The organism is Corynebacterium striatum ATCC 6940 (assembly GCF_000159135.1).
In the GTDB taxonomy this organism is placed as follows: domain Bacteria; phylum Actinomycetota; class Actinomycetes; order Mycobacteriales; family Mycobacteriaceae; genus Corynebacterium; species Corynebacterium striatum.
Genome location: NZ_GG667528.1, coordinates 81947 through 138997, shown reverse-complemented (window position 1 = coordinate 138997; position 57051 = coordinate 81947). Strand labels below are relative to the sequence as shown.

54 protein-coding genes and 1 tRNA gene (1 of these 55 running past the window's edge) are annotated in these 57051 nt (G+C 58.7%); 34 read left to right on the top strand and 21 right to left on the bottom strand.

Going from position 1 to position 57051, the window contains the following annotated elements:
* Positions 1-2: 2 nt before the first annotated feature.
* From ribD to secG, 13 genes are all read left to right on the top strand, one after another.
* A complete protein-coding gene (gene ribD, locus HMPREF0308_RS11050) occupies positions 3-1037 on the top strand; it encodes a bifunctional diaminohydroxyphosphoribosylaminopyrimidine deaminase/5-amino-6-(5-phosphoribosylamino)uracil reductase RibD (protein ID WP_005531633.1) in 1035 nt (344 codons plus the stop codon).
* A 37-nt stretch (positions 1038-1074) separates the two neighbouring features.
* The gene (locus HMPREF0308_RS11045) at positions 1075-1689 is read left to right on the top strand and encodes a riboflavin synthase (protein WP_005531631.1); all 615 of its coding nucleotides are present in this window, start codon (positions 1075-1077) and stop codon (positions 1687-1689) included.
* Between the two features lie 11 nt (positions 1690-1700).
* Entirely contained in the window at positions 1701-2963 is a 1263-nt protein-coding gene (locus HMPREF0308_RS11040; RefSeq protein ID WP_005531629.1) for a bifunctional 3,4-dihydroxy-2-butanone-4-phosphate synthase/GTP cyclohydrolase II, read from the top strand.
* Between the two features lie 28 nt (positions 2964-2991).
* Positions 2992-3471, top strand: coding sequence for a 6,7-dimethyl-8-ribityllumazine synthase (gene ribH / locus HMPREF0308_RS11035; protein ID WP_005531627.1), 480 nt, complete (start codon positions 2992-2994; stop codon positions 3469-3471).
* Between the two features lie 52 nt (positions 3472-3523).
* Positions 3524-4078 (top strand): PH domain-containing protein, encoded by a 555-nt coding sequence (locus HMPREF0308_RS11030; RefSeq protein WP_005531625.1) that lies wholly within the window; start codon positions 3524-3526, stop codon positions 4076-4078.
* A gap of 1 nt (position 4079) precedes the next feature.
* Complete coding sequence (uvrC, locus tag HMPREF0308_RS11025) at positions 4080-6131, top strand: excinuclease ABC subunit UvrC (RefSeq protein ID WP_005531623.1); 2052 nt, start codon at positions 4080-4082, stop codon at positions 6129-6131.
* A 36-nt stretch (positions 6132-6167) separates the two neighbouring features.
* Entirely contained in the window at positions 6168-7049 is an 882-nt protein-coding gene (rapZ, locus tag HMPREF0308_RS11020; RefSeq protein ID WP_005531621.1) for an RNase adapter RapZ, read from the top strand.
* A 42-nt stretch (positions 7050-7091) separates the two neighbouring features.
* Positions 7092-8057 (top strand): gluconeogenesis factor YvcK family protein, encoded by a 966-nt coding sequence (locus HMPREF0308_RS11015; protein WP_005531618.1) that lies wholly within the window; start codon positions 7092-7094, stop codon positions 8055-8057.
* A 102-nt stretch (positions 8058-8159) separates the two neighbouring features.
* The gene (gene whiA / locus HMPREF0308_RS11010; protein WP_005531616.1) at positions 8160-9149 is read left to right on the top strand and encodes a DNA-binding protein WhiA; all 990 of its coding nucleotides are present in this window, start codon (positions 8160-8162) and stop codon (positions 9147-9149) included.
* A 450-nt stretch (positions 9150-9599) separates the two neighbouring features.
* Positions 9600-10607, top strand: coding sequence for a type I glyceraldehyde-3-phosphate dehydrogenase (gene gap, locus HMPREF0308_RS11005; protein WP_034657516.1), 1008 nt, complete (start codon positions 9600-9602; stop codon positions 10605-10607).
* Positions 10608-10731: 124 nt separating this feature from the next.
* Positions 10732-11949, top strand: coding sequence for a phosphoglycerate kinase (locus HMPREF0308_RS11000; protein ID WP_005531612.1), 1218 nt, complete (start codon positions 10732-10734; stop codon positions 11947-11949).
* 38 nt (positions 11950-11987) lie between these two features.
* A complete protein-coding gene (gene tpiA, locus HMPREF0308_RS10995) occupies positions 11988-12767 on the top strand; it encodes a triose-phosphate isomerase (RefSeq protein WP_005531610.1) in 780 nt (259 codons plus the stop codon).
* A gap of 96 nt (positions 12768-12863) precedes the next feature.
* Entirely contained in the window at positions 12864-13100 is a 237-nt protein-coding gene (secG, locus tag HMPREF0308_RS10990) for a preprotein translocase subunit SecG (protein WP_005531608.1), read from the top strand.
* A 190-nt stretch (positions 13101-13290) separates the two neighbouring features.
* Here secG and pgl read toward each other — a convergent pair whose 3' ends face one another.
* The 5 genes from pgl to tkt form a co-directional block, all read right to left on the bottom strand.
* Complete coding sequence (pgl, locus tag HMPREF0308_RS10985) at positions 13291-14052, bottom strand: 6-phosphogluconolactonase (RefSeq protein WP_005531606.1); 762 nt, start codon at positions 14050-14052, stop codon at positions 13291-13293.
* Between the two features lie 39 nt (positions 14053-14091).
* The gene (locus tag HMPREF0308_RS10980) at positions 14092-15024 is read right to left on the bottom strand and encodes a glucose-6-phosphate dehydrogenase assembly protein OpcA (RefSeq protein WP_005531605.1); all 933 of its coding nucleotides are present in this window, start codon (positions 15022-15024) and stop codon (positions 14092-14094) included.
* A 12-nt stretch (positions 15025-15036) separates the two neighbouring features.
* The gene (gene zwf, locus HMPREF0308_RS10975) at positions 15037-16569 is read right to left on the bottom strand and encodes a glucose-6-phosphate dehydrogenase (protein WP_034657514.1); all 1533 of its coding nucleotides are present in this window, start codon (positions 16567-16569) and stop codon (positions 15037-15039) included.
* A 97-nt stretch (positions 16570-16666) separates the two neighbouring features.
* On the bottom strand, positions 16667-17749 hold the full coding sequence (tal, locus tag HMPREF0308_RS10970) for a transaldolase (RefSeq protein WP_005531602.1): 1083 nt from the start codon (positions 17747-17749) through the stop codon (positions 16667-16669).
* Between the two features lie 7 nt (positions 17750-17756).
* Positions 17757-19826, bottom strand: coding sequence for a transketolase (gene tkt / locus HMPREF0308_RS10965; protein WP_005531600.1), 2070 nt, complete (start codon positions 19824-19826; stop codon positions 17757-17759).
* Positions 19827-20113: 287 nt separating this feature from the next.
* Here tkt and HMPREF0308_RS10960 point away from each other — a divergent pair, with 287 nt between their 5' ends.
* Positions 20114-21058 (top strand): heme o synthase, encoded by a 945-nt coding sequence (locus HMPREF0308_RS10960; protein ID WP_005531599.1) that lies wholly within the window; start codon positions 20114-20116, stop codon positions 21056-21058.
* A gap of 106 nt (positions 21059-21164) precedes the next feature.
* On the opposite strand, the gene HMPREF0308_RS10955 is transcribed toward HMPREF0308_RS10960, so the two are convergent.
* The 5 genes from HMPREF0308_RS10955 to mptB all read right to left on the bottom strand — a co-directional run bounded on the left by HMPREF0308_RS10955 (position 21165) and on the right by mptB (position 26740).
* Positions 21165-22136, bottom strand: coding sequence for a quinone oxidoreductase family protein (locus HMPREF0308_RS10955; protein WP_005531598.1), 972 nt, complete (start codon positions 22134-22136; stop codon positions 21165-21167).
* Positions 22137-22238: 102 nt separating this feature from the next.
* The gene (locus HMPREF0308_RS10950; protein ID WP_005531597.1) at positions 22239-23246 is read right to left on the bottom strand and encodes a COX15/CtaA family protein; all 1008 of its coding nucleotides are present in this window, start codon (positions 23244-23246) and stop codon (positions 22239-22241) included.
* A 78-nt stretch (positions 23247-23324) separates the two neighbouring features.
* A complete protein-coding gene (locus HMPREF0308_RS10945) occupies positions 23325-24086 on the bottom strand; it encodes an ABC transporter permease (protein WP_034657510.1) in 762 nt (253 codons plus the stop codon).
* 5 nt (positions 24087-24091) lie between these two features.
* A complete protein-coding gene (locus tag HMPREF0308_RS10940) occupies positions 24092-25021 on the bottom strand; it encodes an ABC transporter ATP-binding protein (protein WP_005531595.1) in 930 nt (309 codons plus the stop codon).
* Between the two features lie 6 nt (positions 25022-25027).
* The gene (gene mptB, locus HMPREF0308_RS10935; RefSeq protein WP_005531594.1) at positions 25028-26740 is read right to left on the bottom strand and encodes a polyprenol phosphomannose-dependent alpha 1,6 mannosyltransferase MptB; all 1713 of its coding nucleotides are present in this window, start codon (positions 26738-26740) and stop codon (positions 25028-25030) included.
* Positions 26741-26886: 146 nt separating this feature from the next.
* Between mptB and HMPREF0308_RS10930 the strand changes: the two genes are divergently transcribed.
* The 12 genes from HMPREF0308_RS10930 to HMPREF0308_RS10875 all read left to right on the top strand — a co-directional run bounded on the left by HMPREF0308_RS10930 (position 26887) and on the right by HMPREF0308_RS10875 (position 38523).
* On the top strand, positions 26887-27570 hold the full coding sequence (locus HMPREF0308_RS10930; RefSeq protein WP_005531593.1) for a helix-turn-helix transcriptional regulator: 684 nt from the start codon (positions 26887-26889) through the stop codon (positions 27568-27570).
* A gap of 16 nt (positions 27571-27586) precedes the next feature.
* Positions 27587-29032 (top strand): Fe-S cluster assembly protein SufB, encoded by a 1446-nt coding sequence (gene sufB / locus HMPREF0308_RS10925; RefSeq protein ID WP_005531592.1) that lies wholly within the window; start codon positions 27587-27589, stop codon positions 29030-29032.
* On the top strand, positions 29033-30214 hold the full coding sequence (sufD, locus tag HMPREF0308_RS10920) for a Fe-S cluster assembly protein SufD (RefSeq protein WP_005531591.1): 1182 nt from the start codon (positions 29033-29035) through the stop codon (positions 30212-30214).
* 26 nt (positions 30215-30240) lie between these two features.
* Positions 30241-30999: a Fe-S cluster assembly ATPase SufC gene (gene sufC, locus HMPREF0308_RS10915; protein ID WP_005531589.1), complete on the top strand. Its 759-nt coding sequence runs from the start codon at positions 30241-30243 to the stop codon at positions 30997-30999.
* Between the two features lie 8 nt (positions 31000-31007).
* Positions 31008-32252 carry a cysteine desulfurase gene (locus tag HMPREF0308_RS10910; RefSeq protein ID WP_005531587.1) on the top strand — a complete coding sequence of 415 codons (1245 nt, stop codon included), beginning with the start codon at positions 31008-31010 and terminating at the stop codon, positions 32250-32252.
* Positions 32253-32702 carry a Fe-S cluster assembly sulfur transfer protein SufU gene (gene sufU / locus HMPREF0308_RS10905; RefSeq protein WP_005531585.1) on the top strand — a complete coding sequence of 150 codons (450 nt, stop codon included), beginning with the start codon at positions 32253-32255 and terminating at the stop codon, positions 32700-32702.
* The gene (locus tag HMPREF0308_RS10900) at positions 32703-33110 is read left to right on the top strand and encodes a metal-sulfur cluster assembly factor (RefSeq protein ID WP_005531583.1); all 408 of its coding nucleotides are present in this window, start codon (positions 32703-32705) and stop codon (positions 33108-33110) included.
* Positions 33111-33232: 122 nt separating this feature from the next.
* Entirely contained in the window at positions 33233-34864 is a 1632-nt protein-coding gene (locus HMPREF0308_RS10895; RefSeq protein ID WP_005531582.1) for an ABC-F family ATP-binding cassette domain-containing protein, read from the top strand.
* A gap of 144 nt (positions 34865-35008) precedes the next feature.
* Positions 35009-35947 carry a nucleoside hydrolase gene (locus HMPREF0308_RS10890; protein WP_005531578.1) on the top strand — a complete coding sequence of 313 codons (939 nt, stop codon included), beginning with the start codon at positions 35009-35011 and terminating at the stop codon, positions 35945-35947.
* Positions 35948-36038: 91 nt separating this feature from the next.
* Positions 36039-36785 (top strand): glycosyl transferase family 9, encoded by a 747-nt coding sequence (locus tag HMPREF0308_RS10885; protein WP_005531576.1) that lies wholly within the window; start codon positions 36039-36041, stop codon positions 36783-36785.
* Positions 36785-37468, top strand: a complete 684-nt coding sequence (locus HMPREF0308_RS10880; RefSeq protein ID WP_005531574.1) for an energy-coupling factor transporter transmembrane component T family protein — start codon at positions 36785-36787, stop codon at positions 37466-37468. Before HMPREF0308_RS10885 ends, HMPREF0308_RS10880 begins: the two co-directional genes overlap by 1 nt.
* Positions 37459-38523 (top strand): ATP-binding cassette domain-containing protein, encoded by a 1065-nt coding sequence (locus tag HMPREF0308_RS10875; protein ID WP_005531572.1) that lies wholly within the window; start codon positions 37459-37461, stop codon positions 38521-38523. The genes HMPREF0308_RS10880 and HMPREF0308_RS10875 overlap by 10 nt, the downstream gene beginning before the upstream one ends.
* Positions 38524-38608: 85 nt before the next feature.
* Here HMPREF0308_RS10875 and HMPREF0308_RS10870 read toward each other — a convergent pair whose 3' ends face one another.
* Both HMPREF0308_RS10870 and HMPREF0308_RS10865 read right to left on the bottom strand, forming a co-directional pair.
* Positions 38609-39973, bottom strand: a complete 1365-nt coding sequence (locus HMPREF0308_RS10870; RefSeq protein WP_005531571.1) for a PFL family protein — start codon at positions 39971-39973, stop codon at positions 38609-38611.
* Between the two features lie 2 nt (positions 39974-39975).
* Complete coding sequence (locus HMPREF0308_RS10865; RefSeq protein WP_005531569.1) at positions 39976-40245, bottom strand: ACT domain-containing protein; 270 nt, start codon at positions 40243-40245, stop codon at positions 39976-39978.
* Between the two features lie 87 nt (positions 40246-40332).
* On the opposite strand from HMPREF0308_RS10865, the gene HMPREF0308_RS10860 reads away from it, so the two are divergent.
* The gene (locus HMPREF0308_RS10860; RefSeq protein WP_005531567.1) at positions 40333-40998 is read left to right on the top strand and encodes an NAD(P)H-binding protein; all 666 of its coding nucleotides are present in this window, start codon (positions 40333-40335) and stop codon (positions 40996-40998) included.
* 2 nt (positions 40999-41000) lie between these two features.
* On the opposite strand, the gene HMPREF0308_RS10855 is transcribed toward HMPREF0308_RS10860, so the two are convergent.
* Together HMPREF0308_RS10855 and can are read right to left on the bottom strand one after the other, a co-directional pair.
* Entirely contained in the window at positions 41001-41591 is a 591-nt protein-coding gene (locus HMPREF0308_RS10855; RefSeq protein WP_005531566.1) for a TetR/AcrR family transcriptional regulator, read from the bottom strand.
* Positions 41592-41736: 145 nt separating this feature from the next.
* Positions 41737-44553: an aconitate hydratase gene (can, locus tag HMPREF0308_RS10850; RefSeq protein WP_211205703.1), complete on the bottom strand. Its 2817-nt coding sequence runs from the start codon at positions 44551-44553 to the stop codon at positions 41737-41739.
* 381 nt (positions 44554-44934) lie between these two features.
* Here can and HMPREF0308_RS10845 point away from each other — a divergent pair, with 381 nt between their 5' ends.
* A complete protein-coding gene (locus HMPREF0308_RS10845) occupies positions 44935-45408 on the top strand; it encodes an Rv1476 family membrane protein (protein ID WP_005531561.1) in 474 nt (157 codons plus the stop codon).
* A 1278-nt stretch (positions 45409-46686) separates the two neighbouring features.
* Here HMPREF0308_RS10845 and HMPREF0308_RS13730 read toward each other — a convergent pair.
* Entirely contained in the window at positions 46687-46842 is a 156-nt protein-coding gene (locus HMPREF0308_RS13730) for a hypothetical protein (protein WP_155115466.1), read from the bottom strand.
* Positions 46843-47010: 168 nt separating this feature from the next.
* On the opposite strand from HMPREF0308_RS13730, the gene HMPREF0308_RS10840 reads away from it, so the two are divergent.
* Together HMPREF0308_RS10840 and HMPREF0308_RS10835 are read left to right on the top strand one after the other, a co-directional pair.
* The gene (locus HMPREF0308_RS10840) at positions 47011-48900 is read left to right on the top strand and encodes a DIP1281 family NlpC/P60 protein (protein WP_005531557.1); all 1890 of its coding nucleotides are present in this window, start codon (positions 47011-47013) and stop codon (positions 48898-48900) included.
* A gap of 30 nt (positions 48901-48930) precedes the next feature.
* The gene (locus tag HMPREF0308_RS10835; protein WP_005531555.1) at positions 48931-50022 is read left to right on the top strand and encodes a ferrochelatase; all 1092 of its coding nucleotides are present in this window, start codon (positions 48931-48933) and stop codon (positions 50020-50022) included.
* Positions 50023-50063: 41 nt separating this feature from the next.
* Here the strand turns inward: HMPREF0308_RS10835 and HMPREF0308_RS10830 are convergent, their stop codons facing one another.
* Positions 50064-50831, bottom strand: coding sequence for a hypothetical protein (locus HMPREF0308_RS10830; RefSeq protein WP_005531553.1), 768 nt, complete (start codon positions 50829-50831; stop codon positions 50064-50066).
* A 33-nt stretch (positions 50832-50864) separates the two neighbouring features.
* Between HMPREF0308_RS10830 and HMPREF0308_RS10825 the strand changes: the two genes are divergently transcribed.
* Positions 50865-51707: a DUF3097 domain-containing protein gene (locus tag HMPREF0308_RS10825; RefSeq protein WP_005531551.1), complete on the top strand. Its 843-nt coding sequence runs from the start codon at positions 50865-50867 to the stop codon at positions 51705-51707.
* Here HMPREF0308_RS10825 and HMPREF0308_RS10820 read toward each other — a convergent pair.
* Both HMPREF0308_RS10820 and HMPREF0308_RS10815 read right to left on the bottom strand, forming a co-directional pair.
* Positions 51704-52279 (bottom strand): hypothetical protein, encoded by a 576-nt coding sequence (locus tag HMPREF0308_RS10820; RefSeq protein WP_005531549.1) that lies wholly within the window; start codon positions 52277-52279, stop codon positions 51704-51706. The genes HMPREF0308_RS10825 and HMPREF0308_RS10820 overlap by 4 nt on opposite strands.
* Positions 52280-52377: 98 nt before the next feature.
* Positions 52378-53094 carry a TVP38/TMEM64 family protein gene (locus HMPREF0308_RS10815; RefSeq protein WP_005531547.1) on the bottom strand — a complete coding sequence of 239 codons (717 nt, stop codon included), beginning with the start codon at positions 53092-53094 and terminating at the stop codon, positions 52378-52380.
* Between the two features lie 184 nt (positions 53095-53278).
* Here HMPREF0308_RS10815 and HMPREF0308_RS10810 point away from each other — a divergent pair, with 184 nt between their 5' ends.
* Positions 53279-53953 (top strand): DedA family protein, encoded by a 675-nt coding sequence (locus tag HMPREF0308_RS10810; protein WP_005531545.1) that lies wholly within the window; start codon positions 53279-53281, stop codon positions 53951-53953.
* Between the two features lie 427 nt (positions 53954-54380).
* Here HMPREF0308_RS10810 and HMPREF0308_RS10805 read toward each other — a convergent pair.
* A tRNA-Leu gene (locus HMPREF0308_RS10805) sits at positions 54381-54466 on the bottom strand.
* A gap of 227 nt (positions 54467-54693) precedes the next feature.
* Between HMPREF0308_RS10805 and HMPREF0308_RS10800 the strand changes: the two genes are divergently transcribed.
* Together HMPREF0308_RS10800 and HMPREF0308_RS10795 are read left to right on the top strand one after the other, a co-directional pair.
* Positions 54694-55233 (top strand): YbhB/YbcL family Raf kinase inhibitor-like protein, encoded by a 540-nt coding sequence (locus HMPREF0308_RS10800; protein ID WP_005531543.1) that lies wholly within the window; start codon positions 54694-54696, stop codon positions 55231-55233.
* 11 nt (positions 55234-55244) lie between these two features.
* On the top strand, positions 55245-55706 hold the full coding sequence (locus tag HMPREF0308_RS10795; RefSeq protein ID WP_005531541.1) for a hypothetical protein: 462 nt from the start codon (positions 55245-55247) through the stop codon (positions 55704-55706).
* 65 nt (positions 55707-55771) lie between these two features.
* Here HMPREF0308_RS10795 and HMPREF0308_RS10790 read toward each other — a convergent pair whose 3' ends face one another.
* Both HMPREF0308_RS10790 and HMPREF0308_RS10785 read right to left on the bottom strand, forming a co-directional pair.
* Positions 55772-56884, bottom strand: a complete 1113-nt coding sequence (locus HMPREF0308_RS10790) for a quinone-dependent dihydroorotate dehydrogenase (protein ID WP_005531539.1) — start codon at positions 56882-56884, stop codon at positions 55772-55774.
* Positions 56885-56893: 9 nt separating this feature from the next.
* Positions 56894-57051 carry the final stretch of a hypothetical protein gene (locus tag HMPREF0308_RS10785; RefSeq protein WP_005531537.1) on the bottom strand. It continues 883 nt past the right edge of the window, so only the last 158 of its 1041 coding nucleotides appear in the window; its start codon lies off the right edge, out of view; its stop codon occupies positions 56894-56896.

Here is a 57051-nt window from a genome sequence, read left to right as displayed (position 1 = left end):
TTATGAAGCTTGACCTCGATGCCGCCCTCATCCGTGCGATGGAGGCGGGTCAATCCGTGCGCGGCACGACGAGCCCCAACCCGCCGGTGGGTGCAGTCATTCTCGACGCCGAGGGCAACCTCGTAGGCACTGGCGCCACTCAGCCCGTAGGCGGGCCGCATGCCGAGGTCATGGCCCTACAAGAGGCCGGCAGCAGCGCCCGCGGCGGCATAGCAGTCGTTACACTCGAGCCGTGCAACCACACTGGGCGCACTGGCCCCTGCGCGGAAGCCCTTATTGCGGCGGATATTTCCCAGGTATATTTCCTGCATCCTGACCCGAACGGCGTGGCTGCTGGCGGGGCGCAGACTCTGCGCGCCGCGGGCATTGAGGTCGCACAGATTGAAGCGCCTGCGGAGTTGCCCGTGTCCGATGCTCTCATCCCGTGGTTGACTTCGCTGCGCCTGGGCCGCCCGCACGTGACCCTAAAGTTTGCGCAAACACTCGACGGTTTTACCGCCGCAAGCGATGGTACGAGCCAATGGATTACCGGGGAGCACGCGCGTGAATGGGTGCACGTCGACCGCGCGCGGCGTGACGCCATCATCATCGGCACCGGCACCGCGCTGGCAGACAACCCCTCGTTGACCGCTCGTTTCCCCGATGGCACGCTGCGGGAGCAACAGCCGCGCCGCGTCGTGATTGGCCAAAGGAACTTAGAGGATGCGGGAGCGGCATCATCGCATTTGCGCGAACTTGGCTACGACCAATTTGCCAACATCGATGACGCACTGATCTCCCTTTACGAGGCGGGCGCACGCGACGTGTTGGTCGAGGGCGGGGCCGGGCTGGCCAGCGCCTTCCTCAATGCCGGATACGTGGATGCGGTGCAGGCCTACATTGCGCCGCTGTTGCTCGGAGAGGGGCGGGGAGTGTTGGCCCATCCGGTGGCCCAAACCTTGCAGGATGCGCGTCGTTTTCAGCGCGTGGGCACCACCGTGCTGGGCGACGATGTGCTCATCGAGTACGTGCGCAGGCCATACGTGGATGACGAGTAGAGTCAAGCCTTCGAGATTAAAAGTTAAAGGATAGATTTTGTTTACTGGACTCGTGGAAGAAATCGGCACGGTCGCTTGCTTGGAGCGGCAGGGAGACGCGATCCGCTTAGGAATCGCCGCGCCTAAGATACTTGACGACGCCGCCCTTGGTGACTCCATCGCAATCAACGGCGTGTGCCTCACCGTGGCCGAGCGAACCGCGGACGTCTTCATCGCCGACGTCATGCAGGAATCCCTAAATCGTTCGGCGCTCGGCGAACTGCGCGTGGGGTCCCAGGTCAACGTGGAGCGTGCTCTGCTTCCAACCACCCGCTTGGGCGGGCACATCATGCAGGGCCATGTCGACGGCACTGCGAAACTCATCTCGCGCACCCCGTCTGAGAACTGGGAGGTGGTGCGTTTCGAGCTGCCCGCCGGACTTGCGCGATACGTGGTAGAGAAGGGTTCTATCGCAGTCAGCGGCACCTCGCTGACGGTAAGCAGCATCGGCGCAGACTGGTTCGAGGTCTCTCTCATTCCGACAACGCTGCGCGACACCATATTCGGGCAGCTGGAAGTTGGTGCCGCAGTCAACCTCGAAGTAGATGTGCTGGCCAAGTACGTGGAAAAAATGTTTGGGCCTAACGCTTCCGGCGCCAACGGCAAGGGCTAGAGTAAGTCTTTATGACCGCTGCAGAATCTTCCGTCAAACTCGATACCGTTGAACAAGCTATTGCTGACATCGCCGCCGGCAAAGCCGTGGTGGTGGTAGACAATGAAGACCGTGAGAATGAAGGAGATCTGATTTTCGCCGCCGAGCTTGCGACTCCGGAGCTCGTGGCGTTTATGGTTCGATACACCTCCGGCTATATTTGCGCGCCACTTATGCCCGAAGATTGTGCTCGCCTCAATCTTCCGCCGATGATCGCGGTTAACGAAGATGTTCGCCACACTGCCTACACGGTCACGGTAGATGCTGCGACTGGCTCGACGGGTATCTCGGCTGGTTCCCGCGCCGAGACCATCCGGCGCCTGGCTGACCCGACCTCCGAGATCGGAGATTTCACTCGCCCTGGTCACGTAGTTCCGCTGGCTGCTCGACCCGGCGGCGTGCTGGAGCGCGACGGCCACACTGAGGCTTCCATCGACCTTGCCCGACTGGCCGGGTTGCGTCCGGCGGGCGTGTTGTGCGAGATCGTATCGGAAGAAGACCCGACCGATATGGCGCGTTCACCGGAGCTGCGCCGTTTCGCAGATACCCATGGTTTGTCGATGATTTCGATCGAGCAGCTCATCGAATGGCGCCGCCACCATGAGACTCAGATCGTGCGTTCGGTGTCTGCCCGCCTGCCTACTGAGCACGGCGTGTTTACTGCAATCGGCTACACCCACGACGTCGACAAGAGCGAGCATATCGCCTTAGTCGCAGGCGACGTCGAGGCGCTTAAGGGCGCGGAGAATGTGCTCGTTCGTGTGCATTCCGAATGCCTTACTGGCGACGTTTTTGGTTCGCGTCGCTGCGATTGCGGTCCTCAGCTCAACGCCTCTTTGCAGGCGGTGCAGGAGGCCGGACAGGGGGTTGTGGTCTACCTGCGTGGTCAAGAGGGTCGTGGAATCGGCTTGGTCAACAAGCTCAAGGCCTATCACCTGCAGGACAAGGGACTCGACACTGTCGAGGCCAACCTCGAACAGGGACTGCCCGAAGACGCACGCGAGTACTCGGTTGCGGGCCAGATCTTGCGAGACCTTGGCATTGTTTCCGCCAACTTGATGACCAACAATCCGCACAAGGGCGACGGCCTCTTTGGCTTTGGCGTCGACGTCTCCCAGCACACTAATCTGGCTGTTGCTGCCAATGAAGACAACATCACCTACCTGCGCACCAAGCGTGACCGTATGGGCCATGATCTGCCGCAGGTTGCGCAGTGGGACTCCGAGCACAGCTAAAAATTAGCACTTCTTAGAAAGGACCGTGATGGCTAAAGAAGGCCTGCCAGACATCCAGCTCGTTTCGGCCGAGGGCGTTCGCGTCGCGATCGTTACTTCAACGTGGAACGCCGAAATCTGCGATCAACTGCATAAGCGCGCGATCGAAACCGCTCAAGCATGTGGCGCCAAGGTCACCGAGCTGCGCGTGGTTGGCGCACTGGAACTGCCTGTCGTTGTCCAAGCAGCGGCTCGTTCTCACGACGCTGTCGTGGCTTTGGGCTGCGTCGTTAAGGGCGGAACCCCGCACTTCGACTATGTCTGTGACTCGGTCACCCAAGGCCTGACGCGCATTGCACTCGACGAGTCGACGCCCGTGGCGAACGGCGTGTTGACAGTTAACGAGTACTCCCAGGCCGTCGATCGTGCAGGCTTTGATACATCTGATGAAGACAAGGGCGCTGAGTCGATGGTTGCGGCTTTAGACACCGTTATGAAATTGCGTACACTGGACGGACTGGCAGGCTAAACGCCTGCGCCTAACCTGTAGTGACGCTTAAATAGGTGAGAAGAAGGACTAAATGACGGACGCACACGAATCTCAGGCGAGCGAGACTACGTCTCGCAAGCACCTATCTGATGCCGAGATTCTGGCCTACACCAGCGCGGACCCTTTTGCGCTGACGTCGACCAAACCTTGGCTTTATGAGACCAAGTCTCCATACCTACGCAAGATTGCGATTGGTTGGGTAGTCCTCGTCATGGCTATCCACATCTTTATGGGTGTTACCTTGGACGTCTCCTTTACAGGTGCGGCGGTGACCACGATTGATAAGTTTGCATTCCCCGGCGTCGGCGTATTGATTTCCATCTTGTCGTGGATTGCACTGACCCGCCCACGCTTGCGGGCTAACGAGGACGGAGTCGAGGTCCGCAATATTGTCGGCACTCGTTTCTACCCATGGCAGGTTGTGTATGGGCTGTCCTTCCCAGAGGGGGAGCGTATGGCCCGCATCGAGCTTCCCGATTTCGAGTTCGTTCCTGTCTGGGCACTGCAGTCTGGTGACAAACAAGACGTAATCACTAAGGTTCGCCAGTTCCGCGAACTTGAAGCCAAGTACATGCCGCAGGACTAACGTGGCTGATCCCACAACATACAGGCCAGCGCCCGGAACGATACCCACGGAACCGGGCGTTTATAAGTTTCGCGACGAAAACCGAAGGGTAATCTACGTCGGCAAGGCCAAGAATCTCCGGGCCCGCTTGTCCAATTACTTTCAGGACATTACGCAGCTGCATCCACGCACCAGGCAGATGGTGCTCACGGCGGCTTCGGTGGAGTGGACCGTGGTGGCCAGCGAGGTCGAAGCACTCCAATTGGAATACACATGGATTAAGCGTTTCGATCCACGATTCAACGTCATGTATCGCGACGACAAGACGTACCCGATGTTGGCGGTCTCGGTGGGAGAGGCGGTTCCACGTGCGTTCTTCTATCGCGGGCCGCGCCGCAAAGGCGTGCGTTACTTCGGCCCTTATTCGCACGCCTGGGCAGTACGCGAGACCCTAGACCTACTGACCCGCGTCTTTCCTATGCGCACCTGTGCCAAGGGCGTATACAACCGCCACGAGCGCCTCGGCCGGCCGTGCCTGTTGGGTTACATCGGCAAGTGCGATGCGCCGTGTATCGGCCGCGTGTCAAAGGACGAGCACCGTGAGACGGTCAACGAGCTGGTTTCCTTTATGAACGGCAACACAAGCAAGGTAACCCGCGAGCTGACCCAGCGCATGGAGGAAGCTGCGGAGAATCTTGAGTTCGAGCTTGCCGCCCGATTGCGCGACGACCTGGGCGCCATCAATAAGATCATGGAACAACAAGCCGTGGTGTTCGGCGATGGCACCGACGCCGACCTCATCGCTTTTAGCTCCGATGAGCTAGAAGCAGCGGTACAGATTTTCCACGTACGCAATGGGCGAATCCGCGGCCAGCGCGGATGGGTCGTGGAGCGCTCTGGTGATCAGGCCCCACTCGAGCCACTCGAGGAAGGCAAACCTGACCCCGGACTTCCGGCCCTCATGCAGAACTTCCTCATTCAGTTCTATTCCGACGCTGCTGACAGGCAGAAGCAGGAATTGGAAGAAGACGCTGCGCTCAATAGGCGTGGGGTGGATCAGGAGTCCCATACCGAGGAACACCTCGGCAACGTGATCCCACGAGAAATCCTGGTCCAGGCTATGCCGGACGAGGCAGCTGAGGTCAAGTCTTTGTTGGAGCAGCTGCGTGGTGCGCACGTGGACTTGCGCGTGCCCCAGCGCGGCGACAAGCGATCCCTGATGGAGACCGTGGAGAAGAACGCCAAGGAGCAGCTTCGTCAACACAAGCTCAAGCGCGTTGGCGATATCACAGCACGCTCTGCCGCGCTGCAGGACATTCAGGAGGCCTTGGGCATGGACCAGGCGCCTTTGCGCATAGAGTGTACGGATATTTCCCACATTCAAGGCACGGACGTTGTCGCTTCCTTGGTGGTCTTTGAGGATGGGCTTCCGCGCAAGTCGGACTATCGCCGTTATCGCATTAAGGAAGCAGCTGGCGACGGCCGCTCAGACGACGTCGGCTCCATCGCTGAGGTCACGCGGCGTCGCTTTAAGCGCCACAATGAAGACAAGTTGGCCAACCCAGACGAAGAGGTGGAGGAGTCGACCTTCGCTGACGAGAAGGTGACGGAAGAGTCTGCTGAAGCTGGGCGTCGTTTCGCGTATCCGCCGCAGCTCTTCATCGTTGATGGCGGTGCGCCGCAGGTAGCCGCTGCCCAGGAAGTCTTTGACGAGCTGGGCATTGTCGACGTCACTCTCGTCGGCTTGGCCAAGCGCTTGGAAGAGATCTGGGTTCCCGGTGACGATGAGCCAGTTATCTTGCCGCGAAACTCCCAGGCGTTGTTCTTGCTGCAACAGATCCGCGACGAGGCTCACCGCTTCGCCATTACCTATCACCGCCAGCAGCGCTCCAAACGCATGCGTTCCTCTGTGCTGGACAGTGTGCCTGGGTTGGGTCCACAGCGCAGGACTGACCTGGTCAAGCACTTTGGCTCGGTGAAGAAGCTGAAAGAGGCTAGCGTCGAGCAAATTGCCGCCGTAAAGGGCTTTGGCCCCAAGTTGGCCAGCGTAGTTTTTGAACACCTGCATAGTTAGGAATCTTCAGGAACCTTCCAGCTTTGGCGCGTTAAGATGGTTGCTATGACGCACTTAGAAACACCGCCGGTCTTCATTACTGGCATGTCCGGCGGCGGCCTCACCTCGGCAGCTAAGGTTCTCGAGGACAAGGGCTACTACGTGGCCCATAACATCCCGCCAAAAGCCATTGTGGATCTTCTAAAGCTGTGTTCCTTGGAAGAGACGAAGGTCAAGAAGGTTGCTGCGGTAACCGATGTGCGCTCCCGCATGTTTCATGGTTCACTGCTGGAGACCATTGATGAGGTCACGCAGTTGGGCATGAAGCCCACGGTTCTGTTTCTCGATGCGCGCGATGACGTGCTGATCCGCCGTTTTGATTCTGTTCGTCGCACGCATCCGCTGCAGGGCGATGACACGCTCAAGGCCGGCATCCAGAGAGAGCGCCAGGTTGTGGCTGAGGTGCGCGAGCGCGCCGACATCATCATCGACACCACAAACCTGTCAATTCATGATCTGCGTCGTGCCATCGAAGCAGCATTTGGTGACATGAGCAAGGACACCCAGCACGTCACCGTTGAGTCGTTCGGCTTCAAACACGGCTCCCCACGAGACGCGGATTTGGTCGTCGACGTGCGATTCCTTCCCAACCCTTATTGGGTTCCGGAACTACGCGGATATCGAGGCACCGATGAACCTGTCTCTGATTACGTCCTCGCCCACCCTGCTGCAGAGAACTTCATCGAGCATTTCTTGGAGATGTTTGAGACCATGCTCGCTGGTTACCGCCACGAGGGCAAAAACTTCATAACCGTGGGCGTCGGGTGTACAGGTGGACATCACCGCTCCGTCGCTGTGTCAGAGGAGATTGCTCGCCGCTTGCGTCAGCGAGAAGATCTGGATGTCAATACCCTCCACCGCGACATTGCGCGGGATTAATCTCGCCCGTATCTCATTACCCGGAAAGCTCTTTTAGAACCAATGACTCGATTTTCACACATGGCATGCCTGGGTGGCGGTCACGGCCTTTACCAAACCCTTCTAGCCGCGCGAATGAGTAATGCTGAACGAATCTCGGCAATCGTCACGGTCGCAGATGACGGTGGTTCTTCTGGCCGTCTTCGCCGTGAGCTCGACATCATTCCGCCCGGAGACCTCCGGATGGCGTTGGCGGCCCTGTCTGGCGATACTGAAGCAGGCAAGATGTGGGCGCAGACTCTCCAGCATCGATTCGGCGGTAACGGGGCCATGGCCGGTCATGCGGTGGGTAATCTGCTCATTGCCGGGCTTACCGATGTTCTCGGCGATTATCAGGCCGCTCTGGACGCGGTAGCGGTGCTCACTGAGTCCCACGGTCGAGTGCTTCCCGTGGTTAATCAGCCCCTCGATATCGAAGCTGAGGTTGCCGGATTGGATGACGATCCTCGAATTATGCGGGCCGTCCGCGGGCAGGTCGCGGTGGCATCGACTCCTGGTCAAGTCCGAAGAGTAAGGATCCTTCCTGAGTACCCCGAAGCAAATCCTGAGGCTGTCGCCGCGCTTGCCGACGCCGACCTCATCACCATCGGCCCTGGCTCTTGGTTTAGCTCGGTTCTGCCGCATGTGTTGGTCCCGGAAATTGTCGATACAGTGCGTAATTCCCATGCACTGCGCGTTGTGGTACTCAACTTGTCGGCTGAGCCAGGGGAGACGCATGGCTTTTCTGCGGAGAGGCACTTACACGTTTTGGCTCAACACGCGCCTAATCTAAGAATCGACCGAGTTTTGGTGGATGAAGGCGCAATCCCGAGCGAAAGTGAGCGGGTCTATTTGCAACGCGCCGCGAGCGTTTTGGGTGCTAAAGCATCCTTCGCGGACCTTAGCCAAAGAGACGGAAATGGAGCAAGTACAAACAAACATGACCCGGAGAAGCTGTCGGTTGCTCTGGGCGAGCTTGTTAAGGGCTAAGAGGCCTGAAACGTCGGCATTGAACGTATCTCGCTAAACTATAAAACCTGCCGTGTGCTTCTTGGCACACGCTCCAATGCTTTTAAGAAAGGGGCAAAGACTTTGTCTGCTTCATTGACCGATCAGGTCAAGGACGAACTCACTGAAGTCTCGGTTCCGCGCCAATCCGCACGAGCTGCGGAGATTTCAGCCATTTTGCGCTTTGCCGGCGAGTTAACCATTAGCGGCGATCAGATGGCTTATGAGGTTGAGCTTGATAATCAGCGTATTGCTGACCGCTTTGTTGATGGACTTGAAGAACTCTTCGGGCTGAAGGTCGGCACTCACGTCGTAGGGCCTGCGACTTCACAGAAGAAATCGCGGGTTCAGCTGCGTATTGCTACAGGGGCAAAAGAGTTAACTAGACGTCTCGGCCTGATTACCCGCTCAGGCCATCCCGTGGTGGGTTTGCCGCCGCAGGTGATCTCCGGCTCGATTGCTGATAACGAAGCCGCATGGCGTGGCGCATTCTTGGCGCAGGGAGCGTTGACCGAGCCTGGCCGTTCTTCCACTCTGGAAGTATTGTGCCCTTGCCAAGAGGCGGCGCTTGCTCTTGTGGGGTGCGCGCGACGCCTTGGTATCGCCGCTAAGACGAAAGAAACCCGGGGGGCAGACCGTGTGGTCGTGCGTGACGGCGACGCCATTGGCGCTTTGCTGACCCGAATGGGTGCGCAAGAAACTCGTTTGACGTGGGAGAAGAAACGCGTAAAGCGCGAGGCACACGATACCTCGAAGCGCTTGGACAATTTCGACGACGCAAACCTTCGTAGATCGGCGCGCGCCGCAGTCACCGCGGCAGCTCGAGTAGAACGTGCGATGGAGATCTTGGGCGATGACGTGCCAGAACATCTTGCCGATGCCGGACGTCTGCGTGTACAGCACCGTGAAGCCTCACTCGAGGAGCTAGGTCGCCTCGCAGATCCGCCCATGACCAAGGACGCGGTGGCCGGCCGCATTCGCCGCCTGCTTTCGATGGCTGACAAACGGGCGGAAGAATTGCAGATTCCCGACACCAATGACTCAGTGACGGAGGATCTTTTCGACCAGTCCTAAAGGTTTTGGTTTAGTTCGATTCAGTATTGCCTGCCGCCTTGTCCGATCGGATGGGGCGGTTTTTGATTGGGCAAAACGGTCACATTCGGGGCGGTGAAGCTAATTTTCTTGCTGTGAAATTCTCCCGTTATTGTTGATTATCTGCCGTTAAGCTGGGGGAGTGACATATCCCACCTTTATCAACATAAAACAACATATACGGGCAAAAGCAGGTGAATTCCTGCGCATATTTACCAAGCGCTTAGACACAGGTTGCAATATTGTACGCCTCTTTTCTGGTTTCGGCATTCAACTTTCTGCACCGGCGCTCAGCCGCTGCACGCACTATGTTTGCTCGGTAGTATCGGCCGTGTTGGGAAAACTCACCGAGGTTCTTCGCATAAGGCAGAACTAGAGGAGATGCCTCGGACCAACACGAACGTTTACTCGATTTTTAGAGGAGAAATAACAGTGACCATCCGCGTAGGCATCAATGGCTTTGGCCGCATCGGCCGCAACTTCTTCCGTGCAATTGCTCAGGGCAACACCGACCTCGAGGTTGTTGCAGTCAACGACCTGACCGATAACGGCACCCTCGCAAACCTGCTGAAGTACGACTCCGTGTTGGGCCGTTTCGATGGCGAAATCTCCTTCGACGATGAGTCCATCACCGTCAACGGCCACCGCATCGCAGTCTCCGCAGAGCGCGATCCAAAGAACCTAAAGTGGTCCGACCACAACGTTGACATCGTTGTTGAGTCCACCGGCTTCTTCACCGACGGTGAGGCTGCAAAGGCTCACATCGAGGCTGGCGCAAAGAAGGTCATCATCTCTGCACCTGCTAAGAACGTGGACGCAACATTCGTTTACGGCGTCAACTCCGATTCTTACGACCCTGCAAACCACAACGTCATCTCCGCAGCATCTTGCACCACCAACTGCCTAGCTCCGATGGCTAAGGTTCTCAACGACAAGTTCGGCATCGAGAAGGGCCTCATGACCACCGTTCACTCCTACACCGGTGACCAGCGCATCCAGGACGCTCCTCACAAGGACCCACGCCGTGCACGCGCCGCTGCTGTGAACATGGTTCCTACCTCCACCGGTGCAGCTAAGGCTGTTGCTCTGGTTCTGCCTGAACTCGAGGGCAAGCTGGACGGCTACGCAATGCGTGTTCCGACCATCACGGGTTCCGCAACCGACCTGACCTTCACCGCTTCCCGCGACGTCACCGTTGAAGAAGTCAACGCTGCAATCAAGGAAGCTGCGGTCGGCGAGTTCGGCGAGACCCTGGCTTACACCGAGGACCCAATCGTCTCCACCGACATCATCACCGACCCGCACGGCTGCATCTTCGATGCTGGCGTAACCAAGGTTTCCAACGGCAACCTGGTTAAGGTTCTCGGCTGGTACGACAACGAGTGGGGCTACACCAACCAGCTCGTACGCACCACCTCCCTGGTCGCTTCCAAGCTCTAATCCGCTGCGAGTCCTAAAGACCTCACTTGGATGATTAACCGGCCCACACTTTGCCCACTTGGGCTAGGCGTGGGCCGGTATTCTTATATAGAACTCTTTTTAAAAATCGATTAAGGAGAAAATTATGGCTTTCAAGACCCTAGATGATCTCATCGCCGAAGGCGTTGAGTCCCGCCACGTACTCGTCCGCTCCGACTTCAACGTCCCACTGGACGATGAGGGTAACATCACCGACTCCGGACGCATCACCGCTTCGCTGCCTACCATCAAGGCACTCGTCGAGGGCGGCGCCAAGGTTATCCTGTCCGCACACCTTGGCCGGCCTAAGGGTGAGGTCAACCCGAAGTACTCCCTGGCTCCTGTAGCTGAGGCTCTTTCCGAGGCTCTCGGCCAGTACGTCGCACTGGCTGGCGACGTCACCGGTGAAGACGCTCACGAGCGTGCCAACGGCCTTAACGATGGCGACGTAATGCTCATCGAAAACGTCCGCTTCGACCCACGTGAGACCTCTAAGGACGAGGCAGAGCGCGGTGCTTTCGCAGACGAGCTCGTTGCCCTTGCCGCTGACAATGGTGCATTCGTCTCCGACGGTTTCGGTGTTGTCCACCGTGCACAGGCTTCTGTGTACGACGTCGCCAAGCGCCTGCCCGCATACGCCGGCAAGCTCGTGCAGAAAGAGGTAGAGACTCTCGCTGCAGTTGCTGAAAAGCCTGAGTCCCCATACGTCGTTGTGCTCGGCGGCGCCAAGGTATCTGACAAGCTCGGCGTCATTGAGGCTCTTGCTGGCAAGGCAGACAAGGTCATCATCGGCGGCGGCATGTGCTACACCCTGCTAGCAGCTAAGGGCTACAACGTCCAGAACTCCCTTCTGCAGGAAGACCAGATCGACAACTGCAAGGACCTCCTTGAGCGCTTCGGCGACAAGATTGTCCTGCCAGTTGACCTGATTGCTGCAACCGAGTTCAACGCTGATGCGGAAAACAAGGTTGTCGCCCTCGACGGCATCCCAGAGGGCTGGATGTCCCTAGACATCGGGCCAGAGTCCGTTAAGGAATTCGACAAGGTGATTGCTTCCTCCAAGACCGTCTTCTGGAACGGCCCAATGGGTGTGTTCGAGATGGAGGCATTCTCCAAGGGCACCGCTGGCGTCGCTCAGTCCATTATCGATGCAACTAAGAACAACGGCTCCTTCACTGTTGTCGGTGGTGGCGACTCCGCCGCTTCCGTCCGCCTCCTTGGCCTCGATGAGGACGGCTTCTCCCACATCTCCACCGGTGGTGGCGCTTCCCTCGAGTTCCTTGAGGGCAAGGAGCTGCCGGGCGTATCGGTTCTACAGTCCTAATCGAGCCACTAAACCCTTTAAGAAAGGAATTTCCCACTATGGCACGTAAGCCACTTATCGCCGGCAACTGGAAGATGAACCTCGATCACAAGGAAGCAATCGCTTCCATCCAGAAGTTCGACTTCTCCCTTCCAAAGGACTACTACGAGAAAGTCGACGTTGCCTTCATGGTTCCGTTCACCGATCTGCGCACCCTGCAGACTCTCTCTGAGGGCGACAAGCTCGAGCTGACCTACGGTGCTCAGGACATCTCCAAGCACGAGTCCGGCGCCTACACCGGCGAAGTCTCCGGCAAGATGCTCTCCGCACTCGGCTGCACCTGGGTTGTCGTTGGCCACTCCGAGCGCCGCGAGTACCACGGTGAGACCGACGAGCTCGTCGCAGAGAAGGCTGCTGCTGCGCTGAGGAACGGCATCAGCCCGATCGTCTGCGTTGGCGAGCCGCTCGATGTCCGTGAAGCTGGCACCCACGTTGACTACGTGGTCAACCAGACCCGCAATTCCCTCGCTGGTCTGAGCGCTGAGGATCTTTCCAAGACCGTCGTTGCTTACGAACCAGTGTGGGCTATCGGTACTGGCAAGGTTGCTTCGGCTGACGATGCACAGGAAGTATGTGCGGCAATCCGTGACCTCGTCCGTGAGCTTGCAGGCGATGAGGTAGCAGAGGGCATCCGAATCCTCTACGGTGGCTCTGTCAAGGTTGATTCCGTGGCTGAGATTGTGGGTAAGCCGGACGTTGACGGCGGCCTGGTCGGTGGCGCATCACTCGTTGGTGACGAATTCGCCAAGCTCGCTGCGAACGCGTCGACTGCAGTTTAACTCTGGAACCTAGGCGTGGGTCGGAATATCGTCCGGCCCACGTCGTGGTGTAAAGTGGTCCGGAGTTAATTAATAAAGTTTGAGAGGAACGATCCTATGATCTTGGCCCTGGAAATCATCCTGGTGATTGCCGCGATCCTCATGTCTATCTTTGTTCTCCTGCACAAGGGTAAGGGTGGCGGTCTGTCCAGCCTTTTCGGTGGAGGCGTCCAGTCCAACCTTTCGGGCTCCACGGTCGTGGAGAAGAACTTGGACCGCTACACCATTGTCATGGTGATTATCTGGTTGGCGTGCATCGTTGCGCTGAACCTGATCCAGGCATTCGGCGTCTAATCGCGTAAGAAGAAGCCCGCGTTGACTGTTAATGGTCAACGCGGGCTTTTTCTATGCCTAGCTTCGGAGCTGTCGGGCTCCGTGCTATCGGTATATCCCACCCTAAAACGTGCATAACTGCCAACGAAAGGCTCACAAAGCGCTTGCGGAGGCGCTTCGTTGGCAGATACGCAGATCTCTCAACGAGTTGTTAGAGTTCACCCGCTGCGTCATCGGACAGGAAGAGGATTGTCTCCTGGGTTCCGTGTGCACCAGCAGCCGGCCACTCCACAGCAGGAGAGCCCTTAACGATGTGAGACGCAGCCTCAGCCTTTTCAGCACCGGACACTAGGAACCACACCCGCTGGGAACGGTTAACCGCAGGCAGGGTCAAAGTAACCCGCTCTGCCGGGGGCTTCGGAGAGTCGTGAACTGCCACAACGAGTTCCTCCTCCTCGAGGACCGCAGGGGAGTGCGGGAACATCGAGTTGATGTGCCCCTCGCCGCCCATGCCCAACAAGTGAAGGTCGAAGCCGTTTGGGGCGAATTCGGCAATCTCGCCGGCATATGCCTTAGCGGCATGCTCCATGGCGATGGCGCCTAAATCGAGACCATGGATGTGTTGCTCAGGAATGCCTACCTCGTGGAGAAGAGCAGCACGGGCTTGACCCTCATTGGAATCAGGATCAGAAACTGGGACGTTTCGCTCATCACCGAAGAATACGTGGACGCGAGTCCAGTCAATTGCCAGAGCAGGGTAGTCCTCACTCTGGCCATGTGCTGCCGCATCAAGGCGAGCCAGTTCGCGGAGTGTTCCTATGCCAGCGCCGCCGCCAGTGAGAACCACGCGGGCAACGCCATCATTGTGGAGCCCGCCGCCCGGGGCCTGAATCGCCGTCACGACGTCGATGAATTTAAGGGCGGCAGAGGATATGAGTTCGTCTACATCGCTCACGCGGTGAAGAGTGACCATGTCAGTGAGATCCTTAAGGGTCAAAAAATAGTAGTAGGGCTAACTGTAGTCCACGCGCGGCAAAGCTCGAAGCGTATGCGCGTATGTCTTGTCGGAATCGAGATGACGTAGCTCTTCAGAAAGGACCTCCGCCTGTGAACGGATGCCCAAAGAGACCAGAGAGTCCGGAGAGCCAGGAACTTGTACGCGAACAGTTCCTGCGTCGACCACTTCCACAGTGACGTGGGAAGATACGCGGTTGAAGCGCAAAGAATGAATGGGGAAGGAACCTTTTTCCGGCGACTGCGTGACGTTGCGGTGCACTGGAACGCTCAGGGCGTCGAGAAGCCAGCCTGCAGCAAAGTCCGCTGCTGGGTTGAGTTGTGCCCCGCATACTTCTACTGACTCGACCGGTTCATGAGGGTGGCGGTCTAGGGCCGAGGCCACGATTCCGCGCCACAGCGTAATGGCGGCCCAGGACATATCAGAATCACCCGGGGTGTACCCGTGGGAGAGCTGCATCAGTTCTTCGTGTGTTGCGCCCTCGCCATAGGCCACGTTGGTAATACGGCGCTGCGCGAGCTTGCCAATCGGGCTGCGGGCAGGGTGCTCCGGGCACTTCGTGGGCCACCACGCCACAATCGGGGTATCCGGGAGTAGCAGCGGAGTGACTACGGATTCGGCCTGCGCAGACAGAGCTCCCTTCAAGTGCATGACCACGATCTCCGAAGCACCAGCCTCGCCACCGACGCGTAGCTCGGCATCGAGATGAGTTTCTTCCAAGTGGGAACCAGCAATGACCACGAGCACGCGTGACGGGTGCTCATGGGAGGCGTCGCGCACGGAGGAAAGAATCGCCTCGATGTCGTCGCCTTCGTTGGCAGCAACGATGAGGGTCAGCACGCGGCCGGTGGTCAAGGTGTAGTGTTCTTGGGCCTCAACGAGCTTCTTGGAGATCTTGCGCGTCGTGGTGTCAGGCAATGGAATAATCAACGCTTCTTCTCCTTATGGTCGGCGCCAGGAGTGGCCCCGGCGGCGCAACATCGTATTGGCAGACTCAGGGCCCCACGTTCCCGCGGGGTATTCCTCAGGTTGGCCAGCTTTGGACCAGTACTCGATGATGGGATCGAGGATGGACCAGGACAGCTCAACCTCTTCGTTGGTGGGGAAGAGGGAGGACTCGTCGAGGAGGGCATCGAGGATGAGACGCTCGTAGGCTTCGGGGGACTCTTCAGTGAAGGCCTCCGCGTAGGCAAAGTCCATGTTCACATCGCGAACCTCCATGGTGGAACCAGGCACCTTCGAGCCGAAGCGCATGGTAACGCCCTCGTCAGGCTGGACACGGATGACCACGGCGTTCTGCCCCAGCGACTCGGCTTGGCCCTTGTGGAAAGGCTGGTGCGGCGCGGTCTTGAAGACTAAAGCGATCTCCGTGACGCGACGGCCCAGGCGCTTGCCGGTGCGCAGGTAGAAAGGAACACCTGCCCAGCGGCGCGAATTTACCTCGAGGGTGCAGGCAGCATAAGTCTCGGTTGTGGAGGCAGGATCGAATCCCTCCTCTTCGCGAAGCCCGCGCACGTACTCAGAGCCCTGCCAGCCGGCCGAGTACTGGCCGCGGGCAGTGGTTTTGTTCAGCGGGTGCACCGGCTGCGTCGCACGCAGCACCTTGATCTTTTCGGCCTGCAGAGCTTCCGGCTCGAATGAGGATGGTTCCTCCATTGCAACGAGCGCGAGCAGCTGCAGCAGGTGGTTTTGGATGACGTCACGGGCAGCGCCGATTCCGTCGTAGTAGCCAGCGCGGCCACCGAGGCCGATGTCCTCAGCCATCGTAATCTGCACGTGGTCGATGTAATGCGCGTTCCACATCGGCTCGAAAATCTGGTTGGCAAAGCGCAGAGCCATGATGTTTTGTACGGTTTCCTTGCCCAAGTAGTGGTCAATACGGAAGACCGAGGACTCGGGGAACACTGCATTGACGATTTCGTTGAGCTTGCGCGCGGATTCCTGGTTGTGACCGAAAGGTTTTTCAATAATGACGCGGCGCCACGAGTCGTTAGCGCTGTTCGCCATACCCACACGCTCGAGTTGGTGGCAGATGCTCGAGAAGAACTCTGGTGGGACAGACAAGTAATAAGCCCAGTTGCCGCCGGTACCGCGTGAGGTATCGAGCTCCGCGAGGCGAGCAGAAAGGCCGTCGAAGCCAGCGTCGTCAAAAGCGCCATGCACGAACTCAATGCCTTGGACTAGGTGCTGCCAAACATGTTCGTTGAACTTGGTGCGGGCGCCAGCCTTGACGGCTCCCAGCACATACTCGGCAAAAGCGTCCTTGTCCCAGTCGCGGCGTCCGTAGCCTACCAAAGTAAAGCCCGCGGGCAAGAGGCCGCGGTTGGCAAGGTCGTAGATAGCTGGCAGCAGCTTTTTGTAGGCGAGGTCGCCGGTTACCCCGAAGATAACCATGCCGGAAGGGCCGGCGATGCGCGGGAGGCGCTTATCCTTCTCGTTGCGCAGTGGATTTACCCAGGCGCTCGATTCCGTCACAGGGTTTCCTTTCCCAAATCTTTGTCCAGCGACACATTCTAGCGACAAGCGCCCCGCTGAGGTTAGTCAGCGGGGCGCAAGGCGAAGAATTCTTTAGTTAAAGGCGAGCAGCCATGGACTCGAGCAGCTCATCCCAAGCCGCGACGAACTTGTCGACGCCTTCCTTCTCCAGCACTGCGAACACGTCCTGGAAGTCGATGCCCAAATCCTCGAGCTCAGCGAATACTGCATCTGCTTCAGCCTTCGCTCCGGAGAGGGTGTCACCGTGCAGGTTACCTTCGGAAAGGACCGCATCAATGGTCTTTTCCGGCATGGTGTTGACCGTGTGCGGGCCAGCAAGCTCGGAAACGTACAGCGTTGCTGGGTACTCCGGGTTCTTCACGCCGGTAGATGCCCACAGTGGGCGCTGCACGTTTGCGCCCTCTGGAAGATCATCCGAGTTGAGCAATTCTTCCTCGAAAAGGGCGTAAGCACGCTGCGCATTGGCGACGCCCGCTTTGCCACGTGCCGCGAGAGCTTCCGGCGTGCCGATGGTCTCGAGGCGCTTGTCCACCTCAGTATCTAGACGGGAAACGAAGAAGGACGCGACCGAGTGAATCTTGGATACGTCATGACCTGCCTCAGCAGCGCGCTTGATGCCCTTTTTGAACGCATCGATGACCTGGGCGTAGCGCTCCACGGAGAAGATCAAGGTGACGTTGACCGAGATGCCGTCGGCAAGCGCGTCTGCGATAGCCGGCAGCGAGCCGTCCGTTGCCGGAATCTTGATCATCAGGTTCGGGCGGTTGACGCGCGCCCACAGCTCACGAGCCTGCTGGATGGTGGCCTGGGTATCTGCAGAAATGCGCGGATCCACCTCGATGGACACGCGGCCGTCGCGGCCTTCAGATGCCTTGTAGATGCCGGCGAAGAGATCGCAAGCATTGGCGACGTCGTCGATCGCCAGGGAGTAGACGGCGTCGTCAGCCTTGGCGCCCTCTTCCTTCAGTGCAGTAATCGCGGAATTGTACGCGGTGCCCTTCGACATCGCCGCCGCGAAGATTGCCGGGTTGGTGGTAACACCCACGATGGACTTGGTCTTGATGATCTCCGCCAAGTTGCCGGACTCCAGCCTCTCGCGGGAGAGGTCGTCGAGCCACGTGGAGGTACCGAGCTGTGCTAGTTCGTCAATGTGAGACATGCTTTCCTTACTTGCTTGCGGTGATGGATTCGCGGGCGGCGTCGACTACCGCAGCGGTAGTGAAGCCGAACTTCTCAAAGAGCTCCTCTGCTGGGGCAGAAGCGCCGAAGTGCTCGAGGGAGACATTGCGGCCGAAGGTGCCGGTGTACTTGTGCCATGGCATTGCCAGGCCTGCCTCGACGGAGACGCGGGCGCGGACAGCGGAAGGCAGAACGGACTCGCGGTAGGCGTCGTCCTGCTCGTCGAACCACTCAAGGCACGGAGCCGAAACGACGCGGGCTGCGGTGCCCTCGGATTCGAGCTGTTGGGCTGCCTCGACCGCGAGCTTAACCTCGGAACCGGTTGCCATGAGGATGACGTCTGGCATTTCCTTGGAACCTTCGACCAGAACGTAAGCGCCGCGGCGAACGCCGTCGCGTGCCTTCTCCTTGGTGCCCTCGAGAACAGGCAGGTTCTGGCGGGACAGCGCCAGGCCCTTTGGAGCAGCCTTGTACTCGAATGCAGCGGCCCATGCCTGCGCGGTCTCGTTGGCGTCTGCCGGACGGATGACGGAGAGGTTCGGAATAGCGCGCAGTGCGGCGAGCGTTTCTACCGGCTGGTGGGTCGGGCCGTCCTCGCCCAAGCCGATGGAGTCGTGGGTCCACACGTAGTAGGTGTCAGTAGACATCAAGGCGCCTAGACGCACGGCAGGGTACTGGTACTCAGAGAAGATGAGGAAGGTACCGCCGTACACGCGGGTGTTTCCGTGTAGGGCGATGCCGTTCATGATGGCGGCCATGGCGTGCTCACGGATACCAAAGTGGAGGTTGCGGCCGTATGGCTGGGCATTCCAAGCGCCAGTGGTGATGGACTCTGGGCCGAAGGACTCGGCACCCTTGATAACGGTGTTGTTGGAGCCTGCAAGGTCAGCGGAGCCGCCCCACATCTCCGGTACAGCAGCAGCCAGTGCCTGAATGGTAGCTTCAGAAGCTTTACGGGTGGCTACGGATTCGCCGGCATCCCAGGTCGGAAGCTCAGTATCAAAGTTTTCTGGCAGCTCGCGGGCCTGCATGCGGTCGAAGAGGGCCTTTGCCTCCGGATTAGCGGAAGCCCAAGCATCGAACTTTTCCTGCCACTCGACGTGGGCCTGAGCACCGCGCTCGCGCAGCTTGCGGGTGTGGTTAATGACCTCGTCGGAGACCTCGAAGGTCTGTGCTGGGTCGAAGCCTAGGACTTCCTTGGTTGCGGCGACTTCGTCGTCACCCAAGGCGGCACCGTGTACGCCACCGGTGTTCATCTTGTTAGGTGCCGGGTAACCGATGACGGTCTTGACGCGGATGAAGGAAGGACGCTCGGTCTCCTCACGCGCAGCCTTGGCGGCGGCTTCGAGGGCTACGACGTCCTCGCCGGATTCCACGGTCTGTACGTGCCAGCCATATGCCTCGTAGCGCTTGACGACGTCCTCGTTGAACGCGATGTTCGTATCGTCCTCGATGGAGATGCGGTTGTCATCCCAGAATACGATCAGGTTGCCGAGCTTCTGCGTCCCCGCGAGGGAAGAGGCCTCTGCGGTAACGCCCTCTTGCAGGTCACCATCGGACGCGATGACGTAGACGTGGTGATCGAAAGGGGACTCGCCTGCGGGTGCGGACGCGTCGAAAAGGCCGCGCTCCTTGCGGGAAGCCATGGCCATGCCCACTGCGGAGGCCAGGCCCTGGCCGAGCGGGCCGGTGGTGATTTCAACACCATCGGTGTGGTTAACCTCCGGGTGGCCCGGGGTCAGCGAGCCCCAGGTACGCAGGGACTTGAGGTCATCAAGCTCGAGACCGAAGCCGCCGAGGTAAAGCTGGATGTACTGGGTCAGCGAGGAGTGGCCAACGGAGAGGACAAAGCGGTCACGGCCAGCCCACTTCACATCGTTAGGGTCGTGATTAATGACGCGCTGGTAGAGCGTGTAGGCGAGGGGCGCCAGCGACATCGCGGTACCCGGGTGGCCGGAACCGCACTTCTGGACGGCGTCCGCGGCCAGGACACGGACAGTATCTACTGCGCGAGTATCCACGTCGGTCCAGTCAGCCGGGTAACGGCGTTCAACCATGGCCTGCAGTTCTGGGGACAGCTTTTCTTGCGACACTGTGGGAAGCCTCACTTTTAGGTTCGAATGTTCATTGACCCCTCAAGTCTAGAGGTTTTGATTTGTCAGTGACGAGATTTTCATTTGCCCGTGGCGGATTATTGAAACTGTCTGAGAAACTGTAGGCTGGCATGGTTAAGAAGCCACGGCCGCGCGCGGGAACTATTTAACCCGAATAGCCGACTACTACATTGCGGCCTCTTACCCAGGCAGCTGAAATACACCCATGCCAGATACTGGAGGAATAATCCTTGGAGACGATCAAGGCCTATTTTGCGCTGACGAAGCCGAGGATCATTGAGCTCCTCCTTGTTGCCGCAATCCCGGCGATGCTCCAGGCACAGCGTGGAATCGAGTCCGTGACGGATAACTTCTGGCTGATTCTGTCCACCATCTTCGGCGGCTGGATGGGCGCGGCAGCTGCTCATACTTTTAACAACGTTGTCGACTATGAGATCGACCAGAAGATGCAGCGCACGCGTGCAAGGCCGCTGGTACGCGCCAAGATTTCGCGCCGTAACGCAGCCATCTTCGCGTGGATCATGCTGTTTCTTTCCGTCTTCTGGCTGGGCGTACTCGCGCACTCGTGGCTTGCAGCCTTCTTCGTGCTCCTGACGAACTTCTTCTACGTGTTCGTCTATACGAAGTTCCTGAAAATGCGAAACTCCCAGAACATCGTCTGGGGTGGCCTCGCAGGCTGTATGCCGGCAATGGTCGGCTGGGCGGTCATCCGCGACAACGCCCCGGCCGGCGAGCCGGACAAGTGGTGGCAGGCCATCGTCCTGTTCCTCATCATCTTCTTCTGGACCCCGCCGCACACGTGGGCCCTGGCCATGAAGTATAAGGAGGACTACCGCAAGGCAGGCGTGCCGATGCTGCCCGTCGTGGCACCAGAGGTGGAGGTCACCCGCCAGATCGTTTGGTACACCGTTGGCACCGTCATCGTGACTTTCCTCATCATTCCGGCTGCCTCGTGGATTTACCTCATTGCCGCAGTGGTCTCAGGTGCAGTCTTCCTGTGGATTGCTATAGCTCTGCATAAGGGCGTGAAGAACGGCGCGAAGGTCAAGCCGATGCGCTTGTTTATCTACTCCAACAACTACCTTTCGGTTCTCTTCATCGGCCTGTCTATTGATGCCGTGCTCGGTTGGGAATCCATCGGCAGCATGCTGGGTTGGTCCACCGCCTGGTTCTAAGCTCTCGGGGAGCTTTAAAAGCCATCTAGGGATGTTTAGGAAAGCAGAACGGCGCCGTACGTTAAGTACCGCCGTACGTTAAGTACGGCGCCTTAGAATTTCTGCGCTAGTTGTCCTCGCGCACGCGCAGGACAATCGAGCCGGTGGTCTTGCGGGCGTGCAAGTCCCGGTGAGCCTGAGCAGCGTCCTTGAGGGGATAAGAGGCGGTCACGTTGAAGGTGACGGCGCCGTCTGTGACGGCTTGGACGACTGCCTGTGCGCGCATCTGGAATTCGCCCTCCTGAGCGGTCCAGGCACCCAGCGAAGGACGTGTCAGGAAGATGGAGCCATGCTTGTTGAGCAACTGTGGGTCCATGGGCGGGACTGGGCCGGATGCGGCGCCAAACAGAGCCACGGTGCCGCGTGGACGGACAACCTCAAGGGACTCGTTGAAGGTGTCTTTGCCGACGCCGTCGTAGACGACGTCGACTCCGCGGCCGCCGTTGAAGCGGCGCACTTGCTCCGCCAGACCCTCACCGTAGCGGAATACTTGGTCCGCACCCGCTTCGTAGGAGAGCTGTTCCTTTTCATCGGTGGAGACGACCGTGTAGACGGTGGCCCCCAGCGCCTTGGCCATCTGGGTCAAGATGAGGCCAACGCCGCCAGCGCCGGCAGTAATCAGGCAGGAGGCGCCCTCGCCGAGCTGGTAGACACCATTAGCCAGGTAATGAGCCGTCATGCCCTGCAAGAGCATTGACCCTGCAACCTCTGGTGGGAAGTCATCAGGCACGGCAACAATGCGGTCGCGGGATACGCAGACCTGTTCAGCGTAGGAACCAAAAGCATGGTCCCAAGCGACCATGGTTCCCTCGGCGATTTCTCCCTTTGGGTCGTGAACGACTCGGCCTGTGCCTTCAAGTCCAAGCACGAATGGTGTGGCGGCGTTGTAGATTCCTGCGCGGTAGTAGGTATCGATGTAGTTAACGCCGGCAACGATGACGTCGACAAGCACCTGATCCTCAGTGGGAGTGGGGGCCGGGACCTCGACATACTCGAGAACTTCTGGGCCGCCAGTCTGGTTGACCTGAATTGCGTACATATACAAAGGCTATCCCAGCGCGGCCTGTATATGCAGCAAAACCGCCCTCCGAGGGGGTGGCCCGAAGAACGGAATGAAGATGCTAGCGGCTTGCTAACTTTGTCAACGCTGCGCCAACGCTGCTTGACGCGCAGTGTACTTTTCTTCGGCAGCGGGGGAACCTGTCACAAGGTTCTCCGAACCACCAGTACGACGTAATCCATGTGCCCAGAGCAGGGCGGTAAAGGCGGTAACCACCGAAGACATGCCGATGTGGATTGGAACAGTCCAGCGTGGGATGTGCATGTAGAACTGAGCTACGCCGATGCCCCATTGGACCAAGATGCAGGCGATGAGCACCCAGCCCGCCTTCTTGGCCAGCTCGGAGGCGCGGAAGCGGTAGAGCATGAAGACGACGATGAGCGTCAAGGCCAAGTAGGCGTACATGCACATAGCGTGTACGACAGCCATGAATTCAGTGTCGACGTTAAGGCGACCTTCCATGCCTACGCCATCGTCGCCGGAGTGAACTCCGGAGCCGGTAACCATGGTGCCGGTGGTCAATACGACTGCCAGGGCGATGGTTGCCATCGCTGCCATGACGCGGATTGCCTGCGGGAACATACGGGTAGGAGTTCCATCGTCAGGCTCCAGGATGCGGGAGTAGAGCATTGCAGCCAGCCACACCAAGATCATGGACGGCAGGAAGTGCAGCGCCACGGCCCACCAGTTGAGCTTCAGGAACACGGAAATGGCGCCGATGACGGCCTGGACCATAATACCGGCAAGGTTGAGCCAGGCATAGACCTTTAGCTCGGTACGGCGACGAGCCATATGCATGGCGACGATGGCGGCCACGGCTGCGGCGGAAACCACGAAGGTAAGCAGGCGGTTACCAAACTCGATGAGCTGGTGGATCCACGGCGCCGCGCCGGACAGCGGAACCAGCGAACCCGGGTGGCACTCCGGCCAGGTGATACAGCCAAGGCCCGAACCAGTAACGCGGACAATAGCGCCCGATACCGTGATGCCACCCTGGCAGATGAGCAGAATCAGTGCGATGAGGCGCTGCTGCTTAATCGTGGGCGTCGCCTCGCGAAAGAACGTCGTTACTTTATTACCGGAATTCACGTTAAAAAGACTACCGCGCGGGTGCGCTCGGAACGAAACCCTTCACGCTGGAAACCGGGAAAAAGACAAAAGTCACATTTAGCCTTCGAAACGGAACCAACGGACCGCTGCAAACGACGCCGCCCCGGCCCATGCGATAAGGACCAACAGTTCCTGCCAAGGAAACATGTTGTTGAAGGCATCGTTAAGCGCACTTGCCATAGCGACCGTAGGAACGAGCGTAAGAAGCCCATCATTGCCGAGACCCTGGGAATACATGGCCCAACCGACAACACCCATGAGAATGAACCAAATGAGGTTCGCCACCGCGAGGACCATCTCGGAGCTCAGGGTTCCGCCGAGCAGCAAACCTAGTGCAGTAAAGGAAGCCACACCCAGCACGAGGGTAAACAAGGCGAGCACGATCCCCGAGAGGCCAACACGCAGCCCTAGCAGAAAAGCAACACCACCCAGCACGACCACCTGTAGAACCACCATGGAAAAGACCGCGGCAATCTTGCCCGCGATGATTGTCCATGCGGGTACACCGGAGGCGCCGGTTCTCTTCAGCGCCCCGTAGCGGCGGTCAAAGGCAAGAGAAATAGCCTGACCCGTAAATCCCGAACTGGTGGAGGCCACAGCCAAGACCATGGGGAAAACTTCCTTGAGTCCCTGGCCGGTGACGCTCTCCATGCGGGCCGCACCGATAAGGAGCGCGAGCGGAATGACGATGCTGAGCAGCTGTTGCTCGCCGTGGCGAAGCATCAGCTTTGACTCGATAGCTCCCTGTGCCCGGGCCATAGCCCATACGCTGGCGCGCTGCGGATTGGGAGTGAAAGTTCCTGGTTCAAAGCGTGACATGGTTCTTAACTCCTCAGCTCGCGGCCGGTGATATCTAAGAAGACATCTTCAAGATTGCGGTGTGTGGTGTCGAGGCTGCGCAAGGTCACGGATTGCCGTGCCAACTCTTGCGCTAGGCGCGCGATGACCTCCGGGGTGGCCGGAGTCTCGACGCGGTAGTGCAGGGGACGGGTGGCATCCGTAGGAAGATCCGCCGCACGCAGCGCTGCGAGATCAACTTCGGTCGAGGTCTCAAAGCTGATGAGTGGAGACCCCGTGGATTCCATCAGCTCGGCGGTGGTGCCTTGAGCCACCATGTGTCCGTGATCGATAATGACCACCCTGTCGGCAAGCGCCTCCGCTTCATCCATCAGGTGGGTAGTTAGGATAGTGGTCACGCCGTCTGCGCGCAGCGCACGAATGAGATCCCACACAGCTAGCCGCGACTGCGCGTCGAGACCTGCGGTGGGTTCGTCTAGGAAGACCAGCTCCGGCCTGCCAATGATGGCTAGTGCCAAGGAAAGTCGCTGCTGCTGACCGCCGGAGAGACGGCGGTAGGTGTTCTTCTCGACACCCTTGAGTCCTAGCTTCTCGATGAGCCAATCCGGGTCGAGGGGGTTGGCACTGTACTTCGCGCTAAGCTGTAGCATCTCGCGGACGCGAATTCCGGAATAGGAGCCACCACCTTGCAGCATGATTCCGATGCGCTCTCGTACGGCATCGGGACTTGTGCTGGGGTCGAGGCCAAGGACACGAATGCTCCCCGACGTCGGCTTCTTAAAGCCCTCGCACATCTCGATAGTCGTGGTCTTACCCGCACCATTGGGGCCCAGCAGACACAGCATTTCTCCACGATTCACATGGAAGCTGAGCCCGTCTACGGCTCTCTTGTCCCCGTAGGTTTTGACTACGTCCGTCAGCTCGAGAGCTGGGGATCCATCGAAAGTTGTATTCACGAAGGACTAGTTTAGGACACTAATTCTTGAGCGACGTAATAGGAGAGTCCACAGCCCCATGACCACGACGTATGCAGCAATTGCGGAAATATAGATGATAGCGATCGTGCCCGGCGGGAGGCCAAGGCCGCGCGGGAGAACGAAGAAGCTCATCCCGGCCGAATAGATCACCACAGTGAGGCGGAAGATGAGCCGGTTAGCCCAAGCCGCAAGCGGCAACACCGCCCAGAGGATGTACCACGGGTGGACCACAGGGAAGAAAACGACTAACACAAGCGTCGAGATTCCCAGACCGCCAATCGGATGGATGCTTCCGCGGTACGTTGCAAGGAGCATGCGGAACATGAATCCGGTGGCGATGAGCACGCCTACCGTGCGGGTAAAGGAGAGGATTGCCTCAGTGTGGTCGCCCAAGCCCAAAAGCATCCCTAGGAAGCCGGCGCCCACGCCCACGGCGGTACTAGAGGAAAGCCAAGAGCGAATGCTTGCGGCACCGCCTTGGCCCGTGATCCAGCCCAGTCCGATGCCGGATGCAAGCGTGACGATGCCGATGGACAGGATGAGGATGCCGAGTTGGACTGCGGTTGCGCTAGCTATGGCACCCAGGGGGGAATAGCCGCGCCGCAGCATCAACACTCGGGCCAGGGCCATGCCCACAAAACCCAAGCCGATAAAGCCCGTCACCTTGACCATGCCCGCGCAAGAAATGAGCAGGCCCGAGACCAAGAAATAGAACCACACGGGTCTTCCGCCCAACTTATCGACCCCGCGCAGGCCCAGTTCCAAGCCCACGAGTGCCAACCCCAACATCACCGACTCGTTATGAATACCGCCCACTAGGTGCAAGGTGGTCAGTGGGTTCAAGATACCCAGCCAAAGCGCTGATTCTGGAGAAACTCGGCAGCGACGTGCCAGCTGCGAGGTCGCCCATCCCGCTGCAATGATGCCCGCCAACGAGAGAAGACGGTGCGCAATAACACCCAGAATGATCGAGTTATGTGTGAGCAAGCTAACTATGGCTGCGAGGCCCAGTGCCACAGGGCCATAGGGCGAGGGCGAGTTGGCCCAGATGAATGGAACCGAGCGCGCTAGTGGGTCCTCCGATCCCAATAACTGAACGGGGCCTGCTGAATAGGGATCGAGCCCCTGGGCCACAATGGAGCCATTAGCAAGGTAGGAATAAATATCCTGCGTAAACAGGGGAGCGGTGAAAATGAGTGGGATGACCCAACCCGCCCACGTTCGCCAGAGCTGGCTTTGGGTTAGCAAGCGTCGAGGTTTTATGCCACGGGCACCGCGTAGTGGCGTCCCCACAAAAGGCGCGATGAGTACCCACGCGGTCACCATGAGGCCGACACCCAAAAAGACCAATGCTGAGGCCGACTGCAGCATGCGAGACATTAAAGAGCCGAATGGAACGTTGTCATAAGGATTACCCACCACGGGGAGAGCGCCCGCCCCCAGGCCGCCAACCGCGATAAGGATTGCGCCAAGTGTTCCCATCCAACGCAGGACGAAAAAGGCGCGTAGTTGATTAATAGAGGTGCGCGGGCGAACCTCAGGATCGTCGGGGAGCAGGTCATATAGGGCGTCGGAAAGCGAGCCCCTCGTTGCATCATCTGAATCAGCGTGCAGTTGCGCGGAACGAGAACCCGCACTGCCAAAACGCGGGAGGTCCTCGCGGACACCCGTTAGGAAGGCAGTGAGACGCTGTTTCATAAAGAAACACTTTAGCGGGCCTTCTGTTCAAACGGGGGTGAAGGTACGCCACGCCGGGACCAGCGCTGGTGGAAATTGGGAATGAATTAGGGAACACTAGTGTTGTCTAAAAATAGACGTTCGTTTTTAACAAGGAGGTGCAGCACATGGTCACAGATAAAGAGACCCGAACCACCGAGGGCGATACCCGTCGCCAGGTCATGCTTCTCCTCCTCAAAGACGGCCCGGTGACGGCGTCGTACCTCGGCGAGCGCCTAGGTCTTTCGGCCGCCGGAATTCGCCGGCACTTAGACATTCTGGTGGAAGAAGAGCTAACAGAGGTTGTCCATCGCCGGCCCCATTCTGCCGGGCGTGGCCGCCCTGCCAAGCATTTCCGCCTCACCGACCGTGGGCGTGCGCAATTTGGTCATGCTTACGACGCGCTTGCTTCCGATGCCCTGGACGCCCTGCGCGCGGCCGGCGGTGCCGAGGCAGTGCGTAGCTTTGCCAAAGCACGTTTCGAGAAACTTCTGGCAGACGTTAAACCACTTGTGCGGGATGACGAGTCTGTAAAGGAAGTGGCGAAGAAACTCGCTGAGGTTCTTGATGAACATGGTTACGCTGCCACGGTAAATAGTGCGGGCAACGGTGTGCAGATTTGCCAGCACCATTGCCCCGTAGCCCACGTGGCTGCGGAACATCCGGAGTTGTGTGAGGCTGAGCAGGAAGTCTTTTCTGCCCTATTAGGTAAACACGTGCAGCCCTTGGCTTCCATTGCGGATGGCCACGGAATCTGCACCACAAACATCCCCTTGACTCCGGTCAGCCCTGACCGGAAAACAAATCTTTAGACGAAAGGAGCGGGTTATGACTCAGGCACAACCAGCACCAGGCCTCGAGACCAAGATGAGTGATGACGAGATCATCTCTTCCATCGGCGGTTACGAGTACGGCTGGCACGATTCCGACGAAGCGGGTCAGGCAGCTCACCGAGGACTCAGCGAGGACGTTGTCCGCGATATCTCTGAGAAGAAGAACGAGCCGGAGTGGATGCTGGAATCCCGGCTGAAGGCGCTGCGCATCTTTAACAAGAAGCCGGTTCCAACGTGGGGCCCGGATCTCTCCGCTATCGACTTCGACAACATCAAGTACTTCGTCCGTTCCACGGAGAAGCAGGCCCAGACGTGGGATGACCTTCCCGCCGACATTAAGGAAACCTACGACAAGCTCGGCATTCCGGATGCAGAGAAAAAGCGTCTGGTCTCTGGTGTTGCGGCTCAGTACGAGTCTGAGGTGGTCTACCACAAGATCCGTGAAGACCTTGAAGCACAGGGCGTCATCTTCGTCGACACTGACACTGCCGTTAGGGAGTACCCGGAGATCCTCCAGGAGTACTTCGGCACCGTTATTCCGGCAGGCGACAACAAGTTCTCCGCACTGAACAACGCCTGTTGGTCCGGCGGCTCCTTCGTCTACGTCCCGAAGGGCGTTCACGTGGACATCCCGCTCCAGGCTTATTTCCGCATCAACACGGAGAACATGGGTCAGTTCGAGCGCACCCTCATCATCGTTGAGGAAGACGCTTACGTTCACTACATCGAGGGCTGCACCGCTCCGATTTACAACTCGGACTCCCTGCACACCGGCGTTATCGAGATTGTGGTCAAGAAGGGCGGACGTTGCCGTTACACCACCATCCAGAACTGGTCCACCAACGTCTACAACCTGGTTACCCAGCGTGCCAAGGTCGAAGAGGGCGGCACCATGGAATGGGTCGATGGCAACATCGGTTCCAAGGTCACCATGAAGTACCCGTCCTGCTGGCTGACTGGTGAGCACGCTAAGGGCGAGGTCCTCTCCCTGGCTTTCGCTGGCGAGGGTCAGGTCCAGGACACCGGTTCCAAGATGGTTCACATGGCACCGCGTACTTCCTCCAACATCGTGTCGAAGTCCGTTGCCCGCAACGGTGGCCGCGCTGCCTATCGTGGCTTGGTGCAGGTCAACGCGAACGCCTCCAACTCCACCGCGAACGTCGAGTGCGACGCACTGCTCGTGGACAACAACTCGCGTTCGGATACCTACCCGTATAACGACATCCGCAACGATCACGTGACCCTCGGCCACGAGGCAACTGTCTCCCAGGTCTCTGAGGAGCAGCTGTTCTACCTCATGTCCCGCGGCATTGCGGAAGAGGAGGCAATGGCGATGATCGTGCGCGGCTTCGTTGAGCCAATCGCGAAGGAGCTCCCGATGGAGTACGCCCTCGAGCTCAACCGCCTTATTGAACTACAGATGGAAGGATCGGTGGGCTAAGTGGTTGCCTCCAACGAATTCAATCCGGCTGACGTCACGAAGGGTGACCAGTTCACCTCCTTCAACGTCGATGACTTCCCGGTTCCACACGGCCGCGATGAGGTCTGGCGCTTCATCGCGTTGCGCCACCTGCGCGGTCTGCACAACGGCGAGTTCGCACCGGCCGTTGCACAGAAGATTTCCGTAACCACCCCAGCAGGCGTGTCGACTGAGACTGTTGCTCCCGATGACGCCCGCTTGGGCACCGCCGGTGCTCCCGCAGACCGCGTTGCCGCTCAGGCATGGACATCCATGCCGGAGGCACAGATTGTGACCATCGATGCGGATGCACAGGTCAACGACCCCGTCGAGATCACCATCACCGGAGCAGGCGAGGGAGTCACCTCCTTTGGTGCTACTTCCATTCAGGTTGGCCGCCACGCCGAGGTAACAGTCGTGCTCAAGTACGTCGGTTCCGGCACCCATGCTGACAACGTTGAATTCCTGCTTGGCGACGGCGCCAACGTCACCGTTGTTGTCGACGCTGATTGGGAAGACAACGCGGTACACCTGGGCCACCAGGTCGCCTCCATGGGTCGAGATTCTGTTCTGCGCCACAACACCGCCATCTTCGGTGGCGAGATTGTGCGCATCGTTCCACGCGTTGCCTTCACAGCTCCTGGCGGCGACGCTGAGATGCTCGGTGTCTACTTCGCAGATGCTGGACAGTACTTTGAGAACCGTCTGCTGGTGGACCACTCCGTGCCGAACTGCCGTTCCCGTGTGTTCTACAAGGGCGCCCTGCAGGGCACCAACCAGGCTGACGGCACTGTCGAATCTGGACGCAAAGAAGCCCGTACCTGCTGGGTCGGCGACGTTCTGATCCGCCAGGATGCAAACAACACCGATACCTACGAGACCAACAACAATCTCATCCTTACTGAAGGCGCACGCGCCGATGCGATCCCGAACCTGGAGATCCAGACCGGTGAGATCGTGGGGGCAGGCCACGCCGCAACCGTAGGCCGCTTCGATGATCTTGAGGTCTTCTACCTCATGTCCCGCGGTATTCCGGCTGCCGAGGCACGCCGACTCATCATCCGCGGCTTCTTCTCCGAGGTCATTTCCCGTATTCCGGTTGAGTCCTTGCGCGAGGATCTGGAAACCCGCGTCATTGACGAGCTCGAAAAAATCAACGCTTAACAATCCCCGAAAGCAGGTATAACTCAATGTCTACCCTGGAAATTAAGAACCTCCACGCGCAGGTCCTCCCGAACGACGAGAACGGCGAGCCTAAGGAAATCCTCAAGGGCGTTAACCTCACCATCAACTCCGGCGAGACCCACGCTGTCATGGGCCCTAACGGCTCCGGTAAGTCCACCTTGTCCTACGTCATCGCCGGCCATCCGAAGTACGAAGTAACCGAGGGCGAGATCCTGCTCGACGGCGAAAACATCCTCGAGATGGAAGTTGACGAGCGCGCTCGCGCTGGCCTCTTCCTGGCTATGCAGTACCCAACCGAGGTCCCGGGCGTCAAGATGGCTCAGTTCATGCGCTCCGCTGTCACCGCTGTCCGCGGTGAGGCTCCGAAGCTGCGCGAGTGGAACAAGGAACTAACCGAGGCTCGCGAGAAGCTCTCCATCGATAAGTCCTTCGCACACCGAGCTGTTAACGAGGGCTTCTCCGGTGGTGAGAAGAAGCGCCACGAGGTTATGCAGCTGGATCTGCTGAAGCCTAAGTTCGCCATCATGGATGAAACCGATTCCGGCCTCGACGTCGACGCTCTGCGCGTTGTTTCTGAGGGCATCAACCGCTTCCAGGAGGAAACCAACGGCGGCATCCTGATGATCACCCACTACAAGCGCATTCTCAACTACGTCAAGCCTGACTTTGTGCACGTCTTCGCCAACGGCCAGGTCATCAAGACCGGCGGCGCCGAGCTCGCTGACCAGCTCGAAGAGTCCGGCTACGATCAGTTTGTTAAGTAAGAAGGCTAATGTCTAACTTCGATGTAACTGCCATTAGGAAGCAGTTCCCGATTCTCGAGCGCACCGTGCGCGGCGATAAGCCGCTGGTGTACCTCGACTCGGGAGCTACCTCGCAAAGGCCACTGCCAGTTTGGAAAGCGGAGGAGGAGTTTGTGCTTGGCACGAATGCTCCAGTTCACCGTGGTTCCTACCAGCTGGCCGAAGAGGCCGACGATGCTTACGAGTCTGCTCGCCAAGCCATCGCTGCCTTCGTTGGCGCCGACCGTGACGAGATTGCGTTCACCAAGAACGCAACGGAGGCACTCAATGAGGTTGCCTACACGCTGTCGGATGAGCGTGCAGGTGATCTCTATGTAGGGGAGGGCGACACCGTCGTCGTCACCGAGCTCGAGCACCACGCGAACCTCGTCCCATGGCAGGAACTGTGCCAGCGCACCGGCGCCACGCTGAAGTGGTATTCGATGACCGAAGACGGCCGCATCGACCTCGATTCCCTCGAGCTCGATGAGAGCGTCAAGGTCGTCGCGTTCACGCACCAGTCCAACGTCACGGGTGCAATCGCTGACGTCGAAGAACTGGTTCGCCGCGCTCGTGCCGTCAACTCTCTCGTCGTCTTGGATGCCTGCCAGTCGGTTCCGCACATGGCCGTGGACTTCCATGCGCTCGACGTGGACTTCGCTGCCTTCTCGGGACACAAGATGTGCGGCCCGAATGGTGTCGGCGTGCTCTACGGAAAGGCAGAGCTGTTGGAAAAGCTCCCGCCATTCCTGACCGGCGGCTCCATGATCGAAGTCGTCCGAATGGAAAAGAGCACCTTTGCAGCCCCGCCTACTCGCTTTGAGGCGGGTACGCAGATGACCAGCCAGGTCGTGGGCCTTGGCGCAGCCGTCAAGTTCCTGAGCGAAGTGGGCATGGAAAACATCCACGCCCACGAGCAGAAGCTCACTGCTCGCGCACTGGAAGGCTTAAAGCAGATCCCCGGTCTGCACATCGTTGGACCAACCACCACCGAGCAACGCGGTGGTGCCATCTCCTTCGTGGTTGACGGTATCCACCCGCATGACCTGGGTCAGGTGCTCGATTCGCACGGTGTTTCCATCCGTACTGGCCACCACTGCGCGTGGCCGCTGCATCGTGCGGGCAACATCAACTCGACTGCCCGCGCTAGCTTCTACCTCTACAACACTGAGGAAGAAGTGGACAAGCTCATCGAAGCCGTCAAGGCTGCACGCGAATTCTTTGGAGTGGAGTAAATGAATCTAGATTCCATGTACCAGGATGTCATCCTGGACCACTATAAGAACCCGAAGTTCGCGGGCCTGCGCGAGGGCCAGTCTGAGGTCCACCACGTCAATCCGTCCTGCGGGGACGAGATCACCTTGCGCGTAAAGCTTTCCGCAGATGGCAAGACCGTTGAGGATGTCTCTTATGAGGCAGAGGGCTGCTCCATTTCGCAGGCCTCGACTTCTGTGATGGCTGAGGAAATCATTGGCAAATCTTTGTCTGAGGCCAAAGAAAAGCTCGAAGAGTTCGAGAGGATGGTGACCTCCCGTGGCGAAGTCGAAGGCGATGATGAAATCATCGGCGACGGTGTTGCTTTCGGCGGCGTCGCAAAGTTCCCCGCCCGCGTTAAATGCGCTCTCCTCGGATGGAAGGCCTTCCAGGCCGCATCCGTGGAAGCGCTCAATGAACTGGAGAAATAAATGTCTGACCCAGTAGATCCATACCAGGACGCCAACGCCAACTTCGATGGCGGCGGCGACCGTCCGCCCCAAACCGAGGCACAGATTGCCAAGGTCTTCGACATCACCGAGTACATGCGTGACGTCATTGACCCGGAGCTCGGTATCAACGTGGTTGATCTGGGCCTGGTCTATGACGTCTGGCTCGAGGACGTCGACGGCAAGGAGACAGCGATGATCAACATGACGCTGACCTCGCCGGCCTGCCCGCTTACCGATGTCATTGGTGAGCAGGTTGAAGACGCAGTGGTGGGCAACAAGCTTGCCGACGCCGTCCAGATCAACTGGGTCTGGATGCCGCCATGGGGTCCGAATATGATTACCGAGGAAGGCCGAGAGATGCTGCAGGCTTTGGGCTTTGCAGTCTAAGCGAGTAATTTAAACTTCCACATCCTGATAAGTCCCGCTGCCGAATGGTCGCGGGACTCTTCTTGTTTTCTGGTTTTGGCTCAGCTATGACCTGTTAGCGCCGGTTGATAGACTGATTCCTCGTGATTGTGACCAATGATTTCGAGGTGCGCGTGGGCGCACGTACGCTTCTCGACGCTCCCGGCCAGCACCTGCGAGTGCAGCCGGGCGACCGCATCGGGCTGGTCGGACGCAACGGTGCCGGCAAGACCACCACGATGCGCATCCTGGCAGGGGAGACCGAGCCCTATGGCGGCTCTGTCACGCGTTCCGGCCCCATTGGTTACCTGCCACAGGACTCCCGCGAAGGCAATATCGAGATCACCGCTCGTGAGCGCGTTCTCTCCGCCCGCGGTTTGGACGAGATCAAGCGCCGTATGGCAAAGCAGCAGGAGCTGATGGAGACTGCCACGGATGAGAAGTTCCGCGACAAAGCCATCCGCAAGTATTCCCGCCTGGAGGAGGAGTACCACGCTCTTGGCGGATACGAAGCCGACGCCGAGTGTGCGCAGATTTGCGACAACTTAGGATTGCCGCAGCGCATCCTTGACCAGCAGTTGAAGACTCTCTCCGGCGGTCAGCGCCGCCGCGTGGAGCTCGCACAGATCCTCTTCGCAGCGTCGGCTGGCTCGGGCAAATCCCAGACCACCTTGCTGTTGGATGAGCCGACTAACCACTTGGATGCTGACTCCATTACGTGGCTGCGCGGCTTCTTGTCCAAGCACGAGGGCGGCCTCATCATGATCTCCCACGATGTGGACCTCCTTGAGGCTGTGTGCAACAAGATCTGGTTCCTTGATGCGGTGCGCGCCGAGGCCGACATTTACAACATGGGATTCAAGAAGTACCTGGATGCGCGCGCTACCGACGAAGCTCGCCGCCGACGTGAGCGCGCCAATGCGGAGAAGAAGGCTTCGGCCCTGCAGAAGCAGGCTGCCAAACTCGGCGCGAAGGCCACCAAGGCGGCCGCTGCCAAGCAGATGCTTGCCCGCGCGGACCGCATGATGAACCAACTGGATGAAGTGCGCGTGGCCGACAAGGTCGCGCACATTAAGTTCCCTGAGCCCGCGCCGTGCGGCAAGACCCCGCTGAACGCTAAGGGTCTTACCAAGATGTACGGTTCCTTGGAAGTCTTTGCCGGCGTCGATCTCGCCATCGACAAGGGCTCCCGCGTGGTTGTTCTCGGTTACAACGGCGCTGGTAAGACCACGTTGCTGAAGCTGCTTGCGGGAGTAGAACGCACCGACGGTGAGGGCGGCATTGTTTCCGGCCATGGTCTGCGTATCGGCTACTTCGCGCAAGAGCACGACAACATCGACGCGAAAAAGACCGTGTGGGAGAACACCATTGAAGCTTGCCCGGACGCAGGCCAACAGGATCTCCGCGGCCTCCTCGGTGCCTTTATGTTCTCCGGCGACAAGCTGGAGCAACCCGCCGGTACCTTATCCGGTGGTGAGAAGACCCGCCTTTCGCTGGCAACCCTGGTGTCCTCGCGCGCAAACGTCTTGCTGCTGGATGAGCCGACCAACAACCTGGACCCGCAGTCTCGTGAGCAGGTGCTCGACGCACTTTCCACCTACACCGGCGCCGTCGTGTTGGTTACACACGACCCCGGTGCGGTCAAGGCGCTGAAGCCCGAGCGCGTCATCATCATGCCTGATGGCGATGAGGATCTATGGAACGACGAATACATGGAGATTGTTGAGCTGGCCTAAACATTGCAGTGTCGGACCAGATTGTGTTCATGGACGCAGGACGTATCGTAGAGACCGGCGAGCCCAATGCGTTCTTTAACAACCCGCAGACGGAGCGCGCCCAGAAATTCCTCGATAACCTCGTCTTTTAGGAGTCTTTAGCCGATGACCACGCCCCGCATCCTGCTTGATTGCGATCCCGGAATTGATGACGCCCTTGCCCTCATTTATCTCGCGGCGCTTCACCACGTTGGCGAGATTGAACTCGTTGGTGTCACCACGACGGCCGGCAACATCGACGTCGACACCACTGCTCGCAACGCGGCGTTCATTCTCAGCGAATGCGGGCTAAGGGAGATTCCCGTGGCACCCGGCCACCCAGTTCCCTTGAAGGTTCCACTGGTAACGACCCCGGAAACCCATGGCCCAGCTGGCCTGGGCTACGTCACTGCCCCAGACTGGCACTCCGATTACAACTGGCGGGACCTGTGGAACAACTCTGTTGAACAGGGCGCGCAGCTCATCGTCTCCGGTCCGCTCACCAATGCCGCGCTAGCCGGGGTGAGCAAGTTCAGCCAGGTGACGGTGATGGGCGGCGCAGTGAACTACCGGGGCAACACCACGCCCACAGCGGAGTGGAACTTCTGGGTAGACCCGCATGCCGCAAAGCAGGTCTTTGCCGCCTTGCGCGAAAGCGACAGCCAAGCGACGCTGTGCTCACTGGAAGTGACCGAGCAGTTTCTCATCGCGCCGCCGCGCTTGGAGCGACTCATCGCGGAGCTTGGCGAGCATCCGGTGGCCCGCCACCTTCCAGAGATCCTGCGCTTTTATTTCGAGTTCCATCAAGAGCAAGGGGAGGGCTACCAGGCTCAAATCCATGACCTGCTCACCTGCATGATCGCGCTCGGCAAGGTGGATTACCTTAAGCACACCACCACCGTGGACGTGGAGGCTGAGTCGCAGTTGCTGCGCGGAACATCCGTGGCGGACCTACGGGGACATTGGGATGCGCCGGCCAACGCACACGTGGTGACCGCCGTAGATATCGTAGGCGCGCACGCAGAGCTCACCCGTGCGGCCGGGATTTTGGCTCGTCGCGTTTAGTGCGCTTATTATTGATGGGCTGCCCGAGGTGACATAGGGCAGAATTTTGCCAACACTTTGTACATCTACTACTTCCCAAAGTGAAAGTTTCATGTCACAGATCTCTTTAACGCCAGCCCGCAAAGGCCTGGTAATCGCCGGTGCGCTCATCGTCGTAGCCACCTGGATCTATCTCGTTTTGGTCCGTCCGACTTCCTGGGAGTCCGTCGCGGGCTCCACTGAAACACTCATCACCTTGGTCGGCTACTTGCTCGGTGCCGCCTTGCTGCTTGCAGGCGCGCTGCCAGCGCTTCCTGCCCGAACCATCGCAATCATCCCTGTCGCGTTGGTCCTCAACATCGTCGTCGGCGAGATCATCGGTTCCATTGGTGTACCGCTCTACATCGACTCCGTGGGTACCATCCTCGTCGCCGCCATTGCCGGCCCTATCGCTGGCCTGGCCACGGGTACTCTATCCTCCGTGGTGTGGGGTCTTCTCAACCCGGCAGCCCTGCCATTTGCGGCTGTATCGGCTGCGACCGGTTTCCTTGCGGGTTGGGCGATCAACCAGGGTGCCTTCAAGAAGTGGTGGTCCGTCATCCTTTCCGGCGCCATCATCGGAATCATCTCCGGCATGCTGGCCGCGCCCGTCGCGGCATTCGTTTACGGCGGCACCGCTGGCCTGGGAACGGGCGCCGTGGTCTCGCTCTTCCGCGAGCTCGGTAACTCGCTTATCGCTTCGGTGACCCTGCAGTCCTTCATCTCCGACCCGCTCGATAAGGCCATCGTCTTCCTCATCGTGTGGGCGGCAATCAAGGCACTGCCGAAGCGCACCCTCGAAAGCCTGCGCCCGCGTTAATGATTCACCCAGCCACTGTTTTTAGCGCCGCAGCCTCCACCTGGTTTCTCATCGTGGCCGTCAACTCACCCCTGCTCAATGCGGCTGTGCTCATCATGTGGCTCATACTTGGCACCATCGCATCACGCTCGATAGCGGTGGTCGCCACCACCACGGTGCTTGCCCTTCCCGCCGCGGCATCGATGGTGCTCATTCACGCGCCCTACGGCACTGACCGTATATTCCCATTGCTCACCAGTGATGGCCTGCTTCTTTCAGGCCAACTTTCCCTACGTTTCGCCGCCTTGATGGGCTGTATCGTGGCGGCTGCCGCCATGGTTAAGGTCAGCGACGTCGCCAAGTGGCTCCAAGCCTCCCGCCTCGGCCACAAAGCTGCCTACGTGGTGGGTGCCTCCCTACAATCCCTGCCCGAGGGTGCGCGCGCCATCGCCGCGGTACGCGACGCCAACCGCCTCAGCGGCGTGCAGGTTTCCATACGCAACGTTGCCTCCCGCGTCATCATCCCGGTGATCGCACGCCTGCTCACCCAGGGTGCGCAACGGGGCCAGGCCTTAACTGCGATCGGATTCGACAGACCAGGCCGGCGCACGGTTTTGGCCCCCGTTCCAGACAGCCTGGCTCAGCGCATCGTACGGTGGGCACTGCCCATCATCAGTATTCTTGGAGTATTGCTATGGATCTAGTCCCAGGAACAAGCAAGACCATCCGCGTGGGATTTAGCGAAAATGCCGACGACGTTGCGCATCAACTCGCAGAGATTTTGGGCGTTGACACGGTAATCGGCGCCGATGCGGCAGCACACGTATCTCTCCTGCGCGAGACAGTCAGGGAAGAACTAGCGCTTGCGTTGGAACACCTTGGGATGGATCCGCAGAACATGAAATCCAGGGTAGAGCAGGCGCTTTGCGACGTCGCCCTCGACGGCACGCGCAAACCCTCCGGCCTGTCTGGTGGTCAAACACGCCGGCTTGCGCTCGCGCAGGTCGCAATAGCCGAGCCACCCGTGCTCATCGTGGTCGAGCCGTGGGCAGGCCTCGATCCCGATTCACGCGAGCGCATCGCCAGCTATCTCGGAACGCTGAAAGAAACCGCGGTCATCCTCGTTGAACACGACACCAGCGCAGACGGCATTTTTGACCTTGCCCGCGTGGCTCCGACTTCGGAAAGCGTCACTATTTCCCAGGTGCGTGCTACGCGCGGTGCGAAACCCAGGCGCTGGTGGCACCTCAAAGCTCCGGAATCCAGCTCTTTCGAGATCGGACCGGTGGACTTGAAGCTGCGGCCCGGAGGAGTGCTGTGGCTGCGTGGCGGAAACGGTTCAGGCAAGACCACGTTGCTGCGCGCAGCCGCTGGCCTCGACAGCAATGAACCCGCCCATCCCAGCATCGCGATGGCGCTGCAATCACCCATGGACCAGGTGCTCGAATCCACCATTGGAGCGTGGGTGCAGGAGCCAGATCTTATACCTGACCTGCCTCTAGAGGAGCACCCTCTGGACGTCTCGGCTTCGCAATTGCGGGTCGCGCAGGTCGCCTACGCGGTGGCACTGCGCCGCAGTATTCTCATTCTTGATGAGCCGGACACGCTTCTCGACGCCCGTGGCAGAGTGATGGTCCATCGGCTCATTCACAACGCGCTCTCCGCATCGACGGCAATAGTATTGACCTGCCACGATCCCGCGTTTGTGGCCGAGGTCGCCACCTACGCAACGGTAGACGAAATGAATTTAGCGAACTGACGCAGCGCCCGAAACCTCATGGATGAGAATCCGTGGAGCACGGGCAACGGTGAAGGGTGAAACCTTCACCATTACTCACGCGCCATTAATTACGGAAGCCGTGGACCGGGGCGGGGATGAAGCCGCCGCGATTGACAAACGTGGAGTTGCCCACGGTGTTGACCGGGATGACCGGAGCGTATCCGAGCAGGCCACCGAAGTTGACTTCGTCGCCAATCTTGGCCCCCGGTACTGGAATAACGCGGACCGCGGTGGTCTTATGGTTCATCACACCGATGGCGGCTTCATCAGCAATCATGCCGGCAATCGTTGCCGCAGAGGTATCGCCAGGAAGCGCAATCATGTCGAAGCCGACTGAGCAGATTGCGGTCATGGCTTCCAGCTTGTCCATGGAGATGGCACCGGAACGCACTGCGTCGATCATTCCCTTGTCCTCAGAGACGGGGATGAAGGAACCCGAAAGGCCGCCGACGCGCGAGCATGCCATCATGCCGCCCTTCTTCACGGCGTCGTTAAGCAGTGCCAATGCGGCTGTCGTGCCATGAGTACCGACCTGGTCAAGGCCCATGTGCTCCAGGATGTGTGCCACAGAATCGCCGAGCTCGGCGGTTGGTGCCAGGGAAAGGTCAATGATGCCGAAGGGAACGCCAAGGCGCTCGGAGGCCATGTTGCCCACGAGCTGGCCAGCACGCGTGATCTTAAACGCGGCCTTCTTGACCTCCTCGGCAACCTGATCCAGGGTGGCACCCTCGAGGTTGCCCAACGCACGGTCCACCACGCCGGGGCCGGAAACGCCCACGGAAACCACGCAATCCGGTTCCTCGATGCCGTGGAAGGCACCCGCCATGAACGGGTTGTCGCCCACGGAGTTTGCAAAGACCACCAGCTTGGCACAGGCGATCGCCGACTGATACTTGGTCAGTTCGGCGGCCTCCTTGATGACCTCGCCCATGCGCTTGGCGGCATTCATGTTGATGCCCGCGCGCAAGGACGCGATATTTACGGAAGAGCATACGAGCTCCGTCGTAGACAGGGCCTCAGGGATCGAATTGATGAGCTTCTTTTCCGCGGTGGTAGCGCCCTTTTCCACGAGAGCAGAATAACCACCGACGAAGTTCACGCCGGTCTCAGCCGCTGCGCGATCGAGTGCCTTGGCCACCTCAACGGGGTTTCCTTCGACGCCTGCGACGATGAGCGATACCGGCGTGACGGAGATGCGCTTATTAACGATCGGAATGCCGAGCTCCGCCTCGATGCCCTCGCACACCTCAACCAGGTGCTTTGCGCGTTCAGTCACCAGGTCATATACCGCCTGGGCAGTCGCATCCATGGATGAACGCGTACATCCCAGCAAGGAGATACCCATGGTCACCGTGCGGATATCGAGACGGTACTTGTCGATCATCTCGATCGTGTCGAGAATACTTACGGTATTAAAACGATTGAGCATATTTAGATCTCATTCATCGCTGTAAACAGCGCCTCAGACTGTACGCGGATGGACTGGTTAATGTCTTCGCCCACCTTATTCATGCGCTCTTGAATCTGTTGGATCGATACCTCAGATTCATCAAATTCCACGCGCAGAATCATGGTGAAAAAACCGGACATGAGTGTCTGCGAAACGTCGACAATATTCACCCCGAGCTCAGCGAGGTTAGTAGTTACAGAAGCAATAATTCCGGTGCTATCAGCGCCGGTCACAGTCATGATGGCAATCATGGAGTTGATTCTAGTGCTTCTCACCTCTTAATTGTCTGGCGACCAATAAACGGGGCCAAGCTCACAGTTAGCGTAGGGTGGGGCGTCATGACCACAGTTAAGAAAGTTTTGTACATCGGCGGACACGGCAAGATCGGTCTGCTCTCCGCACCTCTTATTTCTGAGAAGGGTTACGAGATGCACTCACTGGTCCGCAACCCCGACCAAGCCCCAGAGATCGAGAAACTCGGCGCCACCCCAGTCATCAAGGACATCACTGAGCTCAGCGTTGACGAGTGGGCAGATTTGCTCACGCTTTACGACGTCGTGGTTTGGGGCGCCGGAAACGGCGGCCGCGGGGGAGCAGAGCTCACAACTGCTGTGGATCGCGATGGCGCGCTTGCCACGATCGACGCACTCGAGCAGCTCAAAGCAGCTGGCAAGCCCACCCCGAAGTACGTGATGATCTCCTATGTTGGCGCGACCCACAATACTGCTAACCCTGACGACACATCCTGGTACGCCTACGTCGAGGCCAAGAAGGCAGTGGACAATCGCCTCAATGCCTCACAGCTCGACTACCTCATCCTTGGCCCTTCCGCCTTGAGTGATGAACCCGCAGAAGGCATCGAGGTTCTCGAGTCGCCGTCCACGGAAAAGGAGACCAGCCGCGAGCTCGTGGCACAGGTTGTGGCCGAGATCGTGGGACGCGATGAGTTCCCGAACACCCCGTTGGAGTTCTACAACGGCACCAACCCGGTCTCTAGCATCTAGGTTCAGCTTGGTGTAGAAGCTTGCTTTCTCGGACGGCTGCCGCGGATAGATTGCTCGACCAAGGCCAGAACCGCCTCTAGGTTCGTGGTATCACCTAGTGCAAGACGGTTGATGAAACCATCCATGAAGGTCTCCAAATAAAGCACCAACGTGTCAATGGAGACGTCGTCACGCATGCGCCCTTGCTCGGCGTTGCTCTCCAAACGTGCACGCACCGCCCGATCCAAGACTTCCTGCTGGTCGCGCCAACGCATGGCAAAGGAGGGATCGGTGCGGAGCATGGAAGTCACCTCGAGGCGAGTGGCCAGCCAATCATGGCGCTCTGGGTGGCGAAGCATTTCGCTCATCACCTCAACCAGACCGTTGTTTGCAACGACTTCAGCCTGGCGAGCGGCGTCTTCCTGGGCCAGTGCCAAAAATAGGGACTCTTTGTCACCGAAGTGGTGGAAAATCGCACCACGCGACTTTCCCGTAGCTTCTTCGAGAAGGCGCACGGTTGCGCCCTCATAGCCATGCTCGGCAAAACACTTTCGGGCACCTACCAAGATTTCGTGACGACGTCGGTTGAGCTCAGAATCGCTCACGATAGGCATGGAAGTCTCCTCAAAAGTGCAATAAGAATAATCAAAATAAGATAAAGGAGGGCCGCACGGCGAAAGCCGGCGGCCCATAAGCGGAGGCGGCTGCCTTCTACCAAATACTTGCTAGCAGGAAGCCATCCTCCGAGAGGCAGTCCGATTAGGACTTGACCATCTGGCGCAGAACGTACTGCAGAATGCCGCCGTGGCGGTAGTAGTCAGCCTCACCTGGGGTGTCGATGCGGACCTTAGCGTCGAACTCGACGGTCTCGCCGGACTCCTTGGTTGCGGTGACGTGAACGGTCTTCGGGATACCGCCCTCGTTGAGAGCTGCGATGCCCTCGATGTCGAAGGACTCGGTGCCGTCCAGGCCCAGGGACTCGTGGGACTCGCCCTCTGGGAACTGCAGCGGAATGACGCCCATGCCGATGAGGTTCGAGCGGTGAATACGCTCGAAGGACTCGGTGATGACAGCCTTCACGCCGAGCAGGTTGGTGCCCTTTGCGGCCCAGTCACGGGAAGAACCGGTGCCGTACTCCTTACCTGCAATAACAACCAGCGGGATGCCAGCTGCCTTGTAGTTCTGGCAAGCATCGAAGATGAATGCCTGAGGAGCGCCTTCCTGAGTGAAGTCGCGGGTATAGCCACCTGCAACGTCAACCAGCTGGTTCTGCAGACGAATGTTGGCGAAGGTACCACGCATCATGACCTCGTGGTTACCACGACGGGAACCGAGGGAGTTGTAGTCCTGGCGCTCAACGCCGTTCTCATCCAGGTACTGAGCAGCTGGGGTGCCTGGCTTAATGGAAGAGGCAGGGGAGATGTGGTCGGTGGTGACGGAGTCGCCCAGCTTGGCAAGAACGCGAGCGCCCTTGATGTCCTCGACTGGGTTTGGCTCTGCTGGCATACCGTCGAAGTACGGTGCCTTGCGGATGTAGGTGGAGTCCTCGTTCCACTCGAAGGTTTCGCCCTCCGGAACATCGAGGGAGCGCCATGCGTCGTCGCCCTTGAAGACGTCAGCGTAGTCAGCCTCGTAGAGCTCACGGGAGATAGCCTTCTGGATGGTGTCCTCGATCTCCTCGGCGGAAGGCCAGATGTCCTTGAGGAAGACATCGTTGCCGTCCTGATCCTGGCCAAGAGCCTGGGTCTCGAAGTCGAAGTCCATGGTGCCAGCAATAGCGTAAGCGATAACCATGATTGGGGAAGCCAAGTAGTTCATCTTGACGTCCGGGGAGATACGACCCTCGAAGTTACGGTTACCGGAAAGAACCGCGGTAGCAGCAAGGTCGTGCTCGTTGATAGCTGCAGAGATCTCCTCTGGCAGCGGGCCAGAGTTACCGATGCAGGAGGTGCAACCGAAGCCGGAGAGGTAGAAGCCCAGAGCCTCAAGGTCCTTCCACAGGTCTGCACGCTGGAAGTAGCCATCAACAACCTGGGAACCAGGTGCGCAAATGGTCTTAACCCATGGCTTGGAGGTTAGGCCCTTTTCAGCGGCCTTGCGGGCGATGAGGCCAGCGCCGACCATGACGGAGGGGTTAGAGGTGTTGGTGCAAGAGGTAATGGAAGCGATAGCAACCATACCGTGGTCCAGGGTGTACTCGCCGCCCTTCGGGGAGGTGACGGTAACCGGGTTGGACTGACGGCCGGAGCCGCCCTTAGCTGCGGACTCGCCGTGGCCTTCGCGGGAGTTGTTCAGGCCACCGGTGACGTCGACGAAGGACTCGTCAGCGTCGCCTTCAGCGGTCATGCGCTTTGCCTCAATGGAAGACTCGTCAACGACGACGTCGCCAGTTACGTAGGTAGGCAGATCCTTACGGAACTGCTCCTTAGCCTCGGAGAGCAGGATGCGATCCTGTGGGCGCTTCGGACCAGCGATGGAAGGAACAACGGTGGACAGATCGAGCTCGAGGTACTCGGAGTACTCTGCCTCTGGAGCATCCTGCTCGAGCCACATGCCCTGAGCCTTTGCGTAAGCCTCGACGCGCTCGATCTGCTCGATTGGGCGACCGGTGAGCTCGAGGTACTTGATGGTCTCTTCGTCGATCGGGAAGATCGCAGCGGTAGAACCGAACTCTGGGGACATGTTGCCGATGGTGGCGCGGTTTGCCAGAGGAATGGACTTAACACCGTTGCCATAGAACTCGACGAACTTCTGAACTACGCCGTGCTCGCGGAGCATCTCGGTGATGGTCAGAACGACGTCGGTTGCAGTAACGCCTACTGGGATCTCGCCGGTCAGCTTGAAGCCAACAACGCGCGGGATGAGCATGGAAACCGGCTGGCCGAGCATTGCTGCCTCAGCCTCGATGCCGCCAACGCCCCAACCGAGGATGCCGAGGCCGTTCTCCATGGTGGTGTGGGAGTCGGTGCCGATACAGGTATCTGGGTAGGCAACGCCCTCGTTATCGAAGACAACTCGGGAGAGGTACTCGATGTTGACCTGGTGGACAATACCGGTTCCTGGAGGAACTACGCGGAAGTTGGAGAAGTTCTCAGCACCCCAACGCAGGAACTGGTAACGCTCCTGGTTGCGCTCGTACTCGATTTCAACGTTCTTCTCGAGAGCCTCAGGGGAGCCGAAAGCCTCAACGATGACGGAGTGGTCAATAACCATCTCAGCCGGGTTGAGCGGGTTAACCTGCTCTGGCTTGCCGCCGAGTGCGGAAACTGCCTCACGCATGGTGGCGAGGTCGACCACACACGGAACGCCGGTGAAGTCCTGCATCAGGACACGGGCCGGGGTGAACTGAATCTCAGTGTCCGGCTCAGCGGACGGATCCCAGTTAGCGAGTGCGTTGATGTGGTCCTTGGTTACATTCTTGCCATCCTCGTAGCGCAGCTGGTTCTCAGCAAGCACCTTAAGGGAGTACGGCAGCTTCTCCAGGCCTGGAACCGCGTTGATGTCGAAGTAGTCGTAGGACTTACCGTTGACATCAAGGGTCTTCTTGGCGCCGAAGGAGTTCAGGCTTTCAGTCACAGGGAGCTCCATTCCTTGTTGATAGAACAAATTGTTCCTTGCTTCTAGCCCTACCCGAACTGGAGCGCTTTAGCCCGCACCCTATACATCTATATATAAGGAACGAAACAAGCGCTGAATTTCAGGCACTAGAAGCGAGAAGAACGCGAAGGTTCAGAAACCAGTCTAATGGTTCAAACCGACGACCGTGTTAACTATAACAGTACGAGCGTTCTGTTTCATCATTTTAGGGGGACCGGCGCGTCACCCACCGAAATTTGGGCGCCGAGCGATAGTTTCAGTAACAACAATCAAGCCACCGTGGGCGGCAGACCCAAGTAGCTCACAGCAGGCCCACTGGAGAATTCAGGAAAACGATCGACATAGGGGAGGGCAATCGCAATGATCCCAGAAGACGTCGACCTAGCAAACCTTTCCGACCAACTCAGTCAGGACGGCGTAGCGTTTAGCAATCCCCGCATCGCCAATGATCTAGAAATCCAGGAAGAGATCATTAAATCCCTCCATCCAGATCACGGCATCGCCGTAGTGGACAGTTTTTCGGCTAGCGCGGCTGACGCACGCGACATTGCACAAGATCTCCAGTCGGCGACTGGGCTCGATACTGTCATCGTTCAGACGCCGACTCATATCTCGGCCGTAAGCGATTCACTAACTCGGGCAAGTATCGAAGCCGCCGAGCGAGCCATACCGAAGGGCCTCGATCAGACCTCCGTGTTGGAGCAGTTCTATTCCGGAACCGATCACTTCACCGTTCACTGGATGGCGATCATAGCCCTCGCTTTAGCCCTCGCCGGCGTCGCGGGATGGTCCGCCTATCGCGCGGCGAGCGCTACGCGGACGGCAATAAATTAGCCGCGAGGCATCTCAGAAAGAGGCGCTGCAGGATGTTTAAAACGGCTTAGTTTTGTTCGAAAAAATATAACACTAACCCGATTCGGACAGCCCTACGAGCACCCCTCACGAGACTCAGCCGACGCCTCCCACAATCATCCCGACGAGCAATCCACACGCCGAAACCAGTCCGGGAAAATATTTGGAAACGGCCCCAAAAATCCCCAACTTTTAACGCTCGAACTACGCCCGAAACCCGATAGCCCTGTTACCAAGAGGGGCTCAACTTGGACTCCGAACCGCGATTCACGGCACCGGAGACGTCTGCGAAATCGGCCATCAGGCCGACCACCGCGCCCGCAAAGAGGGCAGTGGGGAAGGGGTTTGGTCAACCACCCTGACTTGACAGGAGGTGGGGGAGGGGTGCGGAAGGGGCCTTAAGTGGCCAGTCGAGCCTTAGATGTGACCAAAATCACAGTCACGGGAATGTAACAAAATCGTTGCAGGTTGACCGCCGGTGTAACGCCCTGTGGCCCAGCGGGACGCATGTGAATTTTGAGCAAAGTGTGCGCCAGGGTGTGTCGGTGACGTATGGTTCCAGTATCGACTCACGGGTTGATTCTTGTTCCATACGTTCATGGGCCAAGCCTTGACTCTCAATCGAGTAGACACACGGGTATGTGGGGAAGCACGCCTCGAGTGGAAGCAGAAGGATTGAGAATCGCCGCCTGGTTCAGGAGGACGCAATGGAAGCTTCTTGATTGTTCGGCAATCGCATTCATTGGCTTAGGCCAACTCGAACAAAGCGATACAGACGTGTCGCCAGATTTTCGAACACAGCGGAAGCGACAAGTTCAATCCCACGTAGCCGATTACAGTGTTCGAATTTTTCAAAATTAAGACACCCACATTCCGATTGGGGACTAGCAACGCGCTCTTTCCCTGTCGCCGGCTTTTCGGGCATCGGTCGAAGGAGACTATCGACGGGTTCTCGCTAAGGGGACGGCAGTACTGAGCCACAGCGAGTCACTCGTTAGGGTTCGCTTCGTGCGGCCCGTTCAAGGTTCGTGGCTGCAAGACGGACAGCCCTCTCAGTGACACAAGGTGTCACGGTGTCGCGGCGTCCGGGAGGCCATGGACTTTAGAGCGGTTCATACGATTCGACGGCGAGGATGACGCGTAATGCAGTCCCGCGTTTGTCATAGCTATAGGCCACCTAATGGGAGGACTATCGAATAGGGCAGGCGCCTTGAAGCTCATCGCGCGGCACCGCGGCGCAGAGTCTTCCTTCACGCACTTTCACTTATGGCTGATGTGCTCGACAGCACCCTCTACTTTTATATCCGGCGCCAGGTACTCCTGGACGGTTGCGTAGAGAGCGCTGCGCTTGACGACGTCGATTTTCCTGACTTTGTGCGAATTAGTCAGGGGAGAAGGGTCCATAGACCACGACATGTTCGTCCTCGAGACCCATTAGTCCCGGGCATACCTATGCCAATTGCAACAAAGTTCCTGCTCCTCAACGGGTAGCAGCTGGCAGCTGCATAGGTTCTGAACGGGCATATCTAGGTGAGATGCGAGTCGACAATCCAGGATTACGTGGGCGTCTAGGAGATACCTCTCGTGGCCACCACCTTCAAGTTTGGCTCTAGGCGTCTGAAGACGCTTCTAGCTACCGTCGCAACTACTGCGGCGTTGTCAACCGTTTCCACCATGACTCCCGCTGTTGCTCAGGAAGCAGCACCGGTAGACATCCAGTCCCTGCTGTCCTCTGATAACCCATCAATTGCGGACCTCGCCGGCGCCATCGCTTCCATCGAGGAGCAGGTTGCCAAAATTGAGGCCGAGATCGGCCTTCGTCGCGAGGACGTCAACCGCGCGCTCGTTGATCTCCAGGATGCGCGTACCGAAGCCGAGCAAGCACGCCGCAGCACGACCACGGCACGCGGCGAACTCAACACCGCACAGTCCGACGTTGAACGGGCCCAGGCCAAGCTCAACGAACTGTCGCGTACCGCTTATCGCCGCGCCAACACCTCCGATGCAGTATCTGCAGCAGCAGGCAACGACGCACGCGGAGACATGCTCGAGCGTCAGTCCTACTTGCGGACCCAAACCAAGGACCAGCAAGCAATCTTGGATCAGCTGGAGCGGGAGCGCACGGAAAAGGCGAACAAGGAATCGCAGCTTCGCAAAACCCAGCAGTTGGCCGAGCAACGCGAAGAGCACGCTACTGAGGCCGAGGCAGCTGCACGTCGAACTCTGGAAGACAGCGCTTCCCAGGTCGAAGAATTCTCGTCCCAGCGTGAATCGCTCATGCAGCAGCACGCCAAGGTTCAAAAGGCGCTAAATCAAGCCAAAGGGCTGGATTCAAGCGAACAACCCGATTCCAATAATGAAGAAAACGTCAAGTCAAATAACTTGACCGAAGGTGCTGCAAACCAGTCGACTGGTGAGCAATCCACCGACTCTCAGACCGCTCCCCAGACTCCTGGAGCAACCCCCCAGGCTGCGGCCCCGGAGTCTGCACAATCGGCCACCGAGTCGGCGAACGAGTCTGCTGCCCAGCCAGGCACACAGTCTGCAACCGAATCCGCCACCACGGCGGCATCCCAGGAGCAGCCAACTGCAGGGGCATCGGATGACAACAGCGGTTTTACTTCCGAGGAAACGGTAGAGCGTGAGTTCCACGCTGAGAAGTCCGGCAACCAGCTTTCTGCGAGCGACGTTCGGAAGGCTGCTCAAGCGGCCCAAGAGTTGTCCTCTGATCCAAACGTGCAGAAGCTCTCTTCTGACGGAATTTCCATGCAAGGTTCTTCCTTGGATTCCGGCTCACTGAAACTTGCAGCCACCGCTATTGGTGCGGCGGCAGCCATTGTTGGCGCCGCACAGCCTAACCACACTGGCTTAACCCAGGAAGAGCTCGACGCTTTCGCGCAGGGCTCTTCCCAGCTGGCCGCACTGCAAGGCTCCGGCAACACGAACACCGCCGACGACTCCCTGACGGGCGCCGTCTCGGATGTCCTGGGTGGGTTGAAAACCACTGACGATGTCACAGAGGAAGCGACGAACGTTCTGGGCAATGCTGACCGTAACTCAAAGATTGAAGCGGTTATCGCTCGCGCCCAGTCCCAGATCGGAGTTCCTTATGCGTGGGGCGGCGGTGACGCGAATGGCCCGACCAAGGGCATCCGCGACGGCGGTGTTGCCGACTCTTACGGCGATTACAACAAGGTCGGCTTCGACTGTTCTGGCCTGACGCTCTACGCCTTCGCCGGCGCGGGCATTTCGCTTCCGCACTACTCCGGATACCAGTACCAGAAGGGCACCCAGGTCCCAGCTAGCCAAATGCAGCGCGGCGACCTTATTTTCTACGGACCTGGCGGCAACCAGCACGTAGCTATCTATCTTGGCGACGGCACCATGATTGAGGCCCCTCAGTCTGGATCCAACGTTCAGATTTCCCCTGTGCGCCAATCCGGCATGGCCCCTAATGTCGTGCGCCTCCTCTAAGCCCCAGCCTTTGGTTGGTAAAGTTGGGGTATGACTGACGCACAACAGCATGCCCGCAGCTTCGACGCCCTCCTCGTTCTTTCTTTCGGTGGCCCGGAAGGAAACGAGGAGGTCGTTCCGTTTTTAGAGAATGTCACCCGCGGGCGGGGCATTCCACGCGAGCGCCTAGAAGTCGTAGGCGAGCACTATTTCCATTTCGGCGGAGTAAGTCCGCTGAATCAACTCAATCGCGAGATCATCGATCATGTCGAGACGGAGCTCAAAAAACGCGGACATAATCTACCGATCTACTTCGGAAACCGTAACTGGCACCCCTTTGGAAAAGAAGCGGTTGAGCAGATGGCCGCAGACGGCGTCCGCAACGTAGCCGTCCTCGCCACCTCCGCTTGGGGCGGGTACTCCGCGTGCCGCCAGTACGACGAGGACATCGTCAAGCTGCGGGCACACCTCGAGGAGAAGGGCCTTCCGCAGATCGAGTTCACCAAGATCCGCCAATTCTTCGATCACCCCAAGTTCATCGGCGAAATGGCGCAGGCCGTCAAGGACGCCTATGCAAAGATCCCAGAGGGTACGCAAGCGCGCATGCTGTTTACTGCCCACTCCGTACCCACCGCGCACGACAATGTCGGTGGTGGAGAAGGGGACAAGAACATCTACTCCCGCCAGGTCGCCGAGGCCTCGCGTCTCGTTGCCGAGGCCGCAGGTATCACCGATTATGACCTAGTTTGGCAGTCTCGTTCGGGCAGCCCGAAGACCCCTTGGCTCGAGCCGGACATTGTCGATCACACCACTGAAATCCATGAGAAGAACGGCGTCGACGCAGTGGTCGTCTGCCCAATTGGGTTCATTTCCGACCACATGGAGGTCGTATGGGACCTCGACACCGAGCTTCAGCAGGCTGCCGACGAAATGGGAGTAATCGTGGAGCGCACCCGCACCGCGGGCCCCACCGATGCCTTCTCGTCGATGGTTGTCGATCTCATCGAGGAGCTGGAGCAAGAAAAGCCATGGGAGTCCCTAGGCGATGTCACCGTTCAGGGCTGCACCGTCAACGGCGCACCTTGCGCTGAAGGCTGCTGCGACATTTGGTCGCTTCGCAAGCCGACAGCCGCTGCCAAGTAGCATCCACCCTTAGAAGCATTGCCCGTTGAAGCCTTCCGGTTTCAGCGGGCAAAGTCAGTTAACGCATAGGACACACCCGCCATGCGAGCCTGCCTAATATGTCGCCACAGTGCCAAAAGATGATGGTCGAGGCTGTGGTCAGCCATTCGCTCGGTCACCGTTTCGATGATTGCGCCGACGCGATCCGCACGGGCAAACAATTTCGCAGCGCGCGGTGGCACCGATTCCGGCAAGCCAGGAGTGTCGTAGAAGTCACTGAGGGACCCCACGGCAAGACGCGGATTATGTAGCGCATCTGTGGAATAACCGCCGGCCTCGATGAGAGTGGCGGCCTGGTTGGTCGCCTGGCTCAGCAATGCGTCGGCCTCGCCGGGGCTTAACCACGAGGGTGCGGGCAGTGGAAGAGTCTCTTCATAGAGCTTCCAGCTGGTACTGGTGTTGCCATAGTGGGGGATGAGAACTAAGTGACGTCTTGTATCATTGGTGCGCACCACGATTGCGCCCTCAGCGCTTTCCGACGCCGCCTTCCACGACACCGAACCCGGCGGCAATGCCGGTGACTCGCCAGGACCCGAGAGGATGAGTCTAAAGACGGGCTCGCGCTGTTGTGCCGCGATGAGTTCTGAAGTTTCGGTCCGCAAGGTTGAAAGGAGCTCGATGAAGGGCTCCTCATTTTCCATCGCCTGCATCCCTCCGAGCTCTTGCAGCACATCCAGAAGATCATCTGTCGACTCATGTCCCCACAGCCAGGCTCCCAACCAGACGGCAGTATTTTGTAAAGGAGACCAAACCTCGGCGCGCATATCCATGGCCAGAAAGTTTAATGGATAGACTTTCTCCCCATGAGTATCGATCCATATGGCGGCGACATTTTTGCAGGTCACAAACGGACACAGAAGAAGGAGTATCCCAAGGTCCCAGCCGAGCCGGGGCTCGTCGTGGAAGTCCGCGGCGACGACTTTATTGGCGCGGTGATGGGAGTCGACAAGACCGTCTATGGCCCCGTGGTCCGCCTCGAGGATCGGCGAGGCAATGAGCGTGTCTTCAATTTGGTCGAAGGTGGTTTTCTCCTCGAAGGCCAGCCTGTCACACTGACGCGTTATGTGGAAAAGCAGGCTCCGCAAAAGTCCAACTCCGGCTCGCGCCGCGTTAGCAACGTTGAGGCCAAGGTTGCTGCGCCCTCGCGCATCTGGGTCGAGGGTATCCACGACGCAGCTATCGTAGAGAAGGTCTGGGGTCACGACCTGCGAGTAGAAGGCGTTGTTGTCGAGTACCTCGAAGGCCTCGACAACCTCGAGGAGCGACTCGCCGAATTCCAGCCAGGTCCTGGTCGCAGGGTCGGAGTTCTGGCAGATCACTTAGTAGAGGGGTCCAAAGAAACTCGACTAACGCAGACAGTAGGAGAGCACGTACTCGTCACCGGCCACCCGTTCATCGACATTTGGGCTGCGGTAAAGCCCGAGCGGCTAGGCCTGCGGGCATGGCCCGAGGTTCCCTACGGGGAAGACTGGAAGACTGGAATCTGTCAGCGGGTGGGCTGGTCCGACCCGAAGGAGGGCTGGAGCCGTGTCTACACTGCTGTGAATTCCTTCCGCGACCTCGACTCCACTCTCATCGGTGCAGTGGAAAGACTCGTCGACTTCGTCACCACGCCAGAGCTTACGAAGGCTGATCTGGGTTACTAAGAGGGAGTGTTGGCGCGCTCGATGACGTGTACTGCAAGTTGCCAGCCAGCCATCTCAGCAGCCCAACCGGCAGCTTGCAGGCGCTGCGACATCGCTTGCTTAGAGATTCCCAGCTCTTCAGCTGCTTCGTTCTGGTTGAGACCCGCGCGAACTAGCGACGTCGCCTCGCGGCCTTCCATGGTGCGCTTGTGGAGGACAAAGCCGAGAAGCGCAAAGGTTGCGGCAATGTCGGCGGCTTCGGAAGCGCGACCACGCTTGCTTACTTTGGCGTAGACCTGTCCCGCGCGGGCCGATCCCTTAAGTGCGCCGGTGGCGACCTCACGCGCTGCTTCTTCGTCGCCAGTCAAACCTGGAGAGACTCCGATGCCGATGGCCCAGTCGCCGTCGGCAAGCAATGCCATGACAACGTCGCATACTGAAGACGCTGAGTAAGCAACTGCACAGATGTCCTCAACGCCGAGGACCTGGAACTCGCCGACGCCGTCCAATGTTGACAGCGCGGAAGCAGAGCGCTGAACCAATTCAGCGCGGCGAACCGAACGGCCGCGGTAACGTGCGTGTACAGCGAGCATGCTGTCTCCTCAAATAGTGCAACGAGTAGCTGTTTGCGCTTCAGCATAGTCGCCAAAATCTATATATGAAACTTGACCCCGCGCCTCCGGCGGAGGATTTAAGGACGTTGCGGCAGTTTGGAGTCTAGGACTAATCCGCCGATGCCCAAGACCGCGAGAATGGCCATGGCAACGAAGAGCCATGGTTCGGATTTGCCGGTGAGGGCGTCGCCGAAGAATACGCCTAGGGCAGTCGTGGGAATCGAACCGATCAGTGTCGCAAGCGTAAATTGCCCGACGGGGATGGGCGTCAATGCGGCTACATAGTTGAGGATGGAGAAGGGGACACCGGCCACCATTCTGAGGCTGGCGATAGCGAGCCACCCGCGCCTTTCCAGCCGCGAATTGATCTTGAAGACAGCAGGGTGGGAGAGGTGAGGTTGGATCCAGTCACCGAGGAGCCAGCGAACCAGCAGGAGTGAAATCATCGCCGAGAGCGTCAAAGCGAGGAGAGATAGGCCGAGGCCGACCCAAGCCCCGAACAGGACGCCAGCCGCCACGGTCCAAATGGTGCGGGGCAGCGGAAATTGCGTAAATATGACATAACCTAAGACAAAGGCAACGACGAACCAGGGCCCAAGGCCCTCCGCCCAGGAACGTAGGTCGGCGATGTCGGGGACGTCGACAAGCAATGCTGCGACCACAATGGCGATGATCGCTCCTAGAGCCATCGCCCACCGGGTCATCGACCAACTGCGGATGGCTGAAAGCGCGGACTTGGACAGTTCCGCGAGAAAGGCTCCGAAAGTGCGCAGCCATCCTAGAAATTGGGTCATAGGCTAAAACAGTAGCGCTCGGAACTTGCGATGTGGAATTGGGTTACCTGTGGCTAGGCTGTGTTGATCACGACAATTTGCAGTGAAATCGCACGTCGAGCTAGGAGATGGGCGAGCTGCAGACGATACTAGAAGGCGGTTACTCGCGCTGCGGCCTGCAGCGCCTTATTTTTTGGAGAATCGAGTGGACACAATTTCCAATCTCTTGTCCTATATGGACGCCGCAACCCTTTTGGAGGCCTTTGGCCCTTGGGTTATTGCCGGCATTGGCATCGTCGTGTTTATTGAGTCCGGCGTGCTATTCCCGTTCCTACCGGGCGACTCACTGCTGGTTACCGCAGCTATCCTGCGTGAGCAGCTGGATGTCAATATTTGGACGCTGCTTGCTGTAGGAATTGTTGCGGCCATTTTGGGTGACCAGGTGGGTTACTACCTGGGACACCGATTCGGCCGTCGACTCTTCAAGGACGACGCGAAGGTTCTTAAGACCGAGCACTTGCAGTCGGCTGAGGAGTTCTTTGAGAAGCACGGCCCAGTAGCCTTGGTCTTGGGCCGCTTTGTGCCGATTGTACGCACCTTTATCCCAGTTGCTGCCGGTACTGCGGAAATGCCGTACAAGAACTTCGTGGTATGGAACGTCTCTGGCGCAATTGCCTGGGTGCTCTCCATGAATCTGGTTGGTATGTTCTTGGGTAACATTCCGGGCATCGCAGATTCTATCGAGAAGATCATGCTGCTGATTATTGGCTTGTCTGTTCTCCCGATCGTGGTGAAGTACGTCTTGGACCGTTTCAAGGCGACCAAGGAGCCGAAGGTAGCAGCGCTCAATCCTGATGCCGCGGAGCCTGAGACCGTTTAAAGCAACATTGAGGCCGTAGGGCCGCCAGCACCAGCAAAACTGAGCGCCTGTTCCCAAGTTTGGGGATGGGCGCTTTCTTTGTGGCGGCCGCCCGGTGCAGTGATGCGCTGGGGCGGTGGGGTGTGCGTAGCTGACAACGAAAGCGTCAGTTTTGCGTTCACAGAGGCTCTCGTTGGCAGTTATGCAGATCCAGCGGGCGAAGCAGGACGCCGCGGAACCGGCACCTGCCACAAACACGACGCAAGGCCCTGCACATCGCGCCGAGGACGGACGACAGAAGCTGAAACGTGCACAACTGACAACGAAGCCCACCGGTTCTGCTCTGGACGCGGCTTCCTCGTCAGTTACGCAGATCGACCAGGGGCTAAGTAGCAAAACGAAAAGTGTCGCGACACCGCAGGAACGATGTCGCGAGACTTCACAATTGTGCCCGAGGGGGGACTTGAACCCCCACGTCCGTTAATAGGACACTAGCACCTCAAGCTAGCGCGTCTGCCATTCCGCCACCCGGGCTGGGTGTTTTCAGCCTCTCGGCTGGGCACTCGAATACTGTAGCGCGAAACGCCGCACATAGACAAATCGGCAGTTCAGAGCGCAAAAAGCTGCACTAATTATGGCTCTTACTCGAAGATGAAAACACATCTATGTAAGCATGACACCGGCCGGAGTCTCCTATAGTCGACGGAAGGGTGATGCCCGCCCCATCGACAGCAAGGTGTGACCTCAGGTACAACTGAGTTATGACTTCATACACAAATGACTCCCGTTTCCCTGGCCCAGATCCATATGCGCCGCTCAAGGACCTGCCATCCTTCACGTTGACCTCGACCGATATCACCCAGGGCGAAGAAATCGAAGCGCGATTCCGCGCACCGGAGGATATCTCCCCGCAGCTTGCGTGGAGTGGAGCACCAGAAGGCACCAAGTCCTACGCCGTTACGTGCTTCGACCCTGATGCCCCAACTGCCTCAGGCTTCTGGCACTGGGCTGCATTTAACATTCCGGCCCACATCACCGAGCTTCCTACCGGCGCTGGTTCGGCTGAAGACCTTGGCATCGAGGGCGTCGTCAGCCTGCGCGGCGACTCGGGCAAAAAGACCTACTACGGCCCCAACCCGCCGGCCGGACATGCACCGCACCGTTACCTCTACGTGGTTCATGCGGTGGACGTCGAGAAACTTGACATCGACCCAGAGTCCACCCCAACTGTGCTGGGCTTTAACCTAAACTTCCACGCAATTGGCCGTGCCATTACCTGGGGTTGGTACGAGACCACTTAGTATTTCTTTCTATGAGCCACAAGCATTCACCCATCGAAGGAACCGCCGGAAACAATCGACCCGCAGGCGAGCCTGCCAAGGATAACGCCGAGGGCGTGACAATTCCTTTAGCATGGCGCGTTGGCGGTGCCTTTTCAGCACTGGCCTTCGTGCTCGTGTTGCTGGGGGTTCTCGCCATCGTCAACGACGGATTCGGCGCCCCCTTCGAGTGGACGTGGAACGTGGTGTTCATTGTTTTCGCTGCGATCTTGGTCGGCGCATTCAGCACGGTTCGCAAAGACCAGAAGGGCAGCCGCACCCAGCTCATCGCCCTGGTTATGGCGCTCATCGCCATCGTGGCGGGCCGCTTCATGCCCACCGAGCCGCTTATGGTCACTGGCCAGCCGCTCGTATTCACTTACTTTGTCGGCGCATTGCTGTGTGCCTTCATCATTAGGCGCACCGCCATGACCAAGGTCCCACCACAGCAGTAGCGGCAAGAATAGCGTCCCTGCCTCAGCTAAAGGAATCGAGGCAGGGACGCTTTTATTTTTGGGGCTTAGCTCTTCCAAGGCAGCCCAGAGCCGACGGCCTCAGAGATGTTGCACAAGCCGTGCGCATGAATCTGCTGCGCGATTCCACGATGGATGTCCCGAATCCAGTCCGGGCCACCGTAGATGAGCCCGGTGTAGCCCTGCAGGAGGGAAGCACCCGCTGCGATGCGTTGCCAGGCCTGTTCAGGGGTCTCAATGCCGCCTACAGAAACAAGCACCAATTTATCGCCGACGCGCTCGTGCAGTCGTTTTAGAACTTCCAGGGAACGAGCTGCCACAGGAGGGCCGGAGACGCCACCAGCGCCCATCGCGGCAACTTCATCGGCTGGGGTCTTGAGCCCCTCACGGGAGATGGTGGTGTTCGTTGCCACGATGCCCGCCAAGCCAAGGTCAACGGCCATGTCTGCCACGGCGTCAACGTCCTCATCAGAAAGGTCCGGGGCAATCTTGACCAGAACCGGGGAAGAGGTGGATTCCTGAACCGCAGCCATGATCGGACGCAGGGACTCGACCGCTTGAAGGTCACGCAGGCCCGGGGTGTTCGGCGAAGAAACGTTGACCACGAGGTAGTCGGCCAAGTCGCCAAGAACGGAAGCAGACTGGCGGTAGTCCGCTACGGCTTCTTCAGCCGGAGTCACCTTGGTCTTGCCTATGTTGATACCAATGACGTCAGAGGTCTTTCGAGCACGTAGGTGCCGTGCCGCCGCAGCGGCACCCTCGTTGTTAAAGCCCATGCGGTTGAGAATGCCGCGGTCTGCCTTCAAACGGAACAGGCGAGGGGATGGGTTACCAGGCTGTGCCTTCGCAGTCACGGTGCCTAGCTCCGCGTAGCCGAAGCCCACGCCGCTCCAGGTATCCGCCGCGGTTGCATTCTTATCGAAGCCAGCTGCCAAACCCAGCGGGCGCGGGAAGGTAACTCCAAATACTTCCTGCGAGAGGACCGGATCATTAACCGGTACAATCTTGTGCAGACCACGGTGCAAGAAGGGCGCTTTCTGCAGACCGCTGAGGGCACCGATCATGATGAGGTGGATACGCTCTGGCGAAAGTTTGAACATGCCCTTCAGAGCAAGCTGATACGCCGCTTTGCGGGCCTTATCGACACGTGTTTGTTGCATTTTGGGGTCCTACTTCACGTCAGGATCGGAAATGAATTGGATGCCGTCACCTGTGGCTGAGGCGGTGACGAGGGTGGCGTCGTCAAGCACGGCGATGTTTTGCGCATCAGCGACAGTGTCTACGCTACCTTTAGCCATCGGCACTCCGGATTCGATCGAGAACGCAT

Bases quoted from the DNA above. Each gene is read 5' to 3' on its own strand.
- HMPREF0308_RS11040 (WP_005531629.1), top strand. From the start codon at position 1,701: ATGACCGCTGCAGAATCTTCCGTCAAACTCGATACCGTTGAACAAGCT.
- HMPREF0308_RS10880 (WP_005531574.1), top strand. From the start codon at position 36,785: ATGATTCACCCAGCCACTGTTTTTAGCGCCGCAGCCTCCACCTGGTTT.
- tkt (WP_005531600.1), bottom strand. From the start codon at position 19,826: ATGGTTGAACGCCGTTACCCGGCTGACTGGACCGACGTGGATACTCGC.
- HMPREF0308_RS10870 (WP_005531571.1), bottom strand. From the start codon at position 39,973: ATGCTCAATCGTTTTAATACCGTAAGTATTCTCGACACGATCGAGATG.
- HMPREF0308_RS10800 (WP_005531543.1), top strand. From the start codon at position 54,694: ATGACTTCATACACAAATGACTCCCGTTTCCCTGGCCCAGATCCATAT.
- secG (WP_005531608.1), top strand. From the start codon at position 12,864: ATGATCTTGGCCCTGGAAATCATCCTGGTGATTGCCGCGATCCTCATG.
- HMPREF0308_RS10795 (WP_005531541.1), top strand. From the start codon at position 55,245: ATGAGCCACAAGCATTCACCCATCGAAGGAACCGCCGGAAACAATCGA.
- HMPREF0308_RS10865 (WP_005531569.1), bottom strand. From the start codon at position 40,245: ATGATTGCCATCATGACTGTGACCGGCGCTGATAGCACCGGAATTATT.
- sufC (WP_005531589.1), top strand. From the start codon at position 30,241: ATGTCTACCCTGGAAATTAAGAACCTCCACGCGCAGGTCCTCCCGAAC.
- HMPREF0308_RS10885 (WP_005531576.1), top strand. From the start codon at position 36,039: ATGTCACAGATCTCTTTAACGCCAGCCCGCAAAGGCCTGGTAATCGCC.
- HMPREF0308_RS10860 (WP_005531567.1), top strand. From the start codon at position 40,333: ATGACCACAGTTAAGAAAGTTTTGTACATCGGCGGACACGGCAAGATC.
- rapZ (WP_005531621.1), top strand. From the start codon at position 6,168: ATGGTTGCTATGACGCACTTAGAAACACCGCCGGTCTTCATTACTGGC.
- tpiA (WP_005531610.1), top strand. From the start codon at position 11,988: ATGGCACGTAAGCCACTTATCGCCGGCAACTGGAAGATGAACCTCGAT.
- HMPREF0308_RS10875 (WP_005531572.1), top strand. From the start codon at position 37,459: ATGGATCTAGTCCCAGGAACAAGCAAGACCATCCGCGTGGGATTTAGC.
- HMPREF0308_RS10890 (WP_005531578.1), top strand. From the start codon at position 35,009: ATGACCACGCCCCGCATCCTGCTTGATTGCGATCCCGGAATTGATGAC.
- HMPREF0308_RS11015 (WP_005531618.1), top strand. From the start codon at position 7,092: ATGACTCGATTTTCACACATGGCATGCCTGGGTGGCGGTCACGGCCTT.
- HMPREF0308_RS10815 (WP_005531547.1), bottom strand. From the start codon at position 53,094: ATGACCCAATTTCTAGGATGGCTGCGCACTTTCGGAGCCTTTCTCGCG.
- HMPREF0308_RS11030 (WP_005531625.1), top strand. From the start codon at position 3,524: ATGACGGACGCACACGAATCTCAGGCGAGCGAGACTACGTCTCGCAAG.
- HMPREF0308_RS10820 (WP_005531549.1), bottom strand. From the start codon at position 52,279: ATGCTCGCTGTACACGCACGTTACCGCGGCCGTTCGGTTCGCCGCGCT.
- HMPREF0308_RS10845 (WP_005531561.1), top strand. From the start codon at position 44,935: ATGATCCCAGAAGACGTCGACCTAGCAAACCTTTCCGACCAACTCAGT.
- pgl (WP_005531606.1), bottom strand. From the start codon at position 14,052: ATGGTCACTCTTCACCGCGTGAGCGATGTAGACGAACTCATATCCTCT.
- ribH (WP_005531627.1), top strand. From the start codon at position 2,992: ATGGCTAAAGAAGGCCTGCCAGACATCCAGCTCGTTTCGGCCGAGGGC.
- HMPREF0308_RS10910 (WP_005531587.1), top strand. From the start codon at position 31,008: ATGTCTAACTTCGATGTAACTGCCATTAGGAAGCAGTTCCCGATTCTC.
- HMPREF0308_RS10790 (WP_005531539.1), bottom strand. From the start codon at position 56,884: ATGCAACAAACACGTGTCGATAAGGCCCGCAAAGCGGCGTATCAGCTT.
- ribD (WP_005531633.1), top strand. From the start codon at position 3: ATGAAGCTTGACCTCGATGCCGCCCTCATCCGTGCGATGGAGGCGGGT.
- HMPREF0308_RS10830 (WP_005531553.1), bottom strand. From the start codon at position 50,831: ATGGATATGCGCGCCGAGGTTTGGTCTCCTTTACAAAATACTGCCGTC.
- tal (WP_005531602.1), bottom strand. From the start codon at position 17,749: ATGTCTCACATTGACGAACTAGCACAGCTCGGTACCTCCACGTGGCTC.
- HMPREF0308_RS10900 (WP_005531583.1), top strand. From the start codon at position 32,703: ATGTCTGACCCAGTAGATCCATACCAGGACGCCAACGCCAACTTCGAT.
- HMPREF0308_RS11000 (WP_005531612.1), top strand. From the start codon at position 10,732: ATGGCTTTCAAGACCCTAGATGATCTCATCGCCGAAGGCGTTGAGTCC.
- sufU (WP_005531585.1), top strand. From the start codon at position 32,253: ATGAATCTAGATTCCATGTACCAGGATGTCATCCTGGACCACTATAAG.
- sufB (WP_005531592.1), top strand. From the start codon at position 27,587: ATGACTCAGGCACAACCAGCACCAGGCCTCGAGACCAAGATGAGTGAT.
- HMPREF0308_RS10955 (WP_005531598.1), bottom strand. From the start codon at position 22,136: ATGTACGCAATTCAGGTCAACCAGACTGGCGGCCCAGAAGTTCTCGAG.
- HMPREF0308_RS10835 (WP_005531555.1), top strand. From the start codon at position 48,931: ATGACTGACGCACAACAGCATGCCCGCAGCTTCGACGCCCTCCTCGTT.
- HMPREF0308_RS10855 (WP_005531566.1), bottom strand. From the start codon at position 41,591: ATGCCTATCGTGAGCGATTCTGAGCTCAACCGACGTCGTCACGAAATC.
- HMPREF0308_RS10930 (WP_005531593.1), top strand. From the start codon at position 26,887: ATGGTCACAGATAAAGAGACCCGAACCACCGAGGGCGATACCCGTCGC.
- HMPREF0308_RS10825 (WP_005531551.1), top strand. From the start codon at position 50,865: ATGAGTATCGATCCATATGGCGGCGACATTTTTGCAGGTCACAAACGG.
- HMPREF0308_RS13730 (WP_155115466.1), bottom strand. From the start codon at position 46,842: ATGTCGTGGTCTATGGACCCTTCTCCCCTGACTAATTCGCACAAAGTC.
- HMPREF0308_RS10945 (WP_034657510.1), bottom strand. From the start codon at position 24,086: ATGTCACGCTTTGAACCAGGAACTTTCACTCCCAATCCGCAGCGCGCC.
- mptB (WP_005531594.1), bottom strand. From the start codon at position 26,740: ATGAAACAGCGTCTCACTGCCTTCCTAACGGGTGTCCGCGAGGACCTC.